54 protein-coding genes are annotated in these 55,999 nt (G+C 74.5%); 31 read left to right on the plus strand and 23 right to left on the minus strand.

Features of this window, described 5'->3' with window-relative positions; genetic code table 11:
* On the plus strand, positions 1–1,945 hold a 1,945-nt coding region (locus LWC35_RS27670), incomplete at its 5' end, for an LCP family protein (RefSeq protein ID WP_232873202.1).
* 22 nt (positions 1,946–1,967) lie between these two features.
* A complete protein-coding gene (locus LWC35_RS27675) occupies positions 1,968–2,684 on the plus strand; it encodes a TIGR03089 family protein (RefSeq protein ID WP_232873203.1) in 717 nt (238 codons plus the stop codon).
* A 262-nt stretch (positions 2,685–2,946) separates the two neighbouring features.
* On the opposite strand, the gene ilvA is transcribed toward LWC35_RS27675, so the two are convergent.
* Together ilvA and LWC35_RS27685 are read right to left on the minus strand one after the other, a co-directional pair.
* Positions 2,947–4,206 (minus strand): threonine ammonia-lyase IlvA, encoded by a 1,260-nt coding sequence (gene ilvA, locus LWC35_RS27680; protein WP_232873204.1) that lies wholly within the window; start codon positions 4,204–4,206, stop codon positions 2,947–2,949.
* A gap of 234 nt (positions 4,207–4,440) precedes the next feature.
* Positions 4,441–5,598, minus strand: coding sequence for an acyl-CoA dehydrogenase (locus LWC35_RS27685; protein ID WP_232873205.1), 1,158 nt, complete (start codon positions 5,596–5,598; stop codon positions 4,441–4,443).
* A gap of 86 nt (positions 5,599–5,684) precedes the next feature.
* Between LWC35_RS27685 and LWC35_RS27690 the strand changes: the two genes are divergently transcribed.
* Positions 5,685–6,362 carry a TetR family transcriptional regulator gene (locus LWC35_RS27690; RefSeq protein ID WP_232873206.1) on the plus strand — a complete coding sequence of 226 codons (678 nt, stop codon included), beginning with the start codon at positions 5,685–5,687 and terminating at the stop codon, positions 6,360–6,362.
* 442 nt (positions 6,363–6,804) lie between these two features.
* Here LWC35_RS27690 and purE read toward each other — a convergent pair whose 3' ends face one another.
* Both purE and LWC35_RS27700 read right to left on the minus strand, forming a co-directional pair.
* Positions 6,805–7,311 (minus strand): 5-(carboxyamino)imidazole ribonucleotide mutase, encoded by a 507-nt coding sequence (gene purE / locus LWC35_RS27695; RefSeq protein ID WP_308194687.1) that lies wholly within the window; start codon positions 7,309–7,311, stop codon positions 6,805–6,807.
* Positions 7,308–8,573: a 5-(carboxyamino)imidazole ribonucleotide synthase gene (locus tag LWC35_RS27700; protein WP_308194688.1), complete on the minus strand. Its 1,266-nt coding sequence runs from the start codon at positions 8,571–8,573 to the stop codon at positions 7,308–7,310. The genes purE and LWC35_RS27700 overlap by 4 nt, the downstream gene beginning before the upstream one ends.
* An 82-nt stretch (positions 8,574–8,655) precedes the next feature.
* Between LWC35_RS27700 and LWC35_RS27705 the strand changes: the two genes are divergently transcribed.
* Positions 8,656–9,189: a GtrA family protein gene (locus LWC35_RS27705; protein WP_232873207.1), complete on the plus strand. Its 534-nt coding sequence runs from the start codon at positions 8,656–8,658 to the stop codon at positions 9,187–9,189.
* 7 nt (positions 9,190–9,196) lie between these two features.
* Here the strand turns inward: LWC35_RS27705 and LWC35_RS27710 are convergent, their stop codons facing one another.
* From LWC35_RS27710 to LWC35_RS27720, 3 genes are all read right to left on the minus strand, one after another.
* On the minus strand, positions 9,197–10,138 hold the full coding sequence (locus tag LWC35_RS27710) for an alpha/beta fold hydrolase (protein WP_232873208.1): 942 nt from the start codon (positions 10,136–10,138) through the stop codon (positions 9,197–9,199).
* A gap of 261 nt (positions 10,139–10,399) precedes the next feature.
* Positions 10,400–11,671: an ATP-binding protein gene (locus LWC35_RS27715; RefSeq protein WP_232873209.1), complete on the minus strand. Its 1,272-nt coding sequence runs from the start codon at positions 11,669–11,671 to the stop codon at positions 10,400–10,402.
* Between the two features lie 6 nt (positions 11,672–11,677).
* Positions 11,678–12,334, minus strand: a complete 657-nt coding sequence (locus tag LWC35_RS27720; RefSeq protein ID WP_232873210.1) for a response regulator transcription factor — start codon at positions 12,332–12,334, stop codon at positions 11,678–11,680.
* Positions 12,335–12,388: 54 nt separating this feature from the next.
* On the opposite strand from LWC35_RS27720, the gene hisN reads away from it, so the two are divergent.
* The gene (gene hisN, locus LWC35_RS27725) at positions 12,389–13,225 is read left to right on the plus strand and encodes a histidinol-phosphatase (protein WP_232873211.1); all 837 of its coding nucleotides are present in this window, start codon (positions 12,389–12,391) and stop codon (positions 13,223–13,225) included.
* Between the two features lie 9 nt (positions 13,226–13,234).
* Complete coding sequence (locus LWC35_RS27730) at positions 13,235–13,720, plus strand: MaoC family dehydratase (protein ID WP_232873212.1); 486 nt, start codon at positions 13,235–13,237, stop codon at positions 13,718–13,720.
* A gap of 204 nt (positions 13,721–13,924) precedes the next feature.
* Here the strand turns inward: LWC35_RS27730 and LWC35_RS27735 are convergent, their stop codons facing one another.
* From LWC35_RS27735 to LWC35_RS27745, 3 genes are read right to left on the minus strand one after another with little or no spacing between them, the layout of a single operon-like run.
* On the minus strand, positions 13,925–14,866 hold the full coding sequence (locus LWC35_RS27735) for a hydroxymethylglutaryl-CoA lyase (RefSeq protein ID WP_232873213.1): 942 nt from the start codon (positions 14,864–14,866) through the stop codon (positions 13,925–13,927).
* Complete coding sequence (locus LWC35_RS27740) at positions 14,859–15,344, minus strand: PH domain-containing protein (protein WP_232873214.1); 486 nt, start codon at positions 15,342–15,344, stop codon at positions 14,859–14,861. The genes LWC35_RS27735 and LWC35_RS27740 overlap by 8 nt, the downstream gene beginning before the upstream one ends.
* Positions 15,345–15,365: 21 nt before the next feature.
* On the minus strand, positions 15,366–16,208 hold the full coding sequence (locus LWC35_RS27745) for a biotin--[acetyl-CoA-carboxylase] ligase (RefSeq protein WP_232873215.1): 843 nt from the start codon (positions 16,206–16,208) through the stop codon (positions 15,366–15,368).
* Positions 16,209–16,420: 212 nt separating this feature from the next.
* On the opposite strand from LWC35_RS27745, the gene LWC35_RS27750 reads away from it, so the two are divergent.
* Both LWC35_RS27750 and LWC35_RS27755 read left to right on the plus strand, forming a co-directional pair.
* The gene (locus tag LWC35_RS27750; protein WP_232873216.1) at positions 16,421–18,073 is read left to right on the plus strand and encodes an acyl-CoA carboxylase subunit beta; all 1,653 of its coding nucleotides are present in this window, start codon (positions 16,421–16,423) and stop codon (positions 18,071–18,073) included.
* Positions 18,070–18,330: an acyl-CoA carboxylase subunit epsilon gene (locus LWC35_RS27755; protein ID WP_372463116.1), complete on the plus strand. Its 261-nt coding sequence runs from the start codon at positions 18,070–18,072 to the stop codon at positions 18,328–18,330. The genes LWC35_RS27750 and LWC35_RS27755 overlap by 4 nt, the downstream gene beginning before the upstream one ends.
* A 113-nt stretch (positions 18,331–18,443) precedes the next feature.
* Here LWC35_RS27755 and LWC35_RS27760 read toward each other — a convergent pair whose 3' ends face one another.
* The 4 genes from LWC35_RS27760 to LWC35_RS27775 are packed head-to-tail and all read right to left on the minus strand — an operon-like array spanning position 18,444 to position 22,233.
* On the minus strand, positions 18,444–19,010 hold the full coding sequence (locus LWC35_RS27760) for a GTP-binding protein (protein ID WP_232873217.1): 567 nt from the start codon (positions 19,008–19,010) through the stop codon (positions 18,444–18,446).
* A complete protein-coding gene (locus LWC35_RS27765) occupies positions 18,994–19,377 on the minus strand; it encodes a DUF742 domain-containing protein (protein ID WP_232873218.1) in 384 nt (127 codons plus the stop codon). Before LWC35_RS27765 ends, LWC35_RS27760 begins: the two co-directional genes overlap by 17 nt.
* A 1-nt stretch (position 19,378) precedes the next feature.
* On the minus strand, positions 19,379–19,780 hold the full coding sequence (locus LWC35_RS27770) for a roadblock/LC7 domain-containing protein (protein ID WP_037046421.1): 402 nt from the start codon (positions 19,778–19,780) through the stop codon (positions 19,379–19,381).
* Positions 19,777–22,233 carry a sensor histidine kinase gene (locus LWC35_RS27775; RefSeq protein ID WP_232873219.1) on the minus strand — a complete coding sequence of 819 codons (2,457 nt, stop codon included), beginning with the start codon at positions 22,231–22,233 and terminating at the stop codon, positions 19,777–19,779. The genes LWC35_RS27770 and LWC35_RS27775 overlap by 4 nt, the downstream gene beginning before the upstream one ends.
* 827 nt (positions 22,234–23,060) lie before the next feature.
* On the opposite strand from LWC35_RS27775, the gene LWC35_RS27780 reads away from it, so the two are divergent.
* From LWC35_RS27780 to LWC35_RS27840, 13 genes are all read left to right on the plus strand, one after another.
* Positions 23,061–24,812 (plus strand): enoyl-CoA hydratase-related protein, encoded by a 1,752-nt coding sequence (locus tag LWC35_RS27780; RefSeq protein ID WP_232873220.1) that lies wholly within the window; start codon positions 23,061–23,063, stop codon positions 24,810–24,812.
* 96 nt (positions 24,813–24,908) lie between these two features.
* Complete coding sequence (locus LWC35_RS27785; RefSeq protein WP_232873221.1) at positions 24,909–25,421, plus strand: hypothetical protein; 513 nt, start codon at positions 24,909–24,911, stop codon at positions 25,419–25,421.
* Positions 25,418–26,539 (plus strand): sensor histidine kinase, encoded by a 1,122-nt coding sequence (locus tag LWC35_RS40515; RefSeq protein WP_232873222.1) that lies wholly within the window; start codon positions 25,418–25,420, stop codon positions 26,537–26,539. Before LWC35_RS27785 ends, LWC35_RS40515 begins: the two co-directional genes overlap by 4 nt.
* Positions 26,536–27,183, plus strand: coding sequence for a response regulator (locus LWC35_RS27795; RefSeq protein ID WP_232873223.1), 648 nt, complete (start codon positions 26,536–26,538; stop codon positions 27,181–27,183). The genes LWC35_RS40515 and LWC35_RS27795 overlap by 4 nt, the downstream gene beginning before the upstream one ends.
* 74 nt (positions 27,184–27,257) lie before the next feature.
* Positions 27,258–27,890: a Maf family protein gene (locus LWC35_RS27800; RefSeq protein ID WP_232873224.1), complete on the plus strand. Its 633-nt coding sequence runs from the start codon at positions 27,258–27,260 to the stop codon at positions 27,888–27,890.
* Between the two features lie 47 nt (positions 27,891–27,937).
* Positions 27,938–28,852: a sulfurtransferase gene (locus LWC35_RS27805; RefSeq protein WP_232873225.1), complete on the plus strand. Its 915-nt coding sequence runs from the start codon at positions 27,938–27,940 to the stop codon at positions 28,850–28,852.
* Positions 28,849–29,286: a SufE family protein gene (locus LWC35_RS27810; protein ID WP_232873226.1), complete on the plus strand. Its 438-nt coding sequence runs from the start codon at positions 28,849–28,851 to the stop codon at positions 29,284–29,286. Before LWC35_RS27805 ends, LWC35_RS27810 begins: the two co-directional genes overlap by 4 nt.
* A gap of 120 nt (positions 29,287–29,406) precedes the next feature.
* Complete coding sequence (locus LWC35_RS27815) at positions 29,407–30,369, plus strand: TIGR04222 domain-containing membrane protein (protein WP_232873227.1); 963 nt, start codon at positions 29,407–29,409, stop codon at positions 30,367–30,369.
* 43 nt (positions 30,370–30,412) lie between these two features.
* Complete coding sequence (locus LWC35_RS27820; protein ID WP_232873251.1) at positions 30,413–31,252, plus strand: MbnB/TglH/ChrH family RiPP precursor modification enzyme; 840 nt, start codon at positions 30,413–30,415, stop codon at positions 31,250–31,252.
* Positions 31,249–31,665 carry an SCO6045 C-terminal-like domain-containing protein gene (locus tag LWC35_RS27825; RefSeq protein WP_232873228.1) on the plus strand — a complete coding sequence of 139 codons (417 nt, stop codon included), beginning with the start codon at positions 31,249–31,251 and terminating at the stop codon, positions 31,663–31,665. Before LWC35_RS27820 ends, LWC35_RS27825 begins: the two co-directional genes overlap by 4 nt.
* Before the next feature lie 181 nt (positions 31,666–31,846).
* Entirely contained in the window at positions 31,847–33,625 is a 1,779-nt protein-coding gene (locus LWC35_RS27830; RefSeq protein ID WP_232873229.1) for an acetyl/propionyl/methylcrotonyl-CoA carboxylase subunit alpha, read from the plus strand.
* Between the two features lie 54 nt (positions 33,626–33,679).
* Entirely contained in the window at positions 33,680–34,102 is a 423-nt protein-coding gene (locus LWC35_RS27835) for a GNAT family N-acetyltransferase (protein ID WP_232873230.1), read from the plus strand.
* 222 nt (positions 34,103–34,324) lie between these two features.
* A complete protein-coding gene (locus tag LWC35_RS27840; protein ID WP_232873231.1) occupies positions 34,325–34,828 on the plus strand; it encodes a hypothetical protein in 504 nt (167 codons plus the stop codon).
* Positions 34,829–35,092: 264 nt separating this feature from the next.
* On the opposite strand, the gene LWC35_RS27845 is transcribed toward LWC35_RS27840, so the two are convergent.
* Both LWC35_RS27845 and LWC35_RS27850 read right to left on the minus strand, forming a co-directional pair.
* Positions 35,093–35,440 carry a hypothetical protein gene (locus LWC35_RS27845; protein ID WP_232873232.1) on the minus strand — a complete coding sequence of 116 codons (348 nt, stop codon included), beginning with the start codon at positions 35,438–35,440 and terminating at the stop codon, positions 35,093–35,095.
* 67 nt (positions 35,441–35,507) lie between these two features.
* Positions 35,508–36,911, minus strand: a complete 1,404-nt coding sequence (locus LWC35_RS27850; protein ID WP_232873233.1) for an NAD(P)H-quinone dehydrogenase — start codon at positions 36,909–36,911, stop codon at positions 35,508–35,510.
* Between the two features lie 158 nt (positions 36,912–37,069).
* Here LWC35_RS27850 and LWC35_RS27855 point away from each other — a divergent pair, with 158 nt between their 5' ends.
* Together LWC35_RS27855 and LWC35_RS27860 are read left to right on the plus strand one after the other, a co-directional pair.
* The gene (locus tag LWC35_RS27855; protein WP_037046394.1) at positions 37,070–37,519 is read left to right on the plus strand and encodes a gamma-glutamylcyclotransferase; all 450 of its coding nucleotides are present in this window, start codon (positions 37,070–37,072) and stop codon (positions 37,517–37,519) included.
* Positions 37,520–37,770: 251 nt separating this feature from the next.
* Positions 37,771–38,718 carry a DUF559 domain-containing protein gene (locus LWC35_RS27860; RefSeq protein WP_232873234.1) on the plus strand — a complete coding sequence of 316 codons (948 nt, stop codon included), beginning with the start codon at positions 37,771–37,773 and terminating at the stop codon, positions 38,716–38,718.
* 73 nt (positions 38,719–38,791) lie between these two features.
* On the opposite strand, the gene LWC35_RS27865 is transcribed toward LWC35_RS27860, so the two are convergent.
* Complete coding sequence (locus LWC35_RS27865; protein WP_232873235.1) at positions 38,792–40,027, minus strand: amidohydrolase; 1,236 nt, start codon at positions 40,025–40,027, stop codon at positions 38,792–38,794.
* Positions 40,028–40,373: 346 nt separating this feature from the next.
* On the opposite strand from LWC35_RS27865, the gene LWC35_RS27870 reads away from it, so the two are divergent.
* The 4 genes from LWC35_RS27870 to LWC35_RS27885 are packed head-to-tail and all read left to right on the plus strand — an operon-like array spanning position 40,374 to position 44,960.
* Positions 40,374–42,098, plus strand: a complete 1,725-nt coding sequence (locus tag LWC35_RS27870) for a serine/threonine-protein kinase (protein ID WP_232873236.1) — start codon at positions 40,374–40,376, stop codon at positions 42,096–42,098.
* Positions 42,099–42,117: 19 nt separating this feature from the next.
* On the plus strand, positions 42,118–42,897 hold the full coding sequence (locus LWC35_RS27875) for a purine-nucleoside phosphorylase (RefSeq protein ID WP_232873237.1): 780 nt from the start codon (positions 42,118–42,120) through the stop codon (positions 42,895–42,897).
* Between the two features lies 1 nt (position 42,898).
* Entirely contained in the window at positions 42,899–44,497 is a 1,599-nt protein-coding gene (locus tag LWC35_RS27880) for a phospho-sugar mutase (RefSeq protein ID WP_232873238.1), read from the plus strand.
* 10 nt (positions 44,498–44,507) lie between these two features.
* Complete coding sequence (locus LWC35_RS27885; RefSeq protein WP_232873239.1) at positions 44,508–44,960, plus strand: flavodoxin family protein; 453 nt, start codon at positions 44,508–44,510, stop codon at positions 44,958–44,960.
* A gap of 3 nt (positions 44,961–44,963) precedes the next feature.
* On the opposite strand, the gene LWC35_RS27890 is transcribed toward LWC35_RS27885, so the two are convergent.
* A complete protein-coding gene (locus LWC35_RS27890) occupies positions 44,964–45,761 on the minus strand; it encodes an SGNH/GDSL hydrolase family protein (protein WP_232873240.1) in 798 nt (265 codons plus the stop codon).
* A 181-nt stretch (positions 45,762–45,942) separates the two neighbouring features.
* On the opposite strand from LWC35_RS27890, the gene LWC35_RS27895 reads away from it, so the two are divergent.
* Positions 45,943–46,527, plus strand: a complete 585-nt coding sequence (locus tag LWC35_RS27895) for a TetR/AcrR family transcriptional regulator (RefSeq protein WP_232873241.1) — start codon at positions 45,943–45,945, stop codon at positions 46,525–46,527.
* A 26-nt stretch (positions 46,528–46,553) separates the two neighbouring features.
* Here LWC35_RS27895 and upp read toward each other — a convergent pair whose 3' ends face one another.
* Together upp and LWC35_RS27905 are read right to left on the minus strand one after the other, a co-directional pair.
* Complete coding sequence (gene upp, locus LWC35_RS27900) at positions 46,554–47,177, minus strand: uracil phosphoribosyltransferase (RefSeq protein WP_232873242.1); 624 nt, start codon at positions 47,175–47,177, stop codon at positions 46,554–46,556.
* 32 nt (positions 47,178–47,209) lie between these two features.
* Positions 47,210–48,754 carry a metallophosphoesterase family protein gene (locus LWC35_RS27905; protein ID WP_232873243.1) on the minus strand — a complete coding sequence of 515 codons (1,545 nt, stop codon included), beginning with the start codon at positions 48,752–48,754 and terminating at the stop codon, positions 47,210–47,212.
* 398 nt (positions 48,755–49,152) lie between these two features.
* On the opposite strand from LWC35_RS27905, the gene LWC35_RS27910 reads away from it, so the two are divergent.
* Positions 49,153–49,389, plus strand: coding sequence for a hypothetical protein (locus LWC35_RS27910; protein WP_037046372.1), 237 nt, complete (start codon positions 49,153–49,155; stop codon positions 49,387–49,389).
* Between the two features lie 262 nt (positions 49,390–49,651).
* The gene (locus LWC35_RS27915) at positions 49,652–50,971 is read left to right on the plus strand and encodes a SatS C-terminal domain-containing protein (protein ID WP_232873244.1); all 1,320 of its coding nucleotides are present in this window, start codon (positions 49,652–49,654) and stop codon (positions 50,969–50,971) included.
* Between the two features lie 16 nt (positions 50,972–50,987).
* Here the strand turns inward: LWC35_RS27915 and LWC35_RS27920 are convergent, their stop codons facing one another.
* Positions 50,988–52,061, minus strand: coding sequence for an adenosine deaminase (locus LWC35_RS27920; protein WP_232873245.1), 1,074 nt, complete (start codon positions 52,059–52,061; stop codon positions 50,988–50,990).
* Between the two features lie 170 nt (positions 52,062–52,231).
* Here LWC35_RS27920 and LWC35_RS27925 point away from each other — a divergent pair, with 170 nt between their 5' ends.
* Positions 52,232–53,344: a PA containing protein gene (locus tag LWC35_RS27925; protein WP_232873246.1), complete on the plus strand. Its 1,113-nt coding sequence runs from the start codon at positions 52,232–52,234 to the stop codon at positions 53,342–53,344.
* A gap of 66 nt (positions 53,345–53,410) precedes the next feature.
* Here the strand turns inward: LWC35_RS27925 and LWC35_RS27930 are convergent, their stop codons facing one another.
* Positions 53,411–54,019 carry a DUF5701 family protein gene (locus tag LWC35_RS27930; protein WP_232873247.1) on the minus strand — a complete coding sequence of 203 codons (609 nt, stop codon included), beginning with the start codon at positions 54,017–54,019 and terminating at the stop codon, positions 53,411–53,413.
* Between the two features lie 121 nt (positions 54,020–54,140).
* A partial coding sequence (gene murJ / locus LWC35_RS27935) for a murein biosynthesis integral membrane protein MurJ (RefSeq protein ID WP_269804920.1) occupies positions 54,141–55,999 on the minus strand: 1,859 nt, incomplete at its 5' end.

The following is a 55,999-nucleotide window of genomic DNA, read 5'->3' on the forward strand; positions in this document are numbered from 1 at the left end:
ACGCAGGACCTCCGGCGACCCGTCGGCCCGGGGCTCCTCGGGCCGTGACCGCGGGTCCGGCGACCGATCGGCCCCCGGCTCGGGCGCTCGGTCGGCCTCCGGCGGTCGACCGGCCTCCGGCTCCGACCCGTCGGCCTCCTCCCGCGACCGGTCCGGCACCGCCGGCGGGGACACGACCGGCCGCAACCGCTCCGGTGGCTCGCCCCGCGCCGTCGAGCCCCCCGGGCGCGTGCGCCGGACCCCGACCGGCACCGCCCGCTCCGGCTCCCCCACCTCGGCCCGTCGCGCCGCACCCGACCGCGAGGCGCCCCGCACGCCCGCCCGCCGGACCGTCGTCGAGCCGCCTCCGCGCCGGGCCGCCCGGGACGCCGCGCGGGGCACGGGAACGAGCACCGCACCCGCCCGGCCGCCCACCCGCACGCGTCCGCGCACCCCGCCGCCCGCGCCGCCCGCGCCGGCCCGCCCGGCCACGGCCCCGCCGCGGCGTCCGGCCGGCAGTCTCGTCCGCCGGGCCCGGATCACGCTGTGTGTCCTGTCCGTGCTGGTCGTGGCGGTCACCGGCACGGCGTGGGGGCTCTACCACGACCTCACCGCGGGCCTCACGACGACCAACGTCATCACCGGCGGCTCCTCCGGCGGCGACCAGAACATCCTGCTCGTCGGAGTGGACAGCCGTACGGACGCGCAGGGAAACCCCCTGCCCGACGACGTCCTGCGCACCCTGCGCAGCGGCGCCGAGTCCGGGGTCCTCAACTCCGACACGATCATCGTGCTGCACCTCCCCGCCGACGGCGGCAGCGCGACGGCCTTCTCGATCCCGCGGGACAGCTACGTCGACATCCCCGGCTACCGCAAGGACAAGATCAACGCGGCCTACCCGGCCACCAAGGCGCTCAAGGCCGAGGAGCTGGTCAAGTCCGGTGTCTCGCAGAAGGACGCCGACCAGCAGTCGTCGGCGACCGGCCGCACCACGTTGATCGAGACGGTCCAGGACCTCACCGGCCTCACCATCGACCACTACGCCGAGATCAACCTGCTCGGCTTCTACAACCTGACCCAGGCCATCGGCGGCGTCGACGTCTGCCTCAAGGCCCCCGTGGACGACGACTTCTCCGGCGCCCGCTTCGCCGCCGGCCGGCAGACCATCTCCGGGGCGGACGCGCTGGCCTTCGTCCGCCAGCGCCACGGCCTGCCCGAGGGCGACCTCTCCCGCATCCGGCGCCAGCAGGTGTTCCTCGCCGCCGTCGCCGACAAGATCCTCTCCAGCGGCACGCTCACCAACGGCAGCACGCTGTCCGCGCTCATGGACGTGGCCAGGAAGTCGCTGGTCATCGACTCCGGCTGGGACCTGCTCGGCTTCGCCCGGCAGGCCTCCGACATCGCGGCGGGCAACATCGACTTCATGACCGTCCCGACACGGGGCGGCGCGACGAACGAGCGCGGCGACGTCGTGCTGGTCGATCCCGCGCAGGTCCGGCAGTTCGTCGAGCAGCGGACCGCCGAGAAGGAGGAGACGCCGAAGGACGAGGCGCCCGAGACGACGGCCGACGCCCCGGCCGGGGCGCCCACCGTGGACCCGGCGACGGTCACCGTCGACGTCGGCAACGGCTCCGGCGGCACGGGCCTCGCGGCGCAGGTCGCCGACCGGCTGGGCGGGGCGGGCTACCAGCGCGGCACCGTCGAGAACTCGGCGAGCCGCTCGACCTCCGTCGTCCGCTACGCGCAGTCCGACGGCGAGGAGGCCGCCAAGGCCGTGGCCGCCCAGCTCGGCGGGATCGGCGTCGAGCAGGCCGACGGGGTGCGGTCCGGGCACGTCCAGGTGCTGCTCGGGACGGACTTCGCGAACACCACCGCGGCGTCCGCGAGCACGGGCGCCGGCTCCTCGTCCCCCGCCCCCGCTCCGACCTCCGAGGTCAACGCGGGCGGCGTACCGTGCATCGACTGACCACCCCGTGTGAAGGACGTCCGTGTCGCTGACCGCCACCCTGCTCGACCCGATCCTCGCCGCGGCCCCGGCCCGGCCGCTGATCACCTTCTACGACGACGCCACCGGCGAGCGGATCGAGCTCTCCGCGATCACCACGGCGAACTGGGTCGCCAAGGCGGCCAACCTGCTGCGCGACGAGTGCGACGTCGAGCCCGGCGGGACGGTCGCGGTGCTGCTGCCCGCGCACTGGCAGACGGCGTCGGTGCTGCTCGCGGCGTGGTCGTGCGGGGCCGAGGTGGTCGGCGAGCCGGCCGAGGCCGACCTCGTGCTGTGCGACGCCGGGCGGCTCGACCTCGCGCTCGCCGCGCACCCGTCCGGCGGGGTGGTCGCCCTGTCCCTCGACGCGTTCGGCCGCGGGATCGACGGCCTGCCCGCCGGGGTGATCGACTTCGCGACCGAGGTGCGGCTGCACGGCGACGAGTTCGTGCCCTGGGAGCCGGTGCCCGCCGACGCCGCGGCGCTCGACGGCATGCCCGCCTCGGAGGTGGCCACCCGCGCAGCGGCGCGGGCCGCGGAGCTGGGGCTCTCGGCGTCGGACCGGGTGCTGTCGACGCGGGACTGGACCGCGCGCGAGGACCTGGTCGACGGCCTGCTCGCGGTCCTCGCCGGCGGTGCCTCCCTCGTCCAGGTCGCCCACGCCGACGCGGGCCGCCTGGAGCGCAAGTACGACACGGAGAAGTGCACCACCCGCCTGTGAAGGTGCGGGCTGTGAAGGTGCGGGCTGTGAAGGTGCGGGCTCGGCGCCGCGTCACCTCGTGATCGCTGGTCGGGACGCATTATGGTTCCATAACGCTTGCTTCCACCCGTCCTGAGCGCATTATGGTTCCATAACGCGCGAAATCACCCCTTCTGAGCGCATTATGGTTCCATAACGCTTGCTTCCACCCGTCCTGAGCGCATTATGGTTCCATAACGCGCGAAATCACCCCTTCTAGGCGCGTTATGGTTCCACAACGCGCCTAGAGGATGAAGCGGAACAAGGGCGAGTCGGGCGGGATCCGCTCGATCTGCGGGGGTGCCGCTTCCATGCGCTCCAGCAGCGGCTCCAGGTCCGCCGGGTCGCCCAGCTCGATCCCGACGAGTGCGGGGCCGGTCTCCCGGTTGCTGCGCTTGACGTACTCGAACAGCGTGATGTCGTCGTCGGGCCCGAGGACGTCGTCGAGGAAGCGGCGCAGCGCGCCCGGTTCCTGGGGGAACTCCACCAGGAAGTAGTGCTTGCGTCCCTCCCACACCAGCGCGCGCTCGACGATGTCGGCGTAGCGGCTGACGTCGTTGTTGCCGCCGGAGAGCAGGCACACCGTGGCGGAGCCGCGCGGGATGTCCAGCTGCCCCAGCGCCGCCGGGGCGAGCGCGCCCGCGGGCTCGGCGATGATCCCGTCCGTCTGGTACAGCGCGAGCATCTCGACGCAGATCCGGCCCTCGTCGACGGCGTCGACGGCGATCGCCGCGTCGCGCACGATCGGGAAGGTGGTGTCGCCGACCCGGCGCACCGCGGCGCCGTCGACGAACGGCTCGACCTCCGCCAGCGTCGTCGGCTCGCCCTTCGCCAGGGCCGCCGCCATGCTCGCGGCGCCGGCCGGTTCGACGCCGATCACCCGCACCTCGGGGTGCCGTTCGCGCAGGTAGGTGAGGGTACCGGCGAGCAGCCCGCCGCCGCCGACCGGCACGATGACCTGGTCCGGGGGGTCCGCGAGCTGGCTCAGCACCTCACGCGCGACCGTGCCCTGCCCGGCGACCGTGCGCGGGTCGTCGAAGGCGGGCACGAGGGTGGCCCCGGTCTGCGCGGCGTCGGCGGCCGCGGCCGCGGCGGCGTCGTCGTAGGTGTTGCCGACGACCACGACCTCCACGACCTTCCCGCCCAGCCGCGCGACCCGGTCCCGCTTCTGCCGGGGCGTGGTGCGGGGCAGGTAGACCCGAGCGGTGACGTGCAGCCGCGCGCACGCGAACGCGACGCCCTGCGCGTGGTTGCCGGCGGACGCGCACACCACGCCGCGCTCGCGTTCCTCGGGCGACAGCTGCGCGATGAGGTTGTAGGCGCCGCGGATCTTGTACGAGCGGACCGGCTGCAGGTCCTCGCGCTTGAGCCACACCTCGCCGCCGACGGCGTCGGACAGCCGCGCCGAGAGCTGCAGGGGGCTCGGCCCGATCACCGCACGCAAGCGCCCTGCCGCCGCGTCGACGTCGGCGGCGGTCACACTCTGGGCGGGGGCGCTGGTCATCACCCCACCGTAGCCAGCCCACCTGCGGGGCTGGCGCCGAGCCCGCACCGATCCGCGCCGCCGATCACCGTCCGGATCCGGCGTGGGCCGCCGCTGGCCGGAAGCACCCAGGGCGCCGGGCCTTGAGCGCTAGGGAACCATAATGCGCTCAGAGCTCAGGATTATCCGCGTTATGGAACCATAATGCGCTCAGGACGCCTGGTCTCGCGCATTATGGTTCCACAACGCGCCCGGTCAGCGGAGCAGGGAGCGCGCCATCACCATGCGCTGCACCTGGTTGGTGCCCTCGTAGATCTGTGTGATCTTGGCGTCGCGCATCATCCGCTCCACCGGGAAGTCCTTGGTGAAGCCGGCGCCGCCGAAGAGCTGCACGGCGTCGGTCGTGACCTGCATCGCGGTGTCCGAGGCGAGGCACTTCGCCGCCGAGGAGATGAAGCCGAGATTCTTCTCGCCGCGCTCGGCGCGGGAGGTGGCCACGTAGACGAGCTGGCGCGCGGCCTCAACCTTCATCGCCATGTCAGCGAGCATGAACTGCACGCCCTGGAAGTCGGCGATCGCCTTGCCGAACTGCTTGCGCTCCTTGACGTACGCGATCGCCTGGTCGAGCGCGCCCTGCGCGATGCCGACGGCCTGCGCGCCGATCGTCGGGCGGGTGTGGTCGAGCGTGGCGAGGGCGGTCTTGAAGCCCGTCCCCTCGGCGCCGATCATCCGGTCGCCGGGGATCCGGCAGTCCTGGAAGTAGATCTCGCGGGTGGGCGAGCCGGCGATGCCGAGCTTGCGCTCCTTCGGCCCGACCTCGAAGCCCGGGTCGTCCTTGTGCACGACGAACGCGGAGATGCCGTTGGCCTTCTTCTCCGGGTCGGTCACGGCCATGACCGTGTACCAGGTCGACTCGCCGGCGTTGGTGATCCAGCACTTGGTGCCGTTGAGGACCCAGTCGTCGCCGTCGCGGCGGGCGCGGGTCTTCATCGAGGCCGCGTCCGACCCCGCCTCGCGCTCCGAGAGCGCGTAGCTGATCATGGCCTCGCCGGCGGCGATCGACGGCAGGACCTGCTTCTTCAGCTCGTCCGACGCCGAGAGCAGGATCGGGACCGAGCCCAGGCCGTTGACGGCCGGGATGAGCGACGACGAGGCGCAGACCCGCGCGACCTCCTCGATCACGATGCAGGCGGCCAGCTCGTCCGCCCCCTGCCCGCCGTACTCCTCGGGGATGTGGACGGCCTGGAAACCGGCCTTGACCAGCGCGTCCTTGGCCTCGTGGGGGAAGCGGGCCGACTCGTCCACCTCCGCGGCGTGCGGCGCGATCTCCTTCTCGGCGAGCGCACGCACGGCGTCGCGGAGCGCCTCGTGCTCCTCGCTCAGCCGGTAGGCGTCGAAGTCGGCGTTCAGCATCTCTTCTCCCACGTCGGTGTGTCCGGGTCCGCCCACTGTAACGGCACTCCGTGCCACTGGACAACGCTCCTGCTACCCTCCGTGCCATGTCCAACGTCACTCCGCGGCGCGGCCGTTCGGCCGCGGGACGCGCGGAGGTGCGTCGCGACCTGGTCACCGCGGCGGTGGACCTGTTCACCGCGCAGGGCTACGACGAGACGACGGTCGACGACATCGCCGCCGCCGCGGGCGTCGGGCGCCGGACCTTCTTCCGGTACTTCAAGGGCAAGGAGGACGCGGTCTCCCCCGACCACGAGCTCGGCCTCGCCCGGGTCGCCGAGGTCTTCGCGACGGCGCACCCCACGGAGCCGCTGCTGTCAGTGGTGCTGCGGGCCGGGGAGACGGTGTTCGACCTCTACCTGTCCGATCCCGGGACGGCCCGCAAGCGGTTCGCGCTGGTCCACGAGGTGCCCGCGCTGCGCGACCGGGAGGCCGCGATGGTGCACCGCTACCGGCGGCTGTTCACCAGGGAGCTCGCCGCCCGGCTCGCCGGCGTCGAGGACGGGGACCTGCGGGCGGCCGTGACGGGCGCGGCGGTCGTCGCCGCACACAACCAGGCACTGCGCCGCTGGCTGGCGGACGGCGGGACGGGCGAGGGCACCGAAGCCTGCCGGGCCCACTTCCGCAAGGTCGCGGACATGCTGCCGTTGGAGCAGGCACCGGACCTGGAGCAGGTGGCGCGCCGGCTGGAGCGCGCTGCGCGGTCGCTGGAGCGCCGGGCCTGAGACCTCGCCCCTGGCCCACGTCACGGCTCGATACTGCGCTGACGACCCGCTCCTGGACGCACTATGGCTCCACACTGCGCCGACAGCCCGCCCCTGCACGCACTATGGCTCCACACTGCGCCGAGAAGACGCGTTCGGGCTCCGTACTGCGCTCGATCACCCGGACGGGCCCGGACATGGGTGATCCCCGGGCCGCAACCCCGTCGAGCGGGGAGCGCATGCCGAGCTGGACTGGGCTCGGGCCCGGGGACCACCGGTGACTGCCTGGGATTTGCCGGCACCTACCGGCTTCCACTGGCCGTCAGGAAGACGTCCTGTTGGTGCCTAGCGGGCAGCCACCTCACGTGTCCTGTCGCTAATCAACGTCGGACCACCTCCCTTCTCGTGTACCGCCACCCTACGACCGCAAGGCGGCCGCGCGCCACGAATTAGGGGAGTGTGATCAGGGACCCTGGCCGGAGGCCTTCTCGCGCAGCGCCGCGTCCTTCTGCAGGACCATCTCCTCGAGCGAGGCCTGGAAGCCCTCCATCCGCTCGCGCAGCCCGGCATCGGCCGCGGCGAGGATCCGCACGGCGAGCAGGCCCGCGTTGCGCGCGTTGCCCACGGCGACGGTCGCCACCGGCACCCCGGCCGGCATCTGCACGATCGACAGCAGCGAGTCCAGGCCGTCGAGCACCTTGAGCGGCACGGGCACGCCGATCACCGGCAGCGGGGTGGCGGCGGCGACCATGCCGGGCAGGTGGGCGGCACCGCCCGCCCCGGCGATGATCACCTGGATCCCGCGGGCCGCGGCGTCCCGGGCGTAGTCGAGCATCCGCTGCGGGGTCCGGTGCGCGGAGTACACGCCGACCTCGTACTCCACGTCGAACTCGGCGAGCGCGGTCCCGGCGGCCTCCATCACCGGCCAGTCCGAGTCGCTGCCCATGATCACGCCGACGCGGGCGCTCACCGCCGCGCTCCCGTCTCGGTGGGGACCTCGGCGGGCGTGCCCTCGTGCACGGACCAGCCGTCGTCCCACGTCGCGGTGGACAGCCAGTGGGCCGCGAGGACGGCCTTGCGCCGCGTCTCCGCGAGGTCGGTGCCCAGCACGTTGACGTGCCCGACCTTGCGCAGCGGCCGTTCGCCCTTGCCGTAGAGGTGGACCTTGACGTCGGGGAACCGCGCGAAGAGGTGGTGGATGCGCTCGTCGACGCTCATCTCCGGCGTGGTGTCCGCCCCCAGCACGTTGGCCATGACGACGACCGGCGCGGTCATCGTGGTCGTGCCCAGCGGGTAGTCGAGCACCGCGCGCAGGTGCTGCTCGAACTGTGAGGTCCGGGCGCCCTCGATCGTCCAGTGCCCGGAGTTGTGCGGCCGCATCGCCAGCTCGTTGATCACGAGCCCGGAGTCGGTCTCGAAGAGCTCGACGGCGAGCAGCCCGGTCACGTCGAGCTCCTGCGCGATCCGCAGGGCGAGCGACTGGGCCTCCAGCGCGCGCTCCTCGGCGAGGTCCGGCGCGGGCGCGAGCACCTCGACGCATTGGCCGGCCTCCTGCACCGTCTCGACGACGGGCCACGCCGCGGCCTGCCCGAACGGCGACCGCGCGACCTGGGCGGCCAGCTCGCGGCGCATCGCGACGGCCTCCTCGGCCAGCAGCGGTGTGCCGGCGGCCAGCAGCTCGCGGACCAGGTCTCCGTGCGCAGCCCCGGCGGAGCGCGCATCGGGGGAGTCGGCCTCGCGCAGGAACCAGACGCCGCGGCCGTCGTACCCGCCGCGGGCGGCCTTGAGGACGACCGGCCAGCCGTGCTCGGCGGCGAACGCGTCGACCTGCTCGGGGGCGGTGATCTCGGCGAAGGCCGGCACCGGCAGCCCCATCGCCGACAGCCGGCGGCGCATCACGAGCTTGTCCTGCGCGTGCTGCAGGGCGTCGGGGTGCGGGCGCACCGGCACGCCCTTCGCGACGAGCGCCCGCAGGTGCTCCTGCGGCACGCCCTCGTGGTCGAAGGTCACCGCGTCGCAGCCCACCGCGAGCGCCTCGAGGGCGCCGAGGTCGTCCGCCCCGCCGGGCACGACGTCCGGCGCGACCAGGGGCGCGGGCTCGTCGGGCTTGACGGCCAGGACCCGTAGCGACTGACCCAGCCCGATCGCGGCCTGGTGCGTCATCCGGGCCAGCTGGCCCCCGCCGACCATCCCGACGACGGGGAAGTCCCGGCGCGGTGCAGAGGTGCTCACGGTCGGAGGAGCCTACCCACCGACACGCGGCGCACCCGGGCCGGACGCCGGTGCGCTGCGGCGTTCTGGCACGATCGATCGAGTGTCCCTGGTCGAGACGACGCTGGCGCGCATCCCCGAGCCCTACCGCGGCATCGCCATCAAGCACCGGGAACTGCTGAAGTTCGCGGTCGTCGGCGGAGCGACGTGGGTGATCGACACCGTGGTCTTCCTGGTGCTGAAGACCACCGTGCTGGACACCAAGCCGCTCACCGCCAAGGTCCTCGCGGTCCTCGTCGCCACGATCGTGTCCTACGTCATGAACCGCGAGTGGTCCTTCCGGACGCGCGGCGGGCGCGAGCGCCACCACGAGGCGCTGCTGTTCTTCCTCGTGAGCGGCATCGGCGTCGCGGTCTACACCGCTCCCCTCGCCGCCTCGCGCTACCTGTTCCACCTGCAGGTGCCGGAGGTGTCGCTGCTCGGCCAGGAGGTCGCGGACTTCGTCGCCGGGCAGATCCTCGGCACGCTCGTCGGCATGGCGTTCCGCTGGTGGGCCTTCCGCCGGTTCGTGTTCCCCGACGAGAACGTGCGCCGCCAGGTCACCGTCCCCGAGCACGTCGACGAGCTGGGTCAGTAACCCCGGCTCACCAGTCGATCGCGCGCAGGAAGCCCAGCAGCGCGGCGTTCACCTCCGCCGGGCGCTCCTGCTGCACCCAGTGCCCGGCGCCCTCGACCAGGACCTGACCGCGCAGGTCGTCGAGGTGCTCCGCCTGCCGGTCCGGCGGCGTCATCCACAGCACCGGGTCCGCATCGCCCGCGACGAAGAAGCTCGGGGCCGCGACGCGCGCCCCCGCGAGCTCGGGCGTGCGCTCCCAGTTGCGGTCGAAGTTGCGGTACCAGTTGATCCCCCCGGTGAACCCGGTGCGCGCGAACTCCTCGACGTAGTGGTCGAGCTCGGTCCGGTCGAGCCAGCCCGGCAGCGACTCCGGCTGCGGCAGCCGCTCGACGACGCCGCGGCCGTCGTCCGGGCCGATCAGGCTCGTCCCGTCCCCGGCGACCAGCCCGCTGAGCATGCCGCGCATCGTGCGCGCCGGGTCCTTCGCCATCTCCGCGTCGGCCACGCCCGGCTGCTGGAAGTGCAGGATGTAGAAGAACTTCCCGGCCAGCTTCTCCCGCCAGATCTCGGTCGGCGGCCGCTGCGCGCGCGGCACGAACGGCACGCTCATCCCGCACACGCCCGCGACCCGCTCCGGGTGCAGCAGCGCGAGGTTCCACACGACCATCGCGCCCCAGTCGTGCCCCACGAACACGGCGCGCTCCTCGCCGAGGTCGTCGAGCAGCGCGACGAGGTCGCCGGTGAGCTCGTGGATGTCGTAGTCCTCGACCCGCTCGGGTCGCGACGAGCCCCCGTACCCGCGCTGGTCCGGTGCCACCGCGCGGTACCCCTCGGCCGCCAGCGCCGGGAGCTGGTGCCGCCAGGAGTACGCCAGCTCCGGGAAGCCGTGTGCCAGGATCACCGGCCGGCCCGAGCCCTCCTCGGTGACCCGCAGCCGCACCCCGTCGCCCACCTCGACCATCCGCTCCATGCCCGCACCGTAACCGAGCGGGCGTTCAGGGGCCGCACACCGAGCGCGGTCGGGGCCCGATGACGTGCCGCGCCTCTCGCGAGGGGCCCGCGCTCCTCACGCGGCGCGGCTCCGGCAGACCCGTCCCCGTCGTCGGCACCTCCGCCGTGCTCGCGGGACACGGTCAGGACCCGGGCCGCACACCCTCCGGTCGCGCGCCGCACCCGGCCGACGACCTGTGGCCGGGCCGAGCGGGTGTGCGGAGTCCGCCCGGATCGTCTCTCAACGCGGAGTGGCGGCGGGGCGGGGCGGGCCGACGACGTCGTCCGCGCGAGCGGCGGGGAGGAAGATCGTGAAGGTCGGCGGGCGGGGGCGCGACAGCTCCAGCCGCCCGCCGTCGGCCTCGACCAGCGCACGGGCCAGCGCGAGCCCCAGCCCGGTCGACGACTGCACCGAGACCCCGCGGTCGAACACGTGCGGCACCAGCTCCTCCGGGATCCCGGCCCCGGTGTCGCTCACCTCCACGACCAGCGCGTTCGTGCCCTCGCGCGCCGAGATCGTCACGGTGCCGGCGCCGTGGTGCAGCGCGTTGTCGACCAGGGCGCCCACGGCCTCGCGGATCCGCGCGGGCGTGACCCGGGCGAGCAGCCCGTCCGGCACCCGCAGCTTGAGCCGCCGCCCGGCGGACTCGAGCGCGGGCCGCCACTCGTCGGCCACCTCGGTGAGCCCCGAGCGCAGATCCATCGGCTCGGCCCCGGCGGCGCGCGCGGCGCGGGCGGCCTCCAGCAGCTCGTCGAGCACCTCGGAGAGCTTCTCGGTCTGTTCGAGGGCGGCGAGCGCTTCCCGGCGGGCGCTGGGGTCGGGGTGGGTGGAGAGCTCGTCGAGGCGCAGGGTGAGCGCGGTGATCCGGCTGCGCAGCTGGTGCGAGACGTCGCCGACCAGGGCGCGCTCGCGTTGCACGAGGTCGGCGAGGGCGCCGGCGGAGGTGTCGAGAACGTCGGACACCCGGTCCAGCTCGGGGATGCCGTGACGGTGCGGGGCGCGGCGGAAGTCGCCGGCGCCGAGCCGCGCGGCCCGGTCGGCGACGTCGAGCAGGGGGCCGGCCAGCCGGCGGGCCGTGACCGTGGCGACCACCGCGCCCGTGCCCACGGACAGCACCACCAGCAGGATCACGATCACGGTGACCTGCACCTGCTGGGTGCGCATCACCGAGATCGGCTCGGAGAGCGTGATCGTGCCGCCCTGCCCGAAGGGCAGCGACTCGGACAGGATGTCGGGGCTCGCGAGCGCGCCGACCCGCTGCACCGGCGTGCCCGGGACGTCGACCACGAGCTCGCCGCCGTACGGCACCGCGAGCGCGATCGCGGCCGAGTCGATCGGGGTGTCCGGCGGCTTGTCGTCGAGCCGGTCGTCGATCTGCTCGAGCCGCTGGATGAGCTCGGCGCGGGTGAAGTCGTCGACCAGCCGCCAGGTGGTGAACGCCAGCGGACCGCCCAGGACCAGGGCCGTCACCGCGACGACGAACAGGGTCGAGAGGAGGATCCGCCGGCGCACGCGGGGTCAGCCGTGGTTGAAGCGGAACCCGACGCCGCGCACCGTCGCGATGCGCCGTTCGCCGCCGATCTTGCGGCGCAGCCAGGACATGTGCATGTCCAGCGTCTTGGAGGTCTTCATGTCCGGGTCGTTCCACACCTCGCGCAGGATCTCGTCACGGGTGACGACCTGCCCGGCCCGCAGCAGGAGCACGCGCAGCAGCTCGAACTCCTTGTTCGCCAGGCCGACCTCCTCGCCGTCGACGAGGACCCGGCGGCCCGAGAGCTCCATCCGGACGCCGCCCACCTCGACGGTCTCCGGGGTCAACCGGCGCAGCAGCGCACGGACGCGGGCGAGCAGCTCGGCGAGGCGGAAGGGCTTGCCGACGTAGTCGTCCGCGCCCGCGTCGAGGCCCACGACGAAGTCGACCTCGTCCGTCCGCGCGGTGAGCATCAGCACCGGCAGGTCGGGGAAGTCCGGGCGCAGCCGGCGGCAGACCTCGAGCCCGTCCATCCCGGGCAGCCCGAGGTCGAGGACCAGCAGGTCGACGTGCCCCTGCCGGACGGTCTCCAGCGCGGTGGTGCCGTCGGGGGCGACGTCCACCTCGTAGCCCTCACGCTGCAGGGCGCGGGAGAGCGGCTCCGCGATCGCGGCGTCGTCCTCCGCCAACAGGACGGTGGTCACGTCCGCAGAGCTTAGGCCCGTCCGTGTGTGGCACGCGTGGCATGCTCCCCGCCCGTGACCTCCCCCGGGACCGATTCGGACACGCGGGCCGATCTCGCCCTCGCGCTCCAGCTCGCCGACATCGCCGACGCGATCACCCTGCCGCGCTTCCGCGCCGCCGACCTCCGGGTCACGCGCAAGCCGGACCGCACGCCGGTGACCGACGCCGACACCGCCGCCGAGGACGCCCTGCGCGCCGCCCTGGCCGGGCAGCGGCCGGGCGACGCCGTGCTCGGCGAGGAGCGCGGCGGCTCGCTCGACGCGCTGCCGCCGAGCGGGCGCGGCTGGGTGCTCGACCCGATCGACGGCACCAAGAACTTCTCCCGCGGGATGCCCGTCTGGGCGTCGCTCATCGCGTTGACCGAGCACGGGCGGCCGACGGTGGGCGTGGTCAGCGCGCCCGCGCTGGGCCGGCGCTGGTGGGGTGCCGCCGGTCACGGCGCGTGGACCAGCGACCGCCCGGGCGGCGAGGCGCGCCGGATCTCCGTGACGGGCGTGGCCGAGCTGGGCGACTGCTACGTCTCGACCACCGACCTCAACACCTTCCGCGAGCACGGCCTGCTCGACGCCTGGCTCGCGCTCACCGACGCCTGCTGGGAGACCCGGGCCTTCGGCGACTTCTGGCAGCACTGCCTCGTCGCCGAGGGCGTGCTCGACCTGGCGGTGGAGCCCGAGGCCAACGCCTGGGACCTCGCCGCGGTCCAGCCGATCCTCGAGGAGGCCGGCGGCCGGCTCACCGACCTGGCCGGGCGGCCGGGCTTCGCCGGCGGCAACGGCATCGCCTCCAACGGCCTGCTGCACGACGACGCCGTGCGCCTCCTCGGCGCGGGCCCGGGTCCCGCCGAGGGTTAACGTGCGTTCATGCCGGATGCTCCCGAGATCGCCTTCGAGGACCTCACACCGGGCCGGGCCTTCGACCTCGGTTCCGTGACCGTCGACCACGACGAGATGGTCGAGTTCGCCCGCCGCTTCGACCCGCAGCCGTTCCACCTCGACGAGGCGGCCGGCAAGGAGTCGATCTTCGGGCAGCTCGCGGCCTCGGGCTGGTTCACCGCGGGCCTCTGGATGCGGCGCTACGTCGACGAGCTGCTGCTCCGCTCCATCGCGCTCGGCTCGCCGGGTGGCGACGAGATCGCCTGGCCCGCACCGGTCTTCGCGGGCGACGAGCTGTTCGCCTCGCTCGAGATCCTCGAGGCGCGGCGCTCGTCGTCGAAGCCGTGGATGGGCCTGGTCACCCTGCGGGCCTGGATGCGCCGGGGCGCCGCCGACAGCGAGGACGTGGTCTACCGCGGGCGCTTCACCGGGATGTTCGGCTCCCGCGAGCACCCCCGCCCCTGGTCACCGTAGTCACCCGTCCGTCACCGCCCCAGGGCCGCGACGTCCACGGTCAGCTCGACCGGCGCGTCGAGCGTGCCCGTGGAGCGCAGCTCCCCGGTGACCGCGGGCTTGCGCCACGTGGCCGTCGCCCGGGGCGCCGGGCATGAACACCGTGAGCGTCGGGGCCTGCGGGCGCCGACGGTCTGCCGCGCTCGCCGGGAGCCGTCCCCGGACTCAGGCGCCGGACAGCGCCTTGACCACTCGTGACGGCGAGGGGCGGCCGAGCTTGCCCGCCATCCACACGCTCGTCTCCACCAGGGCGTCGAGGTTCGCGCCGTGCCCGATGCCCAGCCCGTCGAGCATCCAGACGAGGTCCTCGGTGGCGAGGTTGCCGGTCGCCGACTTCGCGTACGGGCAGCCGCCGAGGCCGCCCGCGGAGGAGTCCACGGTGGTCACGCCGCGGCGCAGGGCGGCGAGCGTGTTGGCGAGCGCCTGGCCGTAGGTGTCGTGGAAGTGCACGGCGATGGTGTCGACGGGCACGGAGCCGGCCACGCAGGCGTCGATCACGGCCTCGGCGTGCCCGGGGGTGCCGGTGCCGATGGTGTCGCCCAGCGAGAGCTGCCAGCACCCCATCTCCACCAGCCGCCGCCCGACCGCCGCCACCTGGGCCGGCTCGACCGCGCCCTCCCAGGGGTCGCCGAACGCCATGGAGACGTAGGCGCGCACCCGCATCCCGTGGTCGAGGGCCCGCTTCACGGTCGGCTCGAACATGTCGAACTGCGAGTCGAGGGTCCGGTTGAGGTTCTTGGCCGCGAAGGTCTCGGTGGCGCTGGCGAACACTGCGACGTGGTTCACGCCGGCCTCGATCGCGCGGTCCAGCCCGCGGTCGTTGGGCACCAGGACGGGGTAGTCGACGCCCGGGCGACGCTCGAGCCGCTCGAGCAGCTCGGCGGCGTCGGCCAGCTGCGGGACCCACTTCGGGTGCACGAAGCTGGTGGCCTCGAGCGTGGTGAGGCCGGCGTCGGCGAGCCGGGTGAGGAACTCGGCCTTCACCTCGACCGGCACGGCCCCCTTCTCGTTCTGCAGCCCGTCCCGGGCACCGACCTCGTAGATCGTCACGTGCGCCGGCAGGCCCTCGGTCGGCACGGTCATCGGGAGCGCGCGGGGCTCAGGCATCGTCGGCGACCTCCTGGTAGAGCAGCGAATGAACCTTCTCGACGGCGGGGACGTCCGTGAACTCCAGCGGCTCATCGGAGGCCGACTCGATGACGAGCGTCCCGCACCCCAGCATGCGCTCCGCGACGGTGTGCCGGAACTGCACGGTGTTGATCCGCGACATCGGGATGTCCATGCCGCTGCGGGAGAGGACGCCCTCGCGGACGAGCACCCGGCGCGTGGTGACGACGAAGTGCGTGGTCCGCCAGCGCACGAAGGGCAGCACGGTGAACCGGCCCACCAGCACCACCGCGACGACCGCGAGCGCGACCCGGGCGACGGGCGCCCAGGCCTGCGCGCCCACCAGCGCCGCGAGGAACGACGCCGCCCCGACCACCACGAGGAACACCAGCACGGGGAGCACCAGCATCTTCCAGTGCGGCCGGGTGTGGAGGACCACCCGCTCGCCCTCGACCAGCAGCTCGTCCGGATAGGCCACGCACCCACCGTATCCGGGTGATCACGCGTCGGGACGGTCCGCCGGTCGCAGGTGCACGATGTCGCCCGCCGCGATCGCCCGGCGGTGCCCGTCGGGCTCGAGGACGAGCAGGTGGCCCTGCGGGTCCACGTCCTCGGCCATCCCGACCAGCGCCGTGCCGCCGGGCATCTCGACCCGCACCTCGGACCCGAGGGACAGGCAGCCGGCGCGGTAGTCGGCGCGCAGGCCGGACTCGTCGGCGTCGCCGGCGGCGGCGCGCCACGCGGCCTCCCGCTCGGCGAGGTTCCGCAGCAGGGTGACGAGCAGCTCCGAGCGGTCCACCCGGGCACCCTCGGCGGCCAGCGAGGTCGCCGTCTCCGGCAGCGTCCCGGCCGGGGCGTCGACGTTGACCCCCATGCCGAGAACGACGCCCGGCCCGCCGCCGGACACCGGCGTCATCTCGGCGAGGATCCCGGCGCCCTTGCGCCGGTCGTGGCCGAGGAGCAGGTCGTTGGGCCACTTGAGGCCGGACGCGACGTCGGGGGCGACGGTCCTGATCGCGTCGAGCAGCGCGACGCCGGCGAGCATCGGCAGCCAGCCCAGCCGCTCGGCGGGGATGCCCTCGGGCCGCCAGAGCACGCTCACGGCGATCCCCGACCCGCGGGGTGCCTCCCAGGTGCGGTCGAGGCGGCCACGGCCCTTGGTCTGGTGCTCGGTGACCAGCACCGAGCCGTCGGGGGCGCCGGCGAGGGCCTCGGCCATCAGGTCGGCGTTGGTCGACCCGGTCTCCTCGACGACGTCGAGCCGGGCCCAGCGCCCGGCGGGGCCGAGGAGGGCGTGTCGCAGCGCGTGCTCGTCGAAGGGCTGCGGCGCGGGGGTGCTCACCGCCGGAACCTATCTCCGCTCCGGCCGGCCTCCCCGGTCCGCGGTGCGGTGAAGGCGCCCGGCGGTGCGGGAGGCGCGGCCGGTGCGCCGAGCGGCGCGCCGAGCGAACGACGGATGGCCCCGGCCCGCACGCGGATGACCGGCGGGAACGTGACGCAGACCGCTCCGCCGGGCGGCCCGGGCGCGTGACCGCCGGGTTAGGCTCCGCAGCCATGAGCGCTGCAACGGAGCCGATGGGGGACCCGTCGAACGCCTCCGCGTCGATCGAGACAGGCGTCGAGCCGGACGTGCACACGACGGCCGGCAAGCTGGCCGACCTGTACAAGCGGTACACCGAGGCCCTGCCCTCGGAGGCGGCGGCGGAGCGCCAGCACGCCAAGGGCCGGCAGACGGCCCGGGAGCGGATCGACCAGCTGCTCGACCCGGGCTCGTTCGTCGAGCTCGACGCCCTGGTGCGCCACCGTTCGACCAACTTCGGGATGCAGGAGAAGCGCCCCTTCGGCGACGGCGTCGTCACCGGCACCGGCACGATCGACGGCCGGCCGGTCGCCGTGTTCAGCCAGGACGCCACGGTGTTCGGCGGCTCGCTCGGCGAGGTCTACGGCGAGAAGATCGTCAAGGTCATGGACGTGGCCGCCAAGATCGGCTGCCCGGTCATCGGGATCAACGACGGCGGCGGCGCCCGCATCCAGGAGGGCGTGGTCGCCCTCGGCCTCTACGGCGAGATCTTCGTCCGCAACGTCCGCGCCTCCGGGGTGGTCCCGCAGATCTCGCTGATCATGGGCCCCTCGGCGGGCGGCGCGGTGTACTCCCCCGCGCTCACCGACTTCACGGTGATGGTCGACCAGACCAGCCACATGTTCATCACCGGCCCGGACGTCATCAAGACGGTCACCGGCGAGGACGTCGACATGGAGGAGCTCGGCGGCGGCCGGGCGCACAACTCCAAGTCCGGGGTGGCGCACTATCTCGGCTCGGACGAGCAGGACGCGATCGACTACGTCAAGGAGCTGCTCTCCTTCCTGCCGTCGAACAACCTGTCCGAGCCGCCGGCCTACCCGGCCCCGGAGCCGACCGCGGGCTCGATCGAGGACGGCATCACCGACACCGACCGGGAGCTCGACACGATCGTCCCCGACTCGGCGAACACGCCCTACGACATCCGCGAGGTCATCAACCGCGTGGTCGACGAGGGCGAGTTCCTCGAGGTCCAGGAGCTGTGGGCACCGAACATCGTGGTCGGCTTCGCCCGCGTCGAGGGCCGCTCGGTCGGGATCGTGGCCAACCAGCCCACCCAGTTCGCCGGCTGCCTCGACATCGACGCCTCCGAGAAGGCGGCCCGCTTCGTGCGGACCTGCGACGCCTTCAACATCCCGATCCTCACCTTCGTCGACGTCCCGGGCTTCCTGCCGGGCACCGACCAGGAGTGGAACGGCATCATCCGCCGCGGCGCGAAGCTGATCTACGCCTACGCCGAGGCCACCGTCCCCAAGGTCACGGTGATCGTCCGCAAGGCCTACGGCGGCGCGTACGACGTCATGGGCTCCAAGCACCTCGGCGCCGACGTGAACATCGCCTGGCCGACGGCCCAGATCGCGGTCACCGGCGCCTCCGGCGCGGTGAACATCCTGTACCGCAAGGAGCTGAAGGGCCTGGAGGGCGACGAGCTCGCCGCCAAGCGCGCCGAGCTGCAGCAGGAGTACGAGGACACCCTCGCCAACCCCTACATCGCCGCCGACCGCGGGTACATCGACGCGGTGGTCCCGCCGTCGCACACCCGCGGGTACGTGGGCCGCTCCCTGCGGATGCTCGCGACCAAGCGGGAGCAGGGCCCGGCCCGCAAGCACGGCAACATCCCGCTGTGAGCGGCGGCGCGGAGGACGGCGTGGACGGCGTGGACGAGAAGACCCCGGAGGAGCGTCGCGCGCTCTTCCGGGTCGTCAAGGGCGACCCGACGCCCGAGGAGCTGGCGGCGCTGACCGTGGTCCTCGCGGCGGCGGCGAGCGGCGGCGGGGCCGCGCCGCCGAAGCCGCGCGACCTGTGGTCGAACCCGGCGGACCGGGTGCGCCGCCCGCTCGAGGTCGGTCCGGGCGCCTGGCGCGCCTCGGTGCTGCCCCGCTGACCCGCCCCACCGGACCCGAGAACGACGACGGGCCCCCACCCGAGGAGGGTGGGAGCCCGGTCGCCGAGGAGCGGGGTCCGTGACCGAAGACGCGCGCCGGAGACCCCGGCGCGTCAGCCCGCGACGGCCGTGCGCGACAGCGCGTGCTCGACCAGCGCCACCAGCGACCGGAGACTCGAGTCGGCCTCGCGGGCGTCCATCCACAGCACCGGTGTCTCCGGTGCGAGCGCGAGCGCGTCGCGCACGTCGGCCTCGCTGTGCGCGTCCGACCCCGGGAACCGGTTGACCCCGATGACGTACGGGATCCGCCGGTCCTCGAAGTAGTCGATGGCCGGGAAGCACTCGTCGACCCGCCGCAGGTCGACCAGGACGACGGCGCCGACCGAACCGCGCGCCAGCTCGTCCCACATGAACCAGAAGCGGGACTGCCCGGGCGTGCCGAACAGGTAGAGGATCAGCGACTCGTCGACCGTGATCCGGCCGAAGTCCATCGCCACCGTCGTGGTGGTCTTGTCCGGCACCGCGACGGTGTCGTCGACGCCGACCGACGCGGCGGTCATCGTCTGCTCGGTGAGCAGCGGCGGGATCTCCGACAACGACCGCACGAAGGTCGTCTTGCCCACCCCGAAGCCACCGGCCACGAGGATCTTCAGCGGGTAGAGCTCACCCCGATCGCGCACGAAGCCCCTCCAACAGTCTCTCCAGGATCTCGGGGCCGGGGACGCCGTCGCCCCCGACCTGCGGCAGGTGCACCGCCACGTAGCCGGCGTCGGCGAGGTCGCCGACCAGCACCCGCGCCACACCCACCGGCACCTGCAGGGCGGCGCCGATCTCGACCAGCGAGACCGGGGCCGCGGCGAGCCCGAGGATCGTCCGGTACTCCAGCTGCAGGTCGGCCGCGTGCCGGCCCGTGTGCGTGACCGTCACGAGCGCCTCGACGGGCAGCTCCTTGCCGGCCGAGCGGGTCCGCCCGCCGGTGACCGCGTAGACCGGGACGACCCGGCCGCCCCGTCTCGGGGCGGGGTCGTCCGCTGTGCCGTCCCGCACCTCAGCGGCCCGCCGGCGTGCGTGGCGCCGGGGTCAGCGCGTGGCCGACCCGCGACGCCAGCAGGGTCATCTCGTACCCGATCATGCCGATGTCGCAGGCGCGCTCCGCGTGCACCGCGAGCGTCGCGCCGCGGCTGACCGCGGTGACGAAGAGGTAGCCGCCCTCCATCTCGAGGATGGTCTGGCTGACCGCGCCGGAGCCCAGCAGCTGGGCGGTCCCGTTGGCCAGGCTCACGAGGCCGGAGGCCGCGGCCGACAGCTGGTCGCCCAGGGCCTCGCCGACCCCGGGCGAGGAGGCGAGGCGCAGCCCGTCGCCGGAGACGACGACGGCGTTGACGACGCCCGGGACGTCCCGGGTGAACTCCACGAGCAGCCAGTCCAGCCGGCCGGTCGACGTGCTCACGGGTTGGTCCTCCTGTCGGTGACGTGATGGTCGTGCGACCCGTCGGGGGCCTGGTCGGCGACGGCCTGAGCGGCCTGCCGGCTGGCCTGGTAACGGGACAGTGCGTGGGCGGCGTCGGCGCTGGGCGTGGCCGGGGCGGCCGGGGCCGCCGGTGCGGCCGGCTCGGCCGAGCCGCCGCGCAGCTCGGGGGCGAGCGACGCCTGTGGAACCCGGCGCCGCAGGCCGCTGGACCCGGTGGCCGGGGGCCGCGAGCTCTCGGCCGGGGCCGGTCGCGGGGTCGGGATCGGGACCCTGGTGGCGTCCGGGGCCTCCGCATCGCCGGTCCGGCCGACGGGGCCGTCGGCTCGGGCCGTGCCGTCGGTGCGGGCCGGCCGGTCGGTGGCGTGACGGTCGGGGCCGGAGCCGTCGGCGTGCCCGTTGCCGGTGTGCCCGTCGATGCCGTTCACCCCCGTGCTGCCGATGGTCGCCGGACCGCCGGGGAACGCGGCGCCGTCGCCCCCGAGGAGGGCGTGGCCGTTGCGACCGCTGCCGTTGTGACCGTTGCCGTTGTGACCGTTGCCGTTGTGACCGTTGCCGCTGAGGCCGTTCGTGCCGAGGCCATTCCCGCCGAGGCCGTTGCCGGTGTGGGCGCTGCCGGCGTGGGCGCTGCCGGCGTGGGCGCTGCCGTTGGGCCCGTTCCCGTGGCGACCGCTGCCGTTCGGGCCGCCGCCGGGCACGCCGAGGCCGTTCGGGCCGTCGTGCCCGTTCGTGGCGTGGCCGTTGCCGTTCCGGCCGGCGTCGTCGCCGGGAGACCCGGGGACGCGGTCCGCGGGCGCCGGGTCCCACCAGCCCGACCAGTTCCCGCCCTGGGCGGCCGGGATCGGGGTGGGCCGGCTGACCGGCAGCGCCGCCGGGGTGGCCGGCGAGGAGACCGACGGCGTCGGGGCGCCACGGCGGGCGGCCGGGGCCGGCCGGGCCGGGGTCGACCGCGTCGCGGGAGCCGCCGGTGACGGCGAAGGCGAGGACGGCGGTGTCCAGGCCGGGGCGGTCGCGGCCGCGAGACCGGGGAGCGGACTGCGTTCGACGGTCGCGGTCGCCTGGGCACGCTGGGCGTGCTCCGCCGGCGGCTGCTCGTGGACGGCGGTCGCGCGCCGGGTCTGCTCCGGCCCGCTGCCGATGCCCGCGTGCGGGCCGGCCTGCGGGTCGGACACGAACAGCGCCGCGGGGAGGATGACGACCGCGGTCAGCCCGGAACCGGGCGTGGTGGACAGCGAGACCTCGATGCCGTGGCGCGCCGCGAGCCGGGCGACCACGTGGAAGCCCAGGCGCTGCGACACCGACAGGTCGACGTCGCGCGGCCGGATGAGCATCTCGTTGGCCGCGGCCAGCTCGTCGGCGGGCATGCCGACGCCCCAGTCCTCGATCGTGAGGACCTGGCCGCCGATCTCGGCGCGCTGCGGGCGGCTGCGGATCGTGACGGCGGTGTCCGGCGGGGAGAACCGCACGGCGTTCTCGGTGAGCTCGGCCAGCAGGTGGGTCAGGTCGGCGACGCTGTGGCCCGCGACCGCGATCCGGTCGTCGACGGAGAACTCGACCCGCTCGAGGTCCTCGGTCTCGGCGATGGCGGCGCGCACGACGTCGCGCATCGACACCGGGGCCGACCACACGCGGGGCGGCTGCTCGCCGGAGAGGACGAGCAGGCTCTCGGCGTTGCGCCGGACGCGGGTGGCGAGGTGGTCGAGCTTGAACAGCTCGGAGAGCGCGTCGGGGTCCTGCTCCTTCTCCTCGAGCTGGTTGATGATGTCCAGCTGCCGGTAGAGCATCGACTGGTTGCGCCGGGCCAGGTTGACGAGCATGTCCGAGGTGAACTGCCGGCGGCCGATCTCGGCGTCGGCGCGCACGAGCTCGCGGCCGAGCTCCTCCTTCTCGTGCTGCTCGTCCTCCGTGATCCGCCAGAAGATCACCATGCCGACGCACGCGAAGAGCACCGCGCCGGCGTGGATGCCGGCCCACAGCCACGGGTCACGCTGCGCCGCGGGGTGGTTGAAGATCAGCGTCGGCCAGAAGAGCGTCCCGATGCCGTGCGACACCCCGGTGAGCAGGATGTTCCAGAGGAACGGCACCCAGTCCTGGTACAGCGCGATGAAGCCGATGATGATGAAGAAGTGGAAGTGCGACTCGATCGTGCCGTGCGTCACGGCCACGAGCGTGATCGAGCACCACACCAGCCCGGCGCTGATGCACGAGGCCGCGACCCGCTTCGCGTTCACGAAGTGCCCGACCAGCAGGAGCACGACGACGGGGGCGATGCCGGCCCCGAGCACCAGGCCCAGCGGGTTGTCCAGCAGCCACCCGAACAGGAACAGCACGGGGACGTGCGCTGCCAGGATCCACTGCAGCAGTCGGTGGCGCCTGCGGAACGACGCCTCGTCGAGCGTGTTGCCGCGTGGCAGCCAGTCCAGCAGCCTCGTCATTCGTCGGCCACCCACCCTCTCGGTCGCATTCGTCCGGCTCGGCGCGCGCGCCACCGGCGGGCCGCTCACTCTCGGCCCCGGCTCCGCCCGGTCGGTCGTCCGATCGGGTCGGGGCCCGACGAACTACGCACGCGTCGACGGCGGAAGGTACACGGAGCGTGTCTCGGGCATGACTCGATCGGGTGGAAAGCCATGATCGACGGCGTCGAGAATGCCGATCGGCGCGGAATCCGGGCCTTTCGCCCCTCCCCGGGGTGCACGAGACGGGTCCGTTCGGCACAGTGCCGTGCCCGGCTCGGGCCCGTTGCGACCGCCGGGCTCAGACTGTCGACCACTCGCCGCGAAAGAGGTTCATTCGGCGAGAGATCACCCGGGACGGTCGCTGGACCCGGTCCCTGTGAGCCCGCGGAGGCGGTCGATAGACCCTTCGGACGCGTGCGGGGCCGGAGCACCGCGACGGCCACCCGGCGTGGTCACCTGACGCCGGAGCGCGGCGAATTCACCCCTTGGGACCAGCGCACGAGGCACCGGAAGTGACCGTTCGGCGACGCGCTGCGTCCACTTCGGCGTGTCGACGTGCGAAAGCCCGAGCCCGCCGCACCCATGACCACCTGCGACGACGTTCTCGCCCCGGGATCGGGTACCTCCGGCCGGACTTGATCTTCTCGGCCGTTCGGCGTAGTCGATCACGGTCTCGATCGAGGTAACGTGCCTTGCGGTCCACGTGTGGCACCGGGGGGCAACCGGCGCGCGATCGTGGAGACCGCGGCGCAGAGCGGCGCCCGGTCGGCAGTGCTCCCCCACTGGTCGATCACCCGGAGAAGTACGTGAGAATCCTGCTGCTCTGTTCGTCCTACAACGGGCTGACCCAGCGAGTCTGGACCGAGCTCCGCGAGGACGGGCACCACCTCGACGTCCGCCTGGCCCACGACGAGGCCGCGATCCGCAAGGCCGTCGAGACCACGCGCCCCGAGCTGGTGCTCTGCCCGTTCCTGAAGGAGCGGGTGCCCGAGGACGTGTGGCGGGAGCATCGCGTCGTGGTGATCCACCCGGGCCCGCTGGGCGACCGTGGCCCGTCGTCGATCGACTGGGCGATCACGGACGCGGAGCCCGTGTGGGGGGTCACCGCGCTGCAGGCCGTCGAGGAGATGGACGCCGGGCCCATCTGGGGCACGCGGACCTTCCCGATGCCGGCGGAGCCGCCCCGCAAGTCCGCCGTCTACAACGGACCCGTCGCCGACGCCGCCGTGGAGCTGGCGCGCGAAGTCCTGGCCAAGGCGCAGGACCCGACGTTCACGCCGCCCCCCGTCGAGTCGTTCGGCGACGCCGTGATCGGGCGCCTGCGGCCGACCATGAAGCAGACCGACCGGGCCTTCTCCTGGGAGGACCCGACCGACCACGTGCTGCGCCGCGTGCGGGCCGGCGACGGGGCCCCGGGCGTGCGTTCGGAGATCGCCGGCGTCGCGCTCTCGGTGTTCGACGCCCACCGCGGCTCGGCCACCCCGGGCGCGCCCGGCTCGATCGCGTTGCGCCGGCACGGCGCGCTCCTCGTGCGGACCGGCGACGGGGCGGTGTGGATCGGGCACGCCCGCCCCCCGGGCGGGGTGAAGCTGTCCGCCGCCACGGTGCTGGGCGCGGCGCTCGAGGGCGCGCTGGACGAGGTCCCGGAGTCGCTGGAGCGGCCGACCGGTCCGTCGGACGGCTACCGCGAGATCAGCTACCGGCGCGTGGGCCCCGACGGCTGTGTCGGCATCGTGCGCGCCGACCTGTACAACGGCGCCATGTCCGCGGCCCAGGGCCACCGGGTCGCCGCCGCGCTGCGGCACGCGGCCGCGCAGGACACGAAGGTCCTCGTCTTCGAGGGCGGCGAGATCTTCTCCAACGGCATCCATCTGAACGTCGCCGAGGGCCGGCCCGACGGGACGGTGGAGAGCTGGCGGAACATCAACGCGATCAACGACGTGTGCCGCGAGCTGCTCACCTGCACCTCGCAGCTCGTGGTGACCGCGGTCGGCGGACCGGCGGGCGCGGGGGGCGTGATGATGGCCCTCGGCGCCGACACGGTGCTGCTGCGCCGCGGCGCGGTGCTCAACCCGCACTACCGGAACATGGGCCTGACCGGCTCGGAGTACTGGACCTACGCGCTGCCGCGGCGGGTCGGCCTGGCCGACGCCGTGCGGTTCACCCGCGACTGCCTGCCGGTCGGAGCGGCCGAGGCACTGCGCACCGGCCTGGTCGACGAGGTGCTCGAGGGCGACCGTGCGGCCTTCGACGCGCAGGTCGTCGAGCACGCCGTCCGGCTCGCCACCGGCGACGGGTACGCCGCGGCCCTGGCCGCCAAGCAGGCGGCCCGCGAGGCCGACGAGCTCCGCCGGCCCCTGGAGACCTACCGGGTCCAGGAGCTGGCCGAGATGAGCCGGGACATGTTCGACGACCGGTTCGGCTACGCCCGGCTGCGGCACGAGTTCGTGAAGAAGATCAAGGACACCTCCTTCGACGACCCGACGATCGCCCGGTCCGTCCGCGAGGGGGCGCCCGTGGCGGAGGCGGAGCCGGTCGTGGCGGAGATCGCCGGCTGATCGCGAGCGGCTCCACCCCCGGGTGGAGCCGCGGCTCCACCCGGGTTCGACCCGCGGGCCGACGACCTGCGCCGGCTTCCCGAGCAGGCTCCGGGCATGGACTTCGTCTCGGGGAACCCCCTGGTCACCGCCCTCGTCGTCGCGGCGCTGCTCGTCTGGGTCGTCACCCGCCAGCTGGCCGACCGGCCCGTCACGGCCCGGCGCACGATGCTCGTGCCGCTGGTGTTGACGGTGCTCGGCGTGCTGACGCTCCTCCAGGCGCACCCGCCGGTGACCACGGCCGGGCTGGCGCTGACGGGCGCCGAGCTGCTCCTCGTCGTCGGGCTCGGGGTGCTGCGCGGCCGGTCGGTGCGGCTGTTCGTGCGCGACGGCGTGCTGCACCAGCGCGGCGGCGCGGTCACCCTGGCGCTGTGGGTCCTGACGATCGGGCTGCGGATCGGGCTGGACCTGCTCGCCATCCGGCTCGGCGCGGGCGCCCTGGCGTCGGCGACGCTGCTCGCCTCCCTCGGCCTGAGCCTGCTGGTGCAGGGCTGGGTGCTGCGTGCACGGGCCACCACGGTGACGACCGTTGACGGGGCCGGGACCCCGCACGCGAGGATCGGGGGGTGATCCTCGACGCGGCCGGCCCGGGGTCGCGGCCCTCCGCCCTGCGGCGGGCCGCGGCCCTCGTCTGGCTGCCGATCGTCGTGGCCGCGGCCTATCTCGGGCAGCCGCGGTTGCCGGTCACGCCGCTCGCCATCGCGGCCACGGCGGTGGCCTGTCTCGGCTGGGTGGTCATGGCGGCCCGGATCGAGCGGCCGGCCTGGGACGCCGCCGGGCTCGTCGCGACGGCGGCCGGCGGCTGCGTGCTGAGCGTCCTGGCGGGGACCTGGTCCACGTCCGTCACCTTCTGCTTCGTCGCGGTCGGCGCGGCGGGCGCGCGCCTGTCCCGCTGGCCGGCCGTCGCGCTCACCGCCGCCACGTCGCTCACCCTCGCCCTCACGATCGCGAACGGCGAGCTCGTGCCGTCGTTGCTGGTCACGCTGGGGCTGGTCAGCGTGATGCTGATCGGCATGAGCCGGCGGGACGCGCGCCGCCGCGCGGAGGAGCAGGAGCTCGCCCGCGCCGCCGAGACCAGGGCGACCGAGGAACACGCCCGCGCCGCGGCGCTGGCCGAGCGCGCGCGGATCGCCCGGGACCTGCACGACGTCCTCGCGCACTCGCTCTCCGCGCTCGCGGTGCAGCTCCAGGGGGCGCGGCTGATGCTGCAGCGGGACGGCGCCCCGGCGGACACGGTCGCGCAGGTCGAGCGGGCGCACCGGCTCGCGACGGAGGGCCTGGCCGAGGCGCGGCGGGCCGTGCACGCGTTGCGCAGCGGGCCGGTCGACCTCCCCACCGCGCTGCGGGCGCTCGCCGCCGACCATCCCGGCGCCACCCTCGACCTGGCCGACGACCTGCCCGAGGTGTCCGCCGAGGCCCTCGACACCCTCGTCCGGACCACGCAGGAGGCGCTGTCCAATGCGCGCAGGCACGCTCCCGGCGCCCCGGTCACGGTGCGCCTGGGGCAGGTGGACGGGGAGGTCGAGCTCGAGGTGACGGACGTGACCGGGACGCGGCCCGACCCGGGTACCGGCGGCTACGGTCTGGTCGGGATGGCCGAGCGGGCGGCACTGGTCGGCGCCCGGCTGGACGCGGGACCGACGGAGGACGGATGGCGGGTGCGGCTCACCGTCCCGGTGGCGCCATGACCCTGCGGGTGGTGCTGGCCGACGACCAGCGGATCGTCCGGGACGGCCTGGTCACCCTGCTCGGCCTGCTGCCCGGGATCGAGGTCGTGGGCGCGGCCGCCGACGGCGCGGCCGCGGTGGAGCTGGTCGCCGAGCACGCGCCCGACGTGCTGCTCACGGACCTGCGGATGCCGGGCGTCGACGGCGTCGAGGCCACCCGCCGGGTCCGGGCCGAGCACCCGGGCACCGCGGTCGTCGTCCTCACGACGTACGTCGACGACGAGGCGGTGGTCCCCGCCCTGCGCGCGGGGGCCGTGGGCTGGCTCTCCAAGGACGCCGACGCCGAGGCCATCGGCCGGGCGCTCCGCTCGGCCGCCGACGGTCAGACCACCCTCGACCCGGTCGCCGCCGCCCGACTCGTCGGTGGGGCCGCGCCCGCGCCGGAACCGGCACCGGACGCCCTGCCCGACGGGCTCACCCCGCGCGAGGCGGAGGTGCTCACGCTCATCGCCGAGGGCCTGTCCAACCAACAGATCGCCCGCCGCCTGGTGGTCGGCGAGGCGACCGTGAAGACCCACGTGAACCACCTGTTCGCCAAGGCCGGGCTGCGCGACCGGGCCCAGGCCGTCCGCTACGCCTACCGGCACGGGCTCGTGGGCGGCTGACCCGCGACTCGCCGCGGCGGGGGTGCGGCACCACGGGCCGCGCGGAGCGCCGGAGGCGCACCTAGAGTCGGCGCGTGCGTCTGGTGCTCGCCTCCGCCTCCCCCGCCCGGCTGTCCGTCCTGCGCGCGGCCGGTCTCGATCCCCACGTCCGGGTCTCCGACGTCGACGAGGACGCCCTGCTCGCCGCGATCCCCGGCGCCCCGCCGGCCGAGAAGGTGACCACGCTCGCCGGGGCGAAGGCCACGACCGTCGCCCGGACGCTCGACGGGACGGCCGACGACACCGTCGTGATCGGCTGCGACTCGATGCTGCTCATCGACGGCGAGCTGGTCGGCAAGCCGCACGACGTCGACACCGCCCGCACGCGGTGGAAGGCGATGGCCGGGCGGACCGGGGACCTGGTGACCGGGCACGCGGTCCTGCACGTCGTCGACGGGGAGATCGAGCGGGTCGCCGAGGGGCACGCGACCACGACCGTCCGGTTCGGCACGCCGACCGACGCCGAGCTGGAGGCCTACTTGGCGAGCGGCGAGCCGCTCGTCGTCGCCGGCGCCTTCACCCTCGACGGGCTCGGCGGCTGGTTCGTCGACGGGATCGACGGCGACCCGTCGAACGTCATCGGGATCAGCCTGCCGCTGGTGCGGCGGTTGCTGGGCTCGTTGGGGATCTCCCCGACCGACCTGTGGACAACTCCCCCGGAGGACTGACGTCCGGCGCCGACCCACCCGTCTCTCGCCGGACTACGCTCGCGGTCATGGCTCCCACTGACCCGGACCCGAAGTTCGCCGAGTACGCCCACCCGGAGCGGCTGGTCACCACCGCCTGGCTGGCCGAACACCTGGGTGACCCGGACCTCGTCGTCGTCGAGTCGGACGAGGACGTGCTGCTCTACGACACCGGCCACATCCCCGGCGCCGTGAAGGTGGACTGGCACACCGAGCTGAACGACCCGGTGACCCGGGACTACGTCGACCCCGAGGCCTTCGCGAAGCTGTGCGGGGAGCGCGGCATCGCGCGCGAGTCCACGGTGGTGTTCTACGGCGACCGCAACAACTGGTGGGCCACCTACGCGCTCTGGGTGTTCCGGCTGTTCGGCCACGAGGACGTCCGGATCCTCGACGGCGGGCGCACCAAGTGGGTCGCCGAGGGCCGCGAGCTGACCACCGAGCAGCCGAAGCCCAGGGCGGTCGAGTACCCGATCGTGGAGCGGGACGACATCGCGATCCGCGCCTTCAAGGAGGACGTGCTGGGCCACCTCGGCGGCCAGCTCGTCGACGTGCGGTCGCCGGGCGAGTACTCGGGCGAGCTGCTGCACATGCCGGACTACCCGCAGGAGGGCGCGGTCCGCGGCGGCCACATCCCCGGTGCGTCGAGCGTGCCGTGGGCCCGCGCGGCGAACGAGGACGGCACGTTCAAGTCCCGCAGGGAGCTCGCCGAGATCTACGAGGACGAGCAGGGCCTGGCCAAGGACTCGCCGACCATCGCCTACTGCCGCATCGGCGAGCGCTCCAGCCACACCTGGTTCGTGCTGTCCTACCTGCTCGGCTTCGAGGGGGTCCGCAACTACGACGGCAGCTGGACCGAGTGGGGCAACTCGGTGCGGGTCCCGATCGTGCAGGGCACGGAGAAGGGCGCCGTGGACAAGGGCGCCGTGAAGGGTTCGTCGTGAGCCTTCCCCCCGCCCTGGCGGAGCTCGTCGAGGACTTCGAGGCGGTCGGTCCGAAGGACCGTCTCCAGCTCCTCCTCGAGCTCAGCCAGGAGCTCCCCGACCTCCCCGAGCGCTACGCCGACGCGGCGGACTCGATGGAGCAGGTGCACGAGTGCCAGTCGCCGTTGTTCCTCGCCGTCGAGGTCGACGACGACGAGGACCGGCGCGTGCACCTGTTCTTCTCGGCGCCGCCCGAGGCCCCGACCACGCGCGGCTTCGCCGGGATCATGCACACCGGGCTGGACGGCGAGCCGGCGAGCGAGGTGCTCGCGGTGCCGGACGACTTCTACACGGCGCTCGGTCTCACGCAGGCCGTGAGCCCGCTGCGGATCCGGGGCATGGCGGCGATGCTGGCGCGGATCAAGAAGCAGGTGCGCGCGGCCGTCGCGGCCTGAGCCCGCGTTCGCGGGGCCGGGCCCGGAAATCCTAAGCCTTCGTCAAGAACGTTCCGCAGTGGCCTGGCCACCCCCATGCTGTCCTCGTCCCACAGGACGACCGACCGGGGGGTGGTCGTGATGGCGGTCCTCGCCGCACCGGGAGACACCTGGGGCATCGATGGCCCCACCTTCCTGTTCCTCTACGTGGTCCTCGCCCTCGTGGTGCTCGTCGCCGCGGTGCGGGCACGCCGCCGTGTCGCCGGCGCCGGCGCCGGGCGCACCTCGGCCGCGGACCGGGCCGCGCCGCTCTCGGGCCGGCCCCAGGACGCGGCCTACCTGCACGGCGGCCCGGAGCTGGCCGTCTGGTCCGCACTCAGCGCGATGCACCTGTCCGGCACGGTCGCGACCGCCGGGCGCGGCCTGGTCCAGGCCGTCGGCCGGCCGGAGACCCGGGCCACCGAGCTCGAGCGGGCGATCCACGCGACGGCCGTCGCACCCACCGCGCAGCACCGGCTGCGCTACCACGGCCAGGTCGCCGCGGCGCTCGACGCCATCCCGGCGCGGCTGGTCGCCGAGCAGCTCCTGCTGTCCGGGGCCCAGCGCGACCGGATCCGCCGGATCGGCGGCTGGATGCTCGCGGTGGCCGTGTTCGGGCTGGTCCGGATCGTCGCCGGGGTGGCCAACACCCGGCCGGTCGGCTTCCTCGTGGCCGGCACCGTCGTCGCCGCCGTGGTCGGGCTGGTGCTCGTGGTCCGCGTGCCGCAACGCTCGGTCGCCGGGCAGGCGGCACTGGAGTTCCTGCGCGAGAAGCACTCCGACCTGTCGCCGGGCATGAAGCCGGACTGGGTCGCGCACGGCGCCGGTGCCGCGGCGCTCGGCGTCGGGATCTTCGGGATCGGCGCCCTGTGGGCGTCGGACCCCGCGTTCGCCGACGAGCTGGCGGCGCAGAAGGCCGCGGCCGCGACCGGCGGGTGGAGCGGCGGCTACTCCGACTCCGGCGGCAGCAGCAGCTGGGCCTTCGGCGGCGGTGACGGCGGGGGCAGCAGCTGCGGCGGCGGGGGCGGCTGCGGTGGTGGAGGCGGCGGTGGCTGCGGGGGCTGACCGTCCGCGGCTCGTCGCGGCCCGGACCGTCGGGGCGTCGCCGGTGGCCGGCCTCGGCGTCGGCTGGCGACCCGAGATCGCCGGGGTCGTGGCGGGGGTGACCGGGCTCGGGTTCTGCGAGGTGATCGCGGAGTCGCTCGACCTCCGGCACCCCGGCCGTCCGCCTGCAGGTCCGTCTCGAGGGGTGACGGACCTGCGGGAGCGCGGGATCCCGGTGATCCCGCACGGGGTGCGGCTCGGCCTGGGCGACGCGGGGGGTGTCGACCCGGGCCGGGTCGCCCACCTGGCCGCCTGCGCCCGGGCGCTCGACGCGCCGCTGGTGAGCGAGCACGTCGCGTTCGTCCAGGCCGGCGGCCGCGAGGCCGGGCACCTGCTGCCGGTGCCGCGCACCCGCGAGGCGCTCGACGTGCTGGTGAGCGGGGTCCGCCGCACGCAGGCCGAGCTGGAGGTCCCGCTCGCGCTGGAGCCGATCGCGGCGCTGTTCGACTGGCCCGAGGACGAGTACGCCGAGGGCGACTTCCTCACCGAGCTGCTCGACCGCACCGGCGCGCTGCTGCTGCTCGACGTGGCCAACGTCTACGCCAACGCCCGCAACCGCGGGCAGGACCCGTCGGCCGTGCTCGACCGGATGCCGCTCGATCGGGTGGCGTACGTGCACGTCGCGGGCGGGGCGGTGCACCCCGACGATCCGCTCGGGCTCTACCACGACACCCACCTCGACCCGGTCCCGCCGGCCGTGCTGGCCCTGCTCGAGGAGGTCCGCGAGCGGGGGGCCGCCCCGGCCGTGATGCTGGAGCGGGACGGTCGCCACCCCCCTGCCGCCGAGCTGCACGGGGAGCTCACCGCGATCGCGGCGGCGGCGTGGCTGGAGCCGGTCCGGTGAACGCCGGAGCGAACGGTCCCGCGGGCGACCTCGCAGCCCGGCAGGCGGCCCTGGTCGCGGCCCTCGTCGACGGCGCCCCGGACCCGCCCGGCTTCGCGGCCGACCGGCTGGCCGCGACGCGGGAGGCGTTGCTGCGCAAGCGGTCCGGACAGGCCGCCACCGCCTGGCCGTTGCTCGCCGCCGGACTCGGCCCGGACTGGGCCCGCTTCGCCTGCAGCGTGCTCGCCGGGCGTCCGGTCGCGGGGGCGCTGCGCGACGGCTGGGACGTCGCCCTGGCCGCCCGGGCGGCGGGCCGGCTCACCGAGGGCGCCCGCCGCGAGCTCGCCGACCGCGAACGCGTCCTCCGGTACGACGGCGTCCGGCCGCCCCACCGGCGGCCGATCGCCCGGCTCCGCGGCCTGCTGCGGCGCTGATCCACGTTTCGTCGTCTCCCCCCGGGGAAGCTCCGGCGCGGAGAGACGGTCAGCCGTGACCGTTCGATGACGGATGCCACATCCGCTCGCGTTCGGTGTTCGCTGGGTGAACTCCTAGACTCCGCGGTAACCAACGCGCCGACGCAACGGGGGTCGGCCGCGAGCCACGAGGAGACCGAACGTGCCTGAACTGCGCAAAGTTCTCGTCGCCAACCGCGGGGAGATCGCCGTGCGGGTGATCCGGGCCGCACGGGACGCGGGCCTTGCCAGTGTCGCGGTCTACGCCGAGCCGGACCGGGACGCACTGTTCGTGCGTCTGGCCGACGAGGCGTACGCCCTGGGCGGCACCACCGCTGCCGAGTCCTACCTCGACATCGACAAGGTCATCGGCGCGGCCAAGCAGGCCGAGGCCGACGCTATCCACCCCGGCTACGGGTTCCTGTCGGAGAACGCCGAGTTCGCCCAGGCCGTGATCGACGCCGGGATCACCTGGATCGGGCCGTCGCCGGAGTCGATCCGCGACCTCGGCGACAAGGTCACCGCCCGGCACATCGCGATGCGCGCCGGCGCCCCGCTGGTCCCCGGCACCGCCGACCCGGTGTCGGGTGCGGACGAGGTGATCGAGTTCGCCAAGGAGCACGGCCTGCCCGTCGCGATCAAGGCGGCGTTCGGCGGCGGGGGGCGCGGCATGAAGGTCGCGCGCGAGGAGAAGGACATCGCCGAGCTCTACGAGTCGGCGGTGCGCGAGGCGACCGCCGCGTTCGGGCGCGGCGAGTGCTTCGTCGAGCGCTACCTGGACAAGCCGCGCCATGTCGAGACCCAGGTGCTGGCCGACACCCATGGCAACGTCATCGTCGTCGGCACCCGCGACTGCTCGCTGCAGCGCCGTTTCCAGAAGCTCGTCGAGGAGGCCCCGGCGCCGTTCCTCACCGAGGAGCAGCGCAAGACCCTCTACGACGCCTCCAAGGCGATCGTGAAGGAGGCCGGCTACTACGGCGCCGGCACCGTCGAGTTCCTCATCGGCCAGGACGGGCTGATCACCTTCCTCGAGGTCAACACTCGGCTGCAGGTCGAGCACCCCGTCTCGGAGGAGACCTCCGGGCTGGACCTGGTGCGCGAGCAGTTCCGCATCGCCGAGGGCAAGGAGCTCAACCTGCTCGACGACCCGGAGCCCCGCGGGCACTCCATCGAGTTCCGGATCAACGGCGAGGACGCCGGCCGCAACTTCCTGCCGGCGCCGGGCACCGTGGAGACGATCGCCTACCCGGCCGGCCCGGGTGTGCGCGTCGACGCCGGGGTGGAGGCCGGCTCGGTCGTGGGCGGGCAGTTCGACTCGCTGCTGGCCAAGCTGATCGTCTCCGGCTCCGACCGCAACCAGGCCCTCGAGCGCTCGCGGCGGGCGCTGGCGGAGTTCCAGGTCGGCGGCATGGCCACCGTGCTGGAGTTCCACCGGCTCGTCGTGTCCGACCCGGCCTTCGCGGCCGACCGCGAGGAGGACTTCACCGTCCACACCCGCTGGATCGAGACCGAGTGGAACAACACCGTCGAGCCGTTCACCGGCGCGAGCGAGGCCGACGAGGAGGCCGCGCCGCGGCAGAGCGTCGTGGTCGAGGTCGGCGGCAAGCGCGTCGAGGTCTCGCTGCCCGGTGACATCTCCTTCGGCGGCGGGGGCGGCGCCGCGGGCGGTGCGGCGAAGGCGAAGCCGCGCAAGCGCGGCGGGGGCGGTGGCGGGGCCAAGGCCTCCGGCGACGCCGTCACCGCGCCGATGCAGGGCACGATCATCAAGGTCGCGGTCTCCGAGGGCGACACCGTCTCCGCGGGCGACCTGATCGTGGTCCTCGAGGCCATGAAGATGGAGAACCCGGTCACCGCGCACAAGGCCGGCACCGTCACCGGGCTGTCCGCCGAGGCCGGCTCCTCCATCTCGCAGGGCACCGTCGTCTGCGAGATCAAGGACTGAACCGCGGCTGCCGGGCGTCCCTCGCGGGGCGCCCGGCAGCCCGGCCCCGCGCCGATGGAACCCGTCGAGATCAACGCCGGGACCTGGTACCTGCGTGCGCTGCGCGCCGACGACCGGATCACCGACGTCCCCGCCCTCGTCGAGGCCGGCGTGCCCGACGCGCGGGCGCACGTCCGGCTCCGGGCCGCGCAGTGGTCGTCGGGCACGGGGTGTTCGTGGGCGGTCGCCGAGCCGACGACCGGTGAGATGCTCGGCGAGATCGCGCTGACCGGGCTCGACACCGGCACCCCCGAGATCACCTGCTGGGCACTGGAGCGTGCCCGCGGCCGGGGCATGACCGCGACCGCGCTGGGTGCCGTGCTGCGTTTCGTCGCCGCCGGACTCGGCCTGGAGCACGTCCGCTGCGGCGGTTCCGGGCCGGCCGCGGCCCGGCTCGCGGCGCGGTCCGGTGCGCCGGATCTGCTGATCACGGATTGACGTCGCCCTGCGCGTCGGGTTGACTCCGGAGCGCCAGGTTCGACCGTGTTCGGCGCGCCTGCGCTGCACAAGTACACAGCGCCCGACACGCACCCGTGTGATCACCCCACGGGGCCCGGTCCCTCCGCCACGCGGCCAGGACCCCGCGCCGCGGATCCCGCCCGACACGAGGCCACCTCGTCGCGGGCACGTCCTCGACAGCCTCGAGAACCAGGATCCGTCATGCCCCCCGACATCCCGTCCGACCCGACGACCGTGTTCGTCACGACCCACATCCACACCGACGGGCCCATCCCGGGTCCGCACTCCCTGCTCACCCTGACCTCGGCGGCCCACCGCGCCGACGGGGTCCCGACCGGGACGTTCACCGCGAACCTGCGGGAGCTGCCCGGCGCCACCCTGCACCCGGCGTCACTGCAGGACTGGCGCACCCGGGCCGGGGACTGGCTCGCCACCCGGCGGGCCGCGCGTCCGCCGGCCCTCGCGACGATCGCCTACGCCCGCTGGCTGGAGCGGCTTCCCGGCCGCGCGGTGTTCGTCGCGGAGCACGACACGCAGGACTACCTGTTCGTCTACTGGTACCTGCAGCGCTTCGCCGGTGAGTGGCCGTTCGCGGGGAGCCTCTCCGCCGCGGCGTCCCCGATCCGGCCCGCGCGGGCGGCCGAGGCGTGCGTCCTCGCGTCGTGCCGCACGGCGCCCGGCCCCGGCCTCGCCGCGACGGGCTGAGCCGACCCGGCGCCCCCGGTGGACACCGTCCGCCGGGGGCGCCGTCGTTCGGGGCGGCGCGTCGCGGGCACCGTCGTGCGGGGCGGCGCGTCGCGGGCGCCGTCGTCCGGGGCGGCGCGTCGCGGGCGCCGTCGTGCGGGGCGGCGCGTCGCGGGCGCCGTCGTGCGGGTCGCGCCGCGTCCTGGGCATCGTCGTGCGGGGCGGCCCGTCCTGGTCGCCGGTCCGTGCGCGGTGGCGCGTCGCGGGCGCCGTCGCTCGGGCGGCTCAGTCCCGGTGCGGGCGCACCTCCGGGCGGCCCAGGATCGCGCCGCCGACGCCGGCCAGCACCGTCAGGCCGGCGACGATGATCGAGACGAGGCCGAGCCCGCTGAGCAGGAGCCCGACGCCCGCCGAGACGGCGCCGACGGCGAGCCCGGCACGCGGCACGGCGGCACCCTGCAGTTTCGCCGTCACCAGTCGGGCCGCCCCGGCCGTCAGCACGATCGAGAGGATCGCGGCGGCGCCGGGGAAGGAGGGCAGGAACACGAACAGGAGGTCGTCGGCGAGCTGCCCGGCGACCCCGGCCGCGACCACCGGCAGGACCGGCACGCGGGTGGGGACGGGAGTGGTCATGCGTCCACGGTCCGCCGCGCCGCGGGCGGCGGGATCGGGGATGACCCCGAGAACCCCCTGAGGCGGTTCAGTCCAGGTCGCTGTGCTGCATCAGCTGCCGGCCGGCCTCGGTGATCGAGCCGGACAGCGAGGGGTAGACGGAGAAGGTGTGGGCGAGGTCGTCGACGCCCAGCCCGTTCTGCACCGCCATCGCGATCGGCAGGACGAGCTCGCTCGCCACCGGGGCCACGACCACGCCGCCGATCACCACGCCGGTCGCCGGCCGGCAGAACAGCTTGACGAAGCCGCGGCGCAGCCCGCGCATCTTCGCCCGCGGGTTCGTGGCCAGGGGGAGCACCACCGTCCGGGCCGGGACCTCGCCGGCGTCGATCGCGCGCTGGCTGATGCCGACGGTCGCGATCTCGGGCCGGGTGAAGACGTTCGACGCCACCGTGCGCAGCCGGATCGGCGCGACGCCCTCGCCGAGGGCGTGCCACATCGCGATGCGGCCCTGCATCGAGCCGACCGACGCCAGCATCAGCAGGCCGGTGCAGTCACCGGCGGCGTAGATGCCCGGCACGGACGTGCGCGAGACCCGGTCGACCGGGATGAACCCGCCGCGGTCGAGCTCGATGCCGATCTTCTCCAGGCCGATGTCGCGGGTGTTCGGCACGGACCCGACGGTCATCAGCGCGCGCGAGCCGCGGACGACCCGGCCGTCGGCGAGGGTGACGACCACGCCGTCGCCGTCGCGCACCACGGACTCGGCGCGGGCCTTCGGGATGATGTCGACCCCGCGCTCGGCGAAGACGTCCTCGAGGACGGCTGCGGCGTCGGCGTCCTCGCTGGGCAGGACGCGGTCCCGGCTGGAGATCAGCGTGACCTTGCAGCCCAGCTCGACGTAGGCGGAGACGAACTCGGCGCCCGTCACACCGGAGCCCACCACGATCAGGTGCTCGGGCAGCGCCGGCAGGTCGTAGAGCTGGCGCCAGGTGAGGATGCGCTCGCCGTCCGGCCGGGCGGAGTCGAGCACGCGCGGGGTGGCGCCGGTGGCGATGAGGACGGTGTCGGCCGGCAGCTTCTCGACGGTGCCGTCGTGGTGGCGGGCCTCGACGGTGTGCGGCTGGCGGCCGCTCGTCTCGTCGAGGAAGCAGGCGGTGCCGTGGATGATCCGGACGCCCTCGCTCGCCACGCGGGCCCGGATGTCGGCCGACTGGGCCAGCGCCAGGCCCTTCACGCGCCCGTTGACCTTCGGCAGGTCGACGCCGGCGGTGTTGCGGTCGAGCAGCACGCCCAGGTCCTCGGCGCGGTGCAGGTCCACGCGGACCGCCGCGGAGGAGATGAAGGTCTTGGAGGGCACGCAGTCGTGCAGCACGCACGCGCCGCCCATGCCGTCCTTCTCGACGACGGTCACGTCGCTGCCGTGCTGGGCCGCGACCAGCGCCGCCTCGTACCCGGCGGGGCCACCGCCCATGATCACGATGCGGGTCACCGTACGCACGCCCCTCCGAGAGACAGCCGATCCGAGCGGCCGGTCCTGGATCGATCCGACCGGTGCGGACGCCGCCGGGCGCCCGTTCATACCGTACGCGTGTCCGCCGAGCGGTCCCGAGGGACCCGGACGCAGCGGACGCCGTTACCCTGTCCCCCGTGCCGCTGTACGCCGCCTACGGGTCGAACATGGATCCGGGCCAGATGAAGGAGCGCGCCCCGCACTCGCCGATGGCGGGCACCGGGTGGCTGATGGGCTGGCGCCTGACCTTCGGCGGCGAGGACTACGCCTGGGAGGGCGCGCTCTCCACCGTGGTCGAGGACCCGACGTCGCAGGTCTTCGTCGTGCTCTACGACGTCCCGGACCACGACGCCGCCCAGCTCGACCGCTGGGAGGGGGGCGAGCTCGGGCTGCACAAGAAGCTCAGGTTGCGGGTGCAGACCCTCGAGGGCAGCGTGCTCGCCTGGATCTACGTGCTCAACGCGTACGAGGGCGGCCTCCCCAGCGCCCGCTATCTCGGCGTGATCGCCGACGCCGCGGAAGCCGCCGGCGCCCCGGACGACTACGTCACCGAACTCCGCAACCGCCCCAGCCAGAAGAGCGTGTAGCAAGCGGCAGCCCCGCGAGTCGGGAGTTCGGACAGCGCGGGTCGCGAGATCTGACAGCGCGAGTCGCGAGATCCGACAACGCGAGTCGCGAGATCCGACAGCGCGAGTCGCGAGTTCTGGCAGCGCGAGCCCCGAACTGTCGTCTCGACATTGCCGAGGAACGGCCTCCGATCCATCCACACCCCGCTGGGTTTGTCCACAGCGTCGAGGTTCGTCGACGGATGGGCGCTCTACGGCGGCACCGTCTGTGCATGACCACCTCCGAACCCGGGATCCACGGAGCGCGCCGCAAGTCCGACGTTCGTCGTCAGATGGGCGACTCCGCGATGCGGGGTGCGCTGGGCTCCGGCGAACTCCATGCTCAGTGGCGTGGTGTGCTGATTCCCGGGCCCCGTACGGCAGACCCTTACACCGTCGCCGCGGCGGCGTGCTCCTTTGCCGGACCCGTCGCCGTCATCAGCGGCTGGACGGCGACCTGGCTCCACGGGTGCACCGCCGTCGACCCGCTGCCTGTCCACCTCACCGTGCCGTACGGACACTGGTTGCGCGCACGTCCCGGCCTCGTGGCCCACAACGGTCTCCACCTGTCCGACGACACGGTCGAGATCGACGGGCTCCCCGTCCTCGTTCTCGATCGTCTGCTGGCCGACCTGTTGTGCCGGGACCGACCACAGGACGCGCTCGCGGTCCTCGATCAGGCGCTCGCCGCAGTCGACCCCGCAGGACGAGAGGCGTTTCGGCAGCGTGTCGGCGAGCGGATCGCGCGCCGTAGCGACCCGCGCGGACGCCGCAGGACCGCGCGGTTGCTGGACCTCGCCACCGGGCTCGCGTTCTCGCCGGCCGAGAGCCGGATGTTGTTCCGGCTCGTCGATCTGGGCTTCCCGGTGCCGCAGGTCAATCTGCCCGTGCACGACGCGACTGGCGCGGTGTTGTTCCTTCTCGACCACGCCTGGCCGGAGTACCGCATCGCAGTCGAGTACGACGGCCACGAGGCCCACCTCGGGCGCGAGGACGAGGACGCGGCGCGACAGGCCGAACTGGAACGCCGCGGCTACATCGTCGTTCGCGTCCGGGCCGCCGACATGCGTGACCTCAGCCGCGTCGAGCGCGAGCTCGACGCCGCTTTTCGCGCGCGCGGGCTCGCTCTCAACCGGAAGATCGGCACCCTTCAGCCGCGCAGGCACCGAGAGCGGCCCTGACACACGAGACAGAACTCCCGACTCGCGCCGCCAGAACTCCCGACTCGCGCCGCCACAACTCCCGACTCGCGGGTTAGGCCAGGGCTTGCAGGGCGCTGTTCACCAGGACCCGGACGCCGAAGGGGAGGGCGCGTTCGTCGAGGTCGAAGGTGGGCTGGTGGATGTCCTTCATCGGGCCCACCCCGGGCCACACCCCGAGCCGCGCCATCGCGCCCGGCACCTTCTCCAGGTACCACGCGAAGTCCTCGCCACCGCTGGACTGCTCGGTGTCGGCGGCCGCCTCGGGGCCGCCGGTGAGGATCGCCGCATCGCGCAGCATGCCGGAGCTGACGGCCTCGTTGACCACCGGCGGCACCCCGCGGATGTGGTCGATCACGTACCCGACGCCGAGCGGGGCGAGGACGGCCGCGACCAGCGCGCGGAACTTGTCCTCCAGCTCGGTCCAGGTGGCGTGGTCGGCGGTGCGCAGCGTGCCGCGCAGCACGCCGTGCTGCGGGATCGCGTTGGCGGCCTCGCCGGACTGCACCGCGCCCCACACCAGGACGGTGCCCGAGCGCGGGTCGACCTGGCGGGTGAGCAGCAGCGGGAGCTGCGTGATGAGCAGCCCGAGCGCCTCCACGAGGTCGGCGGTCAGGTGCGGGCGGGCGGTGTGCCCGCCCGGCGAGGTCAGCCGGATCTCGACGACGTCGCACGCCGACGTGATCGGCCCGACCCGGGTGCCGAGCCGACCGACCTCCAGCCGGGGGTCGCAGTGCAGCGCGAAGATGCGCTCGACGTCGTCCATCGCGCCGTCGGCCACGACGTCGATCGCGCCGCCGGGCTGGACCTCCTCGGCGGGCTGGAACACCAGCCGCACGCGGCCGGGCAGCGACGGCGCGGAGGCGAGCGCGAGGCCCGCGCCGAGCACCATCGCGGTGTGGGCGTCGTGCCCGCAGGCGTGCATCACGTTGGGCACGGTCGACGCGAACGGCAGCCCGGTCTCCTCGCCGAGGGGCAGGGCGTCGAGGTCGGCGCGCAGGGCCACGCAGCGGTCGCCGCGGCCGACGTCGCAGACGAGGCCGGTGCCGCCGGGCAGGGTGCGGGGCTCGAGGCCGGCGGCCATCAGGCGGCGCGCCACGAGGGCGGTCGTCCGGTGCTCGTCGCGCCCGAGCTCGGGTACGGAGTGCAGCGACCGGCGGACGGCGACGACGTCGGACCGGTGGGCCGTGAGCCACTGGTCCAGCCAGGCCGGGCCGGTGCCCGCGCCGAGGTCGGTGACCACCGGGTCACCGCTGGTCGCGAGCTCGGGGTGCGCCTCGAGCAGGGTCACCGGACATCACCGGCGCACCCCGCCCCTCGAGGGCTCTTCGCTCTGTCCTGCATTGCCCCATGGTGCTCACCCGGTCAGCGGTGTACCAACCCGAAACCGGACGTTCACCCGGTATCCGCGCCGAGGGGTCGGCGCCCGGCGGCGGACGGCGAACCTTTCCGTGACGAGCGGTTGTCGCAGGTTGCGACGAACGGGCGGCCCTGCCGCTCGGCGACGGGAACGGGGCTGCACAGCGTCGTCACCCGGTCACGTGACGTGCCCGTTTGTGCTGGTCCAGGCCCCGTCCGGGTCGTCGGCCGCCGTACCCGCCCGCACGCGCGTGCGGGCCGTCGCCGACAATGGTCGCGTGTCGACGCAGGAAGACGAGCAGCCGGGCCGCGTCGTCGGCGACCGGTACCGCCTCTCCGCGCAGCTCGGCAGCGGGGCGATGGGCACGGTCTGGTCGGGGTACGACGAGGTCCTGCGCCGCCGGGTGGCCGTCAAGGAGCTGAAGGTCCCGCGCGGGATCCCGGAGCGCGAGGCGCTCGGGATGCGCGAGCGGATGCTCCGCGAGGCGCGCGCCCTGGGCGGGCTGTCGCACCCGAACGTCATCACGGTGTTCGACGTCGTCGACGTGGCCGGCGAGCCGCTCGTCGTCCTCGAGATGGTCCCGTCGCGCAACCTCGCCACGATCATCTCCGAGCAGGGCCGGCTGAACCAGCGGCAGGCCGCCGCCGTCGGCTTCGCCACGGCCGCGGCGCTGCGGGCCGCGCACCGCGCGGGGATCACGCACCGCGACGTGAAGCCGGGGAACGTCCTCGTCGCCCACGACGGGCGCATCAAGCTCACCGACTTCGGCATCGCGCGCAACGCCTCGGACGCGCCGATGACCACCGCCGGGCTCGTGCTCGGCTCCCCCGCCTACATCGCGCCCGAGGTCGCGATGGGCGCCGCCGTCACCCCCGCCGCGGACCTCTGGGGCCTGGGCGCCACCCTCTTCGCCGCGGTCGAGGGCCGCCCGCCCTACGACGTCAAGGGCGACCCCGTCTCCACCATCACCGAGGTGGTCGACGGAGAGGTTCCCCGCCCGCGGGAGTACGGGCCGGTCTCCGAGGTCATCGCGGCGCTGATGGTCAAGGACCCCGACCAACGGATGCCGCTCGACGAGGTGCGCCGCCGGTTGCGCCCGCTGCTCGACGACCCGGACGACCCGCTCTACCCCGGCTCCCCGGACGCCCCGACGACCTACTCCGCGGTCGCCCGCCCGGAGGCCGTGCCGGAGCCGCGGGTGGCCGCGTCGGGCCCGGTGCCGGCGTCCGGGCCCTGGGGCGGTACGTACGGCCCCGCCGGTTCGACCCGGCTGCCGGCCGCCGACCCGGCGCCGCAGCCCGCCCCGCGCGGTCTCGCCGCGGCACCCGGCCCGCTCCCCACCCCGACGGGCGCGCACGCCCCGGCCCGTCCGCCCGTCCGCCCCTCGTCGGCGCCGCCGGCCGCACCCGCCCGCCGCCCCACGACGATCGCGATGCCGACGCGCTGGGCGCTGCCGCTGGCCGTCGCGGGCGCGGTGCTCGTCCTGCTCGGCGCCGCCGGCGGCTACGGCCTGGTCCGGACGCTGGCCGGCCAGTCCCCGTCGTCGACCGTCACGGTCACCACCGACCGCAGCCCCACGACGCTGCACTCCGATCCCGCCGGCTGGAGCGTCGCGGTGCCCTCGAACTGGGCGCAGTACCGCGACGGCGACGCGAACCCCGTGGTCCGCTTCGTCTCGGCGGACGGGTCCGAGGCCCTCGCCGTGTGGAGGGCCGGGTCGGAGGACGAGATCGCCGCCGGGCTCACGCCCGCGCACCTCGGCGTCGACGCCGTCGACGCCGGGCCGGCCGAGCCCGTCGCCGGGGCGCCCGCCGGGGTCCGCGAGCTCCGCTACACCACCACCGAGGGCGACCAGCAGCGCACGACGGTCCTGCGCACGGTCCCCGCGGCCGACGGGCTCTGGGCCCTGTCCCTCACCGTGCCCGCCGAACGCGCGGACGAGCGCTCGGCGGCGCTGTTCACCGCGCTCGCCTCGACCTTCACGGCACCGGCCGCCGGGTGATCACCCGTACCCTGCGCGCATGAGCATCGCGCAGGAGGCAGCGCAGGCGCTGGCCAACGCGACCGGGGTGGAGCGGCACGACGTCGCGGTGGTCCTCGGCTCCGGGTGGCGGCCCGCCGCGGACGTCATCGGCGTCGGGTCGGACGTCCCGATGGCCGGGCTGCCGGGGTTCGTGCCGCCCGCCGTCGAGGGCCACGGCGGCACGGTCCGCTCGCTGACCGTCGGTCGCCGGAAGGTCCTGGTGCTGCTCGGGCGCACGCACGGCTACGAGGGGCACCCGGTGGAGGCCGTGGTGCACGGCGTCCGCGCGGCGGCGGCAGCCGGGTGCCGCGCGATCGTGCTGACCAACGCGGCCGGCGGGATCCGGGAGGGCATGTCCGTCGGGCAGCCGGTGCTGATCAGCGACCACCTCAACCTCACGGCCCGCTCGCCGCTGGTCGGGCCGCGCTTCACCGACCTGACCGACCTCTACTCGGTCCGGCTGCGCACGCTCGCACGCGAGATCGACCCCTCGCTCGAGGAGGGCGTGTACGCCGGGCTCCCCGGCCCCCACTTCGAGACGCCCGCCGAGATCCGGATGCTCCGCACGCTCGGCGCCGACCTGGTCGGGATGTCCACCGTGCTGGAGGCGGTCGCGGCCCGCGCCGAGGGCGTCGAGGTGTTCGGGCTGTCGCTGGTCACCAACCTCGCCGCCGGGATGACCGGGCAGCCGCTCGACCACGAGGAGGTGTTGGCGGCCGGGCGTGCCTCGGCGACCCGGATGGGCGAGCTGCTGCGCGAGCTGGTCGCGCGCGCCTGACATGGGCCTGGACCCCGCGCTGCGGGACGCGGCGCTGCGCTGGATCGCCGACGACCCCGACCCCGACACCCGCACCGCGCTGCAGACGCTCCTGGCCGCCGCGATGACCGGCGCCGACAGCACCGCACTGGCCGACGCCCTCTCCGGTCCCCTGCGCTTCGGCACCGCCGGGCTGCGCGGCGCGGTGCGGGCCGGTCCGGCGGGCATGAACGTCGCCGTCGTCCGTCGCGCCACCGCCGGCCTGGCCGCCTGGCTGGTCGAGCGGGGAGCGCGGGGCCGAGCGGTCGTCGTCGGGCGGGACGCGCGGCACGGGTCGGAGGCCTTCGCCCGCGAGACCGCCGGGGTGCTGGCCGCGGCCGGCTTCGTGGTGCACGTCCTGCCCGGACCCACGCCGACCCCGTTGCTCGCCTTCGCGGTGCAGCAGCGCGGGGCGGCGGCCGGGGTGCAGATCACCGCCTCGCACAACCCGCCGCAGGACAACGGCTACAAGGTCTACCTCGGCGCGGCCGTGAGCGACGCCCCCGGCGCCCAGCTCACCACGCCCGCCGACGCCGAGATCGAGGCCGCGGTCGCCGCCGCCCCCGCGGCCGTCGCGATCCCGGCCGACGGCCCGACGACCGTCGACGACGTCACCGCGGAGTACCTGGACCGGGTCGCCGGGCTCGGCACCGCGGCCACCGGCCTGCGGATCGCACTCACCCCGATGCACGGCGTCGGCGGGGCCACCGCGGTGCACGCGCTGGCGCGCAGCGGGTTCACGGACGTCCACGTCGTCGCCGAGCAGGCGACGCCGGACCCGGACTTCCCGACCGTCGACCTCCCGAACCCGGAGGAGCCCGGCGCCACCGACCTCCTGCTCGCGCTGGCCGCGCGCACGGGCGCCGACCTCGCCGTCGCCCTGGACCCCGACGCGGACCGCTGCGCCCTCGGTGTCCCGACGCCCACGGGGTGGCGGATGCTCACCGGCGACGAGACCGGAGTCCTGCTCGGCGACCACCTCCTGCGCCGCCGCAGCGGCCTGGTCGCGACCACCGTGGTGTCGAGCTCGATGCTGGCGAAGGTCGCCGCCGCCCACGGCGCGCCGTCCGCGGAGACGCTGACCGGCTTCAAGTGGATCGTCCGCGCCGGCCCCGGCCTCGTGTACGGCTACGAGGAGGCCCTCGGCTACTGCGTGGACCCGGAGGCGGTGCGGGACAAGGACGGGATCGCCGCGGCCGTCGTCGCCGCCGACCTCGCGGCCGGGCTGAAGGCCGCCGGGCGGACCCTGCTCGACCGGCTCGACGAGCTGTCCCGCGCCCACGGGGTGCACCGCACGGTCGGCATCTCGGTGCGGATGCCCCCCACGGAGCGCGACGCCGTGGTGGCCCGCCTGGGCGGCGCGCCGCCGGAGGGCTGGAGTGCGGACCGTCCCGCGCCGGACGTCCTCCGGCTCCGGGGGGACGGCCTCCGGGTGGTCGTGCGCCCCTCGGGCACCGAGCCGAAGCTGAAGGCCTACCTCGAGGTCGTCGAGCCGCCCACCGACGACCTGGAGGGCGCCCGGGCCCGCGCCGACGAGCGGATGGCGGCCCTCCGGGAGGAGATCACGGCCCTCATCGGGTAGGACGGGGCTCGTGGCAGTCCTGCTGATCGTGCACCACACGCCCTCGCCCGCCACCCAGGAACTGCTCGACGCCGTGGTCCGCGGCGCCAGCGACCCCGAGATCACCGGGGTGGAGGTGCGCCGCCGGGCCGCGCTGGCCGCGACCGCGTCGGACCTGCTGGAGGCCGACGGCGTGGTGCTCGGCACCCCCGCGAACATCGGCTACATGTCGGGCGCGCTCAAGCACTTCTTCGACCAGGTCTACTACGTCTGCGGCGACGACACCCGCAAGCTCCCGTACGGCCTCTACGTGCACGGCAACCAGGGCGTCGAGGGAGCGGTGAAGGCCGTCGGCACGATCGCGTCGGGCATGGGCTGGGAGCAGGTGGCCGCGCCGGTGGAGGTCATGGGCGCGCCCGACAAGGCGGCGCTGGAGGCGTGCTGGGAGCTGGGCGCGACGGTGGCCGCCGGGATCGGCGACTGAGGCTCAGCGACCCGCGGGGCCCACCGGCTCGACGGGTGCCGCCCGCCGCTGCGCCAGCCAGCCCTCGATCTCCGTGGTCCACATCGCGGCGATCTTGCGGTAGCCGCCGGCGTTGGCGTGCAGCCCGTCGGCGAAGTCCCCGGGGGCCAGCAGCGTCGAGGTGTCCACGAACTCCACGGAGTGCCCGAGCGCGCGGTGCCGGGCGACGACCCCGGGCGTCAGCCGGGCCAGCTCCGCGCGGTCCTTCGCGTGCGCGGACAGCGGCGCCCAGATGCCCGCGACGATCACGTGGGTCTGCGGTGCGGCGGCGAACACCTTGTCGAGCAAGGTGTCGAGCCTCGCCGCGGCGACGCCGCCCTTCGCCCCGGAGTTCACGTCGTTGGTGCCCATGTGCAGCAGCACGACGTCCGGGTCGGCCTCCGCCACCCAGGCGCCGACCGCCGGGATCATCTTGGCCAGCGTCCAGCCGGAGTGCCCCTCGTTGTCCGGGTCGGCCATCCCCGCCGGGCCGTCGTGGCGCGAGCCCACGTAGTCGACGCGGATGCCGTCACCGGTCAGCTCGGCGAACAACGGCCCGCGGTAGCCGGCGGTGCCGGGACTGCCCACGCCCTCGGTGCTCGACGCGCCCAGCGGCATGACCCGCAGCGCCGCCTTCGGCCCGGCGCCCTCACCCGCCGTGCGCACCCCGGGGGGCGTGCCGCCCTCGTCGGCGGGGATCCCGGCGACCACCAGGCCCGCGACGAGCATCGCGGTGAGCTGCAACGGAACCCGCCAGCGGAGCCCCCCGACCCAGCCGCGCACGCCGACCTCCCGCCCGGGCGCGCCACCGGTCGGCGCGACCCACGTGGAGATCTCCCGAACGGTGCCGGGCGTTACTCGTCCCCGGAGATCGACCCGGTTCCGGTTCGTCACACACCCGTGTCCGGTCCGTGACCGCAGCGTGAACGGGCGGGACCCCCGGGAGGAGAGGTAGCCTCCGCCGGTGCCCCGGCCCAAGGTCCACGACGACGTGTTGCGCGACAGGCTGCGCGCCCGGGCGGCGGAGCTGCTGAGCGCACACGGCGTGACCGGGCTGTCGCTGCGCACCCTCGCCGCGGACGTCGGGACGTCGACCACGGCGGTGTACGCGCTCTTCGGTGGCAAGCCCGGCCTGGTGAAGTCCCTGGTCGACGACGCGTTCCGGCGCCTGCGCCGCACGCTGGCCGCCGTGCCGCCCGCGGGCGACCCGGCCGAACAGCTCGTCGCGCTCGGCGAGGCCTACCGCGCCGACGCCCTGGACGACCCGCACCTCTACGACGCGATGTTCGACCGCGACCAGCTCGACGCCGAGTCGCGCGAGCTGCAGGAGGCGGCGTTCGGCCCGTTGGTCGAGGCGGTGGAGCGGGCCGTCGACGCGAAGGTGCTGCGGCACGACGCACACCCGCCCACGGTCGCGCTCGGGCTCTGGTCGGCGCTGCACGGGCTGGTGTCGATCCAGCTGCACGCGCACACCCCGGACGCGGTCGACGACCCGGCCAAGGGCTTCCCGGTCGTCCTGCGCGCGGTCGTCGACGGCTGGCGGGCCTGACCCCGCCCGACCGGACCCGGCTCCGCTCAGACCGCGCCGAACTGGCGGTCGCCCGCGTCGCCGAGGCCGGGGACGATGAACGCGGAGTCGTTGAGCCGCTCGTCGATCGAGGCGGTGACCAGCCGGACGGGCAGCCCGCTCGCCTCCAGGGTGCGCACGCCCTCCGGTGCGGCGAGCACGCACACCGCGGTGACGTCGTCGGCACCGCGGGCCGTGAGCAGCTCGACGGTGTGCACCATCGACCCGCCCGTGGCGAGCATCGGATCGAGCACGAACACCGGCCGCCCGACGAGCGAGGCCGGCAGCGACTCCATGTACGGGGTCGGGCGGTGGGTCTCCTCGTCCCGCGCCACGCCGACGAACCCCATCTGCGCCTCGGGGATCAGGTTCTGTGCGGCGTCGACCATGCCGAGGCCGGCGCGGAGCACCGGCACGAGCACGGGCGGGTTCGCGAGCCGGTACCCGGTCGTGCGGGCCACCGGGGTGTGCAGCGGGAACTCCGCCACCTCGAAACCGCGGGTCGCCTCGACGATCAGCAGCAGGGTGAGGTCGCGCAGTGCGGCGCGGAAGGCCGCGTTGTCCGTGCGCGCGTCGCGCATCGTGGTGAGCCGAGCCCTGGCCAGGGGGTGGTCGACGACCCGCACGTCCATGGCCGGACAGTAGCGGGCGTCGTACCGGTTCCTCAGGGCTGCTCGCGGCCCGGCGTCGCGCTCGTCCACCGCCAGCGGCCGTCCGCACCGGGCCGGGCGACGATCCGGTCCTCCAGCACCGGGTCGCGCTCGTGCTCCAGGCAGCCGGTGGCGGCCCAGCAGTCGATCCGGATCTCCGGGGTGTCCCCGCCCGTGGCGTCGAGCCGCAGGAAGCTCTTCAACATCGGCGGGCGGTCGGTGTCGTAGAGGACCGAGGTCCAGTTCTCCGAGCGCCCCTTCGGCCCGCCCAGGACCCGCTCGGCCGCCCGCCGCGCCCGCGGCGTGATCTCCGCCGGGGGAGTGCCGGTCCGCGGCGGCGCGATCCCGATCCGCTCGGCCATGATCGTGGTCGCGTCGGCCGGCGAGACGACGGCGGTGCCGGTCCCGAACCGGCGCAGCGCGTCGTAGCGGCGGCTGAAGTGCGCCAGCGAGTCGCCGCGCAGCGGGTAGCAGCGGAAGTCCTCCTCGGAGCACTCCGGTGCCAGCGCGTCGACGTTCGGGATGGGGTGGGTGGCGGAGAGGTAGGCACCGCTGCCGCCCGCGACGAGGTGCAGGATCTCCCGGCCGTCGGCCAGCCGGACGGGGTAGCGCTGGTAGTTGTGGTCGTCGCCGCCGACCACGGCGACCACGGACGCGCGCGGGTCGCGCACCAGCTCGGCCACCGTGCCGCCGCCCTCGATCGGGCACGGGTGGTGCTCGGCGTAGGTGATCAGCGGCTTGCCGGTGAGCACGACCGTCGGCCGGTCGGCGGCGAAGAGGGTGTCGCGCAACCACTCCCCCTGGTCCCGGTCGAGGCCGCCGCGGATCCCGGTGTCGATCAGCACCAGCAGGACCGGGCCGGCGTCGATCGCGCAGTAGGGGCCGGGCTGGACCGCACGCTGCCGCTCGGCCGGGCGCCACGCCCGCGCCGTCTCGAGGTCCGCGGTGCGCCCGCGCGGCCCGCGCCGCCACAGCAGCCCGCGCAGGAACGCCTTCCAGCCGGAGCCCGGCACCGCGGGGGCGCGCTCCTCCGGCGGGGTGCCACAGAACCAGCTCATGAAGCCGGTCAGGCCGTCGTACCAGTCGTGGTTGCCCGGCAGGCCGTAGATCGGGCCCGGGAGGTCCGCATAGGGGCGGGCGTGCTTGGCCGCGTACTCGCGCAGCCCGCCGGCCGGGTAGATCACGTCGGAGACGACGACCGCGAGATCGGTGTCCCCGGCGACCCGCTGCAGCACCGGCACCACGCAGTACTGGGACGCGTCGCCCTCGCCGGGGTCGCCGAGCAGCGCGACGGCGATCGCGTCCCGCCCGGCGAACCGGTCGACGAGGCGGTCGGGGTCGGGGCCGCGCCGCGCGTCGAGCCGGCGCAGCCACTCCCGGCGCATGTCGTCGGTGGGGTCGCCGAGGAACCGGACCAGCCGGTCGTTGCGGGACCGCCACAGCGGGCCGGGCCGCAACCACGACATCCGCGCGCCTCCCGGGACGGCGGCGATCCCCGTGCCAGGATGCTCGCAGCCGTAACCGGTGTTGGCCTCGTCCAGCCGGGAGGGGTCGTGCACCCGGTGATCGTCGCAGGGCCGCCGTCCCCCTCGACCACCCGCCGGTCCGGGTGGGGACGACCGGCGTTTCGTCACGCTGCGTGCCCCTGCGCGCGCCCTGTGCGGCCGTCCGCGCGACGTCGTGTGCACCGCGCGGTCGACCCTCGATCCGGTCCCCCGACCACCCTGGGCACACGAGCAACCATGATCGACTTTTCGGGCCGCTCGTCGATCACACGGCGTGCCCGGCGCACCGAGGTGACACCAGTGATCAACTGGATCGTGCGCGCATCGCACCGGGCTCCGCACCGGCCGTGACCACAGGTGCCATTTATCTGACCCGAACGGGTGGTATGGCACGAACACTGTCACGCCGGAGCCGTCGCCGACGCTGTACTAGGTGACAAGGAGGTGATCCGGTGCCGGAGAACACGACTTCGGACGAGCAGACCCTAGTGGCTGCCGCCGAGAAGCTCACCCAGTGCGACGGGTACGTGGTGCTCGCCGTCGACCCGCAGACCGGGGAGGTGGACGCGCACGGGCCGTTCGACGGGCTGACCGCGACGGTGAAGGCCGACCAGCTGCGGCGGGACTTCGACCGCGGCGGTCTGGAGGACGTCACGGTGGGCGTCGTCCGTCTGCACAGCTCGACCTGACGATCCGGTCCGGCACCGGCCGCCCGCCCGCCCGCGGGCGGGTCCCCCGGTTCCCCGGCCCGTGCGGAACCGCCCGGTCCGACCGGGCGCCACGCTCCCCCGACGCTCCCCTCACCCAGGCGACCCGGCCCCGTACCGGGTGCACTCCCCCGGGACCGGTTGTCGGGTTCCTCCCGGCGTGGTGACGTCCCGGAGAGCCGGGCACCGTCGCGCACGACGCGTCGTCGGGGCGGCACCCGGGTGCCGCCGCTAGCATCGCCGCGTGGCAAGCGACATCGTCCCGATCCAGCTGTCCCTCACCGAGGGCGACCTCGTCACCCTCTGGGCGCCGCGGTGGCGCGAGGACGGCGAGGAGTGGGAGGCCTTCCTCGGCGACGACGACGCGGTGTTCGCGTTCCCGGAGATCGCGCAGCTCGCCGCGTACGTCCGCACGGAGACCGACCACGACCTGGCCGACCATCCGGCCTGGTCGGTCGTGCCCACGCTGACCGTCGCGGAGCTGACCCCCGAGGAGACCCGCCGCTTCGACGTCATCGGCGTGCCCGAGCTGGTCGCCGAGGAGCCGGACACCTGGACGATCGGCGAGCTCGCCGAGATCACCGAGATGGTCCGTTCGTTCGCCGACGTCTGCGACCTCGAGGAGGTCACGGCCGTCCTGGACTCCGCCCCCGGCTTCGGCCTGCTGAACCAGGGCACCCTCCCGTTCGCCGGGCGCGAGGGCCGGCGGCTGTGGACCCAGCTCGCCCAGACCGTGCAGGACCACTGGGACTCCGTGGTCGACGCGCTCGACGCGCTGATCGCCACTCCCGAGGTCGACGCCCGGGCGCTCGCCGGCGCCGAGAAGGAGGCCGAGGCGCTCGCCGCGCGGATCGCCGAGGCCGAGTCGGCGCTCGACCTCGACGAGGGCGACGACACGGACGACGAGACCCTCGAGGAGGCCGCCCGCGAGCGCGCCGACGAGGAGGCGATCACCGAGCAGGTCGCCGAGGACGAGGCCGAGCTCGAGGAGGCCGAGGCCGAGGGTCCGGTCGGGTTCTGGGAGGAGATCGGGATCGACCCGATCCGGATCACCACGTCCGACGGCCGGTGGGTCACCCTGCGCTGCTACCTCGACGACCGGCCGGTCTTCCTCGGCTCCGGCGGGCGCGTCGACGTCTTCGACTCCGAGCGGGCGCTGGCCCGCTGGCTGGCCGACGGCGGCAAGGACGACAACGACCTGGTCGCCGCCTCGACGTGGCAGGAGGTCCTGGACAGGGCCGCGGTCGGCGAGCTCGACGTGGTGGTCGACGACCTCAACGACTACGTGCTGGTCGGGATCGACGACGACATCGCCGAGGGCACCCTCGAGGTCGACCCGACCCAGCTGGAGCTGGCCACCGAGCTGGTGCTCGACGTCGCCGAGTGGGCGGGCGACCCGGAGCCGGCCCGCGCGCTCGCCGAGTCCGAGAGCCTCGGCTGGCTCGTCTCCTTCGTCATCCGGCCCAACCCGACCCGGCTCGCGCCCAGCCCGCCCTTCGACACCGAGGCCGCGCGCTGGCGGGAGCTGGTGCACGCCACCGAGGCCCAGCTGCACCGCCGCTGACCCGGGCGGCCGCCCCTCACGCGGTGAGCGCGTCGTACCCCGGCTTGATCACCTCGTCGATGAGCGCGAGCCGCCTGTCGAAGTGCAGGAACGCGCTCTTCATCGCGTTGATCGTGAGCCAGCGCAGGTCCTCCCACCCCCAGCCGAAGGTGTCGACGAGCGCGGCCATCTCCGAGGTCATGGAGCAGCCGGACATCAGCCGGTTGTCCGTGTTGACGGTGACGCGGAAGCGCAGGTCGCGGAGCAGGCCGATGGGGTGGTCGGCCAGGCTGGTCGCGGCGCCGGTGTGCACGTTCGACGTCGGGCACATCTCCAGCGGGATCCGCATGTCCCGCACCCACGCCGCGAGCCGGCCGAGCTCGGCCGTCCCGTCGGACCGGACGGTGATGTCGTCGACGATCCGGACGCCGTGCCCGAGCCGGTCCGCCCCGCAGAACTGCAGCGCCTCCCAGATCGACGGCAGCCCGAACGCCTCGCCGGCGTGGATGGTGACGTGCGCGTTCTGCTGCCGCACGTAGTCGAACGCGTCGAGGTGCCGGGTGGGCGGGAAGCCCTTCTCCGCGCCGGCGATGTCGAACCCGACCACCCCGGCGTCCCGGTAGCGCACGGCCAGCTCGGCGATCTCCTGTGACCGGGCGGCGTGCCGCATGGCGGTGAGCAGGCAGCGCACGGTGATCCCGCGCCCGGCGGCCCCGCGGTCGAAGCCCTCCAGCACGGCCTGCACGACGCCGTCGAGGTCCAGGCCCCGCTCCACGTGCAGCTCGGGGGCGAACCGGATCTCCGCGTACACCACGCCGTCGGCCGCCAGGTCCTCCGCGGCCTCCTGCGCGACCCGTACCAGCGCCTCGCGCGTCTGCATCACCGCCACCGTGTGCCCGAACGTCTCCAGGTACCGTTCCAGCGAGCCGGAGTGCGCGGCGCCGAGGAACCACCCGGCCAGCTCCTCGGGGTCGCGGGTGGGCAGGCTGTCGTACCCCACGGCGTCGGCGAGGGCCACGACGGTGCCGGCCCGCAGGCCCCCGTCGAGGTGGTCGTGCAACAGGACCTTGGGGGCGGAGCGGATCGAGTCCGCGGTGAGCGGGGCTGCCACCCGGGCACCGTATACCCCCTCCCGACCAGGCCGGATCGGGCGAACACGGCCGGTCGGGTGCCACCCGGTCGGCCTAGTGGTGACTCCGTGTCAGGCGGTTTCGCGGGCTCGCTACCCTCAGTGCAGCGTTCCCCGCTCCCCCATCCGGATCACAGGAAGCACCAGCGCCAATGAGCGATAACTCGACGATGTCGTTCGACCGGATGCGCGGCATGCTCATGCGCGCGGCCGAGATCCGCGACTCCGAGCAGCAGCAGATCTTCGACTCCCTCGACGAGATCCACGCGCGGCTCTCCGCCCTCGACGCCCTGGGCACCGTCCGCAAGCGGCTCACCGAGCTGCCGGACCGCACCGAGGTCGGTGTGCTCGCCGAGCGCCTCGACGAGACGGTCCAGAAGGTCGACGCGCAGGAGGCCGTGCTCGCCTCCGTGCTCCGCGCGATCGAGGGCCTGCCGGACAAGCTCGCCAAGCCCTTCGCCCAGCTCGACGGCCGGCTCGACGGCATGGCCGGGCGCCTCGAGGGTGTCTCCGGCCGGATGGACGGGCTCGACGACCGGCTCGGCGGCCTGCACAAGCGGCTCGACGACCTGGACAACCGCCTCGACCGGCACGAGATGCGGCTCGACGCGATGCCGAACGCGGTCGCGACGCCGATCAAGGAGCGTGTCGACGGCGTCGAGAAGATGGTGCGCGAGCAGCTCGACGGGGCGCTCCGCTCCCTGGACGAGTCCAACGAGGGCGTGCGCAACCTGCTGGGCGACACCAGCGTCGGGCTGCACCGCCGGCTCGAGGACCTCGCCGGGCGGCCCGCGGTCGACCCGACCGAGGCGCTCGACTCGCTGGCCGAGCGGCTGGAGATCCTCGCGGGCCGGCTCGAGGCGGTGGCGGGGCGGGTCGACGCCGTCGAGAGCGGGCTGGGCGAGAAGCTCGGCGAGCTCACCGGCGCGGTCGACGAGAAGATCGCCGCGTTGGGCAGCTCGGTCGACGGCAAGCTCGGCGACCTCGACTCCGTGCTGCGGGCCCGCCCCGACACGACATCGGTCACCGCGCTCGTCGCCAAGGCGAACGAGGAGTCCGAGCGGCGCAACGCCGGTCAGCTCGACGAGGCCATGGCCACCTTCGCCGAGCTCATCCTCGGCCGCGGCCACGGCGGTCCCGCGCCCACCCCGCCGCCGCCCCCGCGCCCGGCGCAGCGCCGGTCCACCCGCAGCCGCGCCACGGTGAAGAGCTCCGCCAACGGGCACGCCCCCGGCACGGACGCCACGGACGACCCGGACGACTGAGTCCCGCCCGCCCCCGGGAGCCCCCGCCGCACGCCGCGGCGGGGGCTCCCGCGTTCTCGAGGGCGCTCAGGGAGTCCGTGCGGTGGCCGACGCGAAGCCCAGCCAGGTGTGCCGGTTGCCGGCCCAGCACCAGCCGACCTTGGGTGCGTCGCGCCGTTCCCTGCCGTCCCGCCCGGTCCCGTTCGAGATCCAGAGCGCCGGGGTGCGGGCGTCGAGCCTGCCGTTCGGGCGGCGCAGGCGGGAGCCGATCGTCATGAAGCAGGCGTTGCGGACCAGCACCTCGGGGTCCTGGAGGACCCACTGCACGCCCTCGGCGAGCAGGAGCGGCGTGCGGCCGGTGCGGGCGAGCTCGGGGTAGACCTCGTCCGGGCTCCGGTCGGCGAGGTCGTCGCCGCGGTCGAGGCCCTCGAGGAGGTAGACGGGCGCGTCCGGCACGGCGACGTCCGGCAGCGGGCCGAAGTCGTCGACGTCCGTCATGTCGGCGACCACGAACCCTGCCCTGCCGCCGCGCCGCAGCAGGGGCGCGAGGGCGGACGGCGCGGCGCCCGCGACGACGAGCAGGCCGGGCCGGTCCGGCAGGGCCTTCGCGGCGATCCGCAGCTCCTCCGCCGTCAACGGCGCGGTGGCGTCGAGCGAGACGAGTCGGTCGACCTGGGCGGCGACAGGGGGCAGCACGGGACCTCCGGGGATCGGCGACGGCACGTGCCCAACGCGGGTGCGTCCCGCCGTGTTCCCGGCCCCGGCCTCCCGTGCCTCGGGTTCCGTGCCGCGGCTCGTGCGCCTCGGGTTCCCGGCGTCAGCCGCGGCGGAGGGGGGCCGGCAGGCGGCGCCAGAGCGGGTCGAGCTCGGCCAGCCTGAGCAGCTTCATCCCGACCAGCAGGAGCGGCGTCGCCACCACGAGCGCCACGGCCAGCACCAGCCAGGCCGAGCCGGCCGAGTCGTCGCCCACCCCGGCCTGGACCGCGCGCCCGGCCAGCCAGGCCACGAGCCCCGCGGCGATCGAGGCCGCGAGGGTCCGCCAGAGCGTCGAGAGCACCTCCCGGCTGCGGACGTGCCCGAGCCGGCGGGCGATCACGAACTGGCCGAGGACCGCGCCGACCACGAACGAGAAGCTGTTCGCCGCGACCAGCCCGAGCACGACGTCCTGCGGCGCCAGGAACACGGGGCAGAGCAGCAGCAGCGGGATCTTCACGACCACGATCACCAGCATGATCAGTGTGGGCGTGCGGCTGTCGGTCATCGCGTAGAACACCCGCAGCTGCAGCAGTGTGATCGCGTACGGCAGCAGGCCGAAGGCCGACCAGGCCAGCGCGGTGCCGAGGCGGGCCGCCCCGCCGCCCGCGTTGCCGGCGCCCAGGGAGAACAGCGCCAGGCCGACCTCGGTGCCGAAGAAGGTCAGCAGCACCGAGATCGGGACGAGGAACACCGTCGACAGGCGGCTGCCGAGGGACAGGTCGGAGACGACGTCGTCGAACCGGTTCTCGGCCGCCGCCCGGCTCATCCGGGGCATCAGCGCGGTGAGCAGCGAGACCCCGAGGACGCCGTACGGGACCTGGAGGAGCAGCCAGGCGTTGGAGTAGATCGCGTAGGCACCGGGGTCCGAGGCGGTCGCGACCCGGGTGGTGACGATCAGACCGGCCTGCCCCACCAGGACGTACGCGATCACCCACAGCGCCAGCCCGCCGGCCGAGGAGAGCCGGCGGTCCCAGCCCCAGAGCGGCTTGAGGGGGATGCCCACACGGTGGACGGCCGGGAGCATCACGAGTGCCTGCACGGCGATGCCCAGCGTGGTGCCGACGCCCAGGACCAGCAGCTTCGTGTCGCCCATCCGCACCGGGTCGAGGCTGATCTCCCCCGGCACCATGGCGTAGACGACGAGCACCGCCAGCATGACGACGTTGTTCAGCACGGGCGCCCAGGCGAAGGCGCCGAACCTCCCGCGGCTGTTCAGGATCGCGCCGAACAGTGCGCCCATGCCGTAGAAGAAGATCTCCGGCAGCAGCAGCACGGCGAGTGCCGTCGCCAGCTCGGGGTTCGCGTTCGCCGTGGTCTGGCTGCCCATGTACAGCGCCACCAGCGGTTTCGCCGCGAGCATCGCGACCACCGTGGCACCCAGCAACGCCACCCCGGCCATGGTGAGCAGGCGCCGGGTGTAGGCCTCGCCGCCGTCCGCGTCCTCCTTCTGGGCGCGGATCAGCAGCGGGATCATCACGCTGGTCAGCACGCCGCCGAGGAGCAGCTCGTAGACGATGTTCGGCAGCGTGTTCGCGACCGTGTAGGAGCTGTTGACCAGGCCGAACGACAGCACCGCCGCCAGCGCGATCTGGCGCAGGAAACCGGTGACCCGGCTCGCCAGGTTCGCGACCGCCATCAGCGAGCTCGACCGGGCGAGCGACTGTCCCTTCGGCGGACCGGGCTCGGCCTTCGCCCCGGCGCCCCGGCCGTCGACGGGCGCGATCACGTCGGTCGGCCGGGCGAGCGGGGCCATCAGCTCGGTGGGGTCGTCGAAGTTGCTGCCGGGCACGCGCTGCCACGGCGGCGGGACGGGCCGGCGCTGCGGGCCCCGGGTCACGGCGGCGGGGCGGGGGTGCTGCGCCGCGGGGCCGCCGTGGACCGGGGCCGTCGCGTCGGGGTCGGGCGGGCGCGGGCCGCCGG

It is taken from the genome of Pseudonocardia kujensis, assembly GCF_021283305.1.
Lineage (GTDB): Bacteria > Actinomycetota > Actinomycetes > Mycobacteriales > Pseudonocardiaceae > Pseudonocardia > Pseudonocardia kujensis.

Bases quoted from the DNA above. Each gene is read 5' to 3' on its own strand.
- LWC35_RS27735 (WP_232873213.1), bottom strand. From the start codon at position 14,866: ATGCCTGAGCCCCGCGCGCTCCCGATGACCGTGCCGACCGAGGGCCTG.
- LWC35_RS27690 (WP_232873206.1), top strand. From the start codon at position 5,685: ATGTCCAACGTCACTCCGCGGCGCGGCCGTTCGGCCGCGGGACGCGCG.
- LWC35_RS27750 (WP_232873216.1), top strand. From the start codon at position 16,421: ATGAGCGCTGCAACGGAGCCGATGGGGGACCCGTCGAACGCCTCCGCG.
- LWC35_RS27795 (WP_232873223.1), top strand. From the start codon at position 26,536: ATGACCCTGCGGGTGGTGCTGGCCGACGACCAGCGGATCGTCCGGGAC.
- LWC35_RS27845 (WP_232873232.1), bottom strand. From the start codon at position 35,440: ATGACCACTCCCGTCCCCACCCGCGTGCCGGTCCTGCCGGTGGTCGCG.
- LWC35_RS27710 (WP_232873208.1), bottom strand. From the start codon at position 10,138: ATGGAGCGGATGGTCGAGGTGGGCGACGGGGTGCGGCTGCGGGTCACC.
- LWC35_RS27815 (WP_232873227.1), top strand. From the start codon at position 29,407: ATGGCGGTCCTCGCCGCACCGGGAGACACCTGGGGCATCGATGGCCCC.
- LWC35_RS27805 (WP_232873225.1), top strand. From the start codon at position 27,938: ATGGCTCCCACTGACCCGGACCCGAAGTTCGCCGAGTACGCCCACCCG.
- upp (WP_232873242.1), bottom strand. From the start codon at position 47,177: ATGGACGTGCGGGTCGTCGACCACCCCCTGGCCAGGGCTCGGCTCACC.
- ilvA (WP_232873204.1), bottom strand. From the start codon at position 4,206: ATGACCAGCGCCCCCGCCCAGAGTGTGACCGCCGCCGACGTCGACGCG.
- LWC35_RS27875 (WP_232873237.1), top strand. From the start codon at position 42,118: ATGAGCATCGCGCAGGAGGCAGCGCAGGCGCTGGCCAACGCGACCGGG.
- LWC35_RS27925 (WP_232873246.1), top strand. From the start codon at position 52,232: ATGAGCGATAACTCGACGATGTCGTTCGACCGGATGCGCGGCATGCTC.
- LWC35_RS27730 (WP_232873212.1), top strand. From the start codon at position 13,235: ATGCCGGATGCTCCCGAGATCGCCTTCGAGGACCTCACACCGGGCCGG.
- LWC35_RS27840 (WP_232873231.1), top strand. From the start codon at position 34,325: ATGCCCCCCGACATCCCGTCCGACCCGACGACCGTGTTCGTCACGACC.
- LWC35_RS27860 (WP_232873234.1), top strand. From the start codon at position 37,771: ATGACCACCTCCGAACCCGGGATCCACGGAGCGCGCCGCAAGTCCGAC.
- LWC35_RS27835 (WP_232873230.1), top strand. From the start codon at position 33,680: ATGGAACCCGTCGAGATCAACGCCGGGACCTGGTACCTGCGTGCGCTG.
- LWC35_RS27775 (WP_232873219.1), bottom strand. From the start codon at position 22,233: ATGACGAGGCTGCTGGACTGGCTGCCACGCGGCAACACGCTCGACGAG.
- LWC35_RS27785 (WP_232873221.1), top strand. From the start codon at position 24,909: ATGGACTTCGTCTCGGGGAACCCCCTGGTCACCGCCCTCGTCGTCGCG.
- LWC35_RS27880 (WP_232873238.1), top strand. From the start codon at position 42,899: ATGGGCCTGGACCCCGCGCTGCGGGACGCGGCGCTGCGCTGGATCGCC.
- LWC35_RS27685 (WP_232873205.1), bottom strand. From the start codon at position 5,598: ATGCTGAACGCCGACTTCGACGCCTACCGGCTGAGCGAGGAGCACGAG.